The following is a 56,607-nucleotide window of genomic DNA, read 5'->3' on the forward strand; positions in this document are numbered from 1 at the left end:
TCGCATGACCTGATGTGTCATGCCCGGCCGGGGCTGTTTTGCGCGGGGGAAATGCTGGACTGGGAAGCGCCGACGGGCGGCTATTTGCTGACGGCGGCCTTGTCGAGCGGCGTGCGGGCAGCGCAGGGCGCTGCGCATTTTCTCAAGGGCTGAGGCAGCCAGAGCAGCGCTGCGTCAAGGCTAGGAGTCGCTAGGACGACCCCGCAAACCGAAGGTTTGCGGTTGAGACGAGGCATCAAGCCGCAGACAGTACAGACGTACGACAAGGCTTGAGGCGGCCAGCTAGGCAACGACGTATCAAGGGTTGTGTTAACGGCGCTAAGACGCCGCTGCCAGGCCGTTCTTGAAGTGCAGCATGACGCAGGCGCGTGCAGCGCTGCTGTCGTGTGCGGCCAGCGCCCGCATCAGCGCGCGGTGCTCCTGCAGCGATTCCTCGATGCGGCCGGATTTGAACAGGGAGTTGTGGCGGTTGAGCTTCATCACCTTGCGCAGGTCGGCCACCATCTGGCTGAGCCATTTGTTGTCCAGCATCTCCAGCACGCGCATGTGAAAGCGCTCATTGGCAATAAAAAAGGCATCGCGCTCATCGACAGCGGCTTCCAGCGCCTCATGCAGGCCTTGTAGCTCGGCAATCTGTTCGGCGCTGGCGCAGCGGGCCAGCTCGGCGGAGGCATCGCTCTCGAGCAAGGCCAGCAGGTGGTAGACCTGGAGCAGGTCTTTTTGCGACACCTCAGTCACATAGGCGCCACGGCGCAGCTTCATCGTGACCAGGCCCTCGGTGGCCAGCACCTTCAAGGCCTCGCGCAAAGGCGTGCGGCTGATGCCTATTTCTTCGGCAATCTTCAACTCATCGATCCAGCTGCCAGGCGGGAGTTGGTGCGCAAAAATGCGTTGCCGCAGTAGCTCGGCAACGTCCTGGTACAGCGCGCGCGGCGCAAATGTGGGAAGGCTCATCGGTGGCGCCATTGTACAGAAGGCGACTGAAATTCAAAATTCTGCATTCATAATTATGAATAATGTACACTTGCCTGGCGGCCGTGGGTAGGCCAATATGCACTGTCTATAACGTATCCCGAGCTTGAGACATGACTGATTCCGCGAAGCACAACACTGCATCCGAGTTTCCCAAGGCCGACCGCGCCGCCTGGGACAAGGCCGCCAGCAAATCCGCCCCTGGTGGCGATGTCGGCAGCCTCGATTGGCTGACGCCCGATGGAATCACGGTCAAGCCGCTCTACACTGCTGCCGATACCGCCGACCTGCCTTTTGCTGATACCTTGCCGGGTTTTGCGCCGTACCTGCGCGGCCCGCAGGCCACGATGTACGCAGTGCGGCCCTGGACCATTCGCCAGTACGCCGGCTTTTCGACCGCCGAAGAATCCAATGCCTTCTACCGCAAGGCGCTGGCCGCGGGCGGCCAAGGTGTGTCGGTCGCATTTGACCTGGCCACGCACCGGGGCTATGACAGTGACCACCCGCGCGTGACCGGCGACGTCGGCAAGGCCGGGGTGGCGATCGACTCGGTCGAAGACATGAAGATCCTCTTCAACAGCATTCCGTTGGACAAGGTCTCGGTCTCGATGACGATGAATGGCGCGGTGCTGCCGGTGCTGGCCGGCTATGTGGTAGCTGCCGAAGAGCAGGGCGTGGCGCAGGACCAGCTCTCGGGCACGATCCAGAACGACATTCTCAAAGAGTTCATGGTGCGCAACACCTACATCTACCCGCCCAAGCCGAGCATGCGCATCATCGGCGACATCATCGAGTACACGAGCCAGAACATGCCCAAGTTCAACTCGATCTCGATCAGCGGCTACCACATGCAGGAAGCCGGCGCCAACCAGGCGCTGGAGCTGGCCTTCACCCTGGCCGACGGCAAGGAATATGTGAAAACCGCCATCGCCAAGGGCATGGATGTGGATGCGTTTGCCGGGCGCCTGTCCTTTTTCTGGGCGGTAGGTATGAACTTCTACCTGGAAATCGCCAAGATGCGCGCCGCCCGCCTGCTGTGGTGCCGCATCATGACCGGCTTTGAAGCCAAGAACCCCAAGAGCCTGATGCTGCGCACCCACAGCCAGACCAGCGGCTGGAGCCTGACCGAGCAGGACCCCTACAACAATGTGGTGCGCACCACCATCGAGGCGATGGCCGCCGTGTTTGGTGGCACGCAATCGCTGCACACCAATGCGCTTGACGAAGCGATCGCACTGCCCACCGAGTTCAGTGCCCGCATTGCGCGCAACACCCAGCTCATCATCCAGGAAGAGACCCACATCACCCATGTGATCGACCCCTGGGCCGGCAGCTACATGATGGAAAAGCTGACCCAGGACATGGCGGACGCGGCCTGGAAGATCATCGAAGAGGTCGACGCGATGGGCGGCATGACCCAGGCGGTGGACAGCGGCTGGGCCAAGCTCAAGATCGAGGCGGCGGCTGCCGAGAAGCAGGCCCGCATCGACTCGGGCAAGGAAGTGATTGTCGGGGTCAACAAGTACAAGCTGGCCAAGGAAGAACCGGTTGACATCCTTGAGGTGGACAACGTCAAGGTGCGCGACAGCCAGATTGCGCGCCTGAACCAGATCAAGGCTACGCGCGATGCCGCTGCCGTGGGCAAGGCCCTGCAGGCGCTCAGCGCCGCTGCCGAGTCGGGCGAGGGCAACCTGCTGGACCTGGCCATCCAGGCGGTGCGGCTGCGTGCCACCGTCGGTGAAGTCTCTGACGCGCTGGAGAAGTCCTTTGGCCGCCACCGCGCCGATACGCAAAAGGTGACCGGTGTCTACGCCGCCGCCTATGACTCGGCCGAAGGTTGGGACAAGCTCAAGGACGAGATCGCAGCCTTTGCCGAAGCCCAGGGCCGCCGCCCGCGCGTGATGATTGCCAAGCTCGGCCAGGACGGGCATGACCGGGGCGCCAAGGTGGTGGCGACCGCCTTTGCCGACCTGGGCTATGACGTGGACATGGGCCCACTCTTTCAGACGCCCGAGGAATGCGCCCGTCAGGCGATTGAGAACGATGTGCATGCCGTCGGTGTCTCGACTCTGGCCGCCGGCCACAAGACCCTCGTGCCCGCGATCATCGAAGAGCTCAAGAAGCAGGGCGCGGACGACATCATTGTGTTTGTGGGCGGCGTGATCCCGGCGCAGGATTACGACTACCTCTACAACGCAGGCGTCAAAGGCGTGTACGGCCCGGGCACCCCGATCCCGGCCAGCGCCAAGGATGTGCTCGAGCAGATCAAGAAAGCGGTTGCTGTCTAAATCGGTATGGGCAAGGGCAACCAAGGGCCTTTCTGGCAAGACTATGTGAAGGCTCTTGTCATGATGTTCATCGAGCCTGCCCTTGGCATTCTGTATCTATACATGTTGTACCGGGTGCTCACTTTGCCTGCTTGGGGCCAGGTTGTCGTCGGGCTGGGCGTGTGGGTTGCACTGGGTTATGGTGCCTACTGGCTACACCAAAAGACGAAGAAAGGCTTGGAGAAAGCATGAATCTCTCCTTCGCCCCGGTTGCCGAAAGTGATTTTGAAGCGCTGTTTGCGCTGCGCGTGGTCGCGATGCGCCCGAGCCTGGAGCGGCTGGGCATCTTTAACCTGGACCATGCGCGCAAGCGGTTTCAAGGCCAGTTTGCGCCGCAGTACATGCGGCATATCTGTGTGGACGAGGGCGCAGGCCCGCAGCACGCCGGGCTGCTGACGGTAGTGCCCCATGAAGATGGCCGGCTGAAATTGCAGCACCTCTATCTGCTGCCGGCCTGGCATAACCGCCGCATTGGCGACTGGGCCATGCAGCAGGTGCAAGCCCAAGCGCGGCAGGAGGGCCGGGCGGTGTGGCTGGAGGTGTTGAACCACAGCGACGCGATCCGGTTTTACGAGCGCCATGGCTTTGTGCACACGGGCGGCGATCCGATTGACCTGTTGTACCAGTGGACCCCGGCATAGAGGTAGTGGATATGGTGTTGGCGATACAAATGATGGCGGCAGGCGCCCCTGTGGCAGGGGCGCTGCGGCAGTGTTTTGACAGGGCGGCGGCATGAATACCGATGTTGCCGAGCGCGTTGCCGCCATTACGCAACGGAGCAACCCGGCGCTGCAGCGGCGCGCGATGGCCAAGGCCATCACCTTGCTGGAGTCGACCCGCGCCGACCACCGCGCGCTGGGCGATGCACTGCTGACGGCGCTGTTGCCGCATACTGGCAAGTCTTTTCGCCTGGGCATCAGCGGTGTGCCCGGCGTGGGCAAATCGACCTTTATTGAAACCCTGGGGCTGTATTTGATCGGCAAGGGCTTGCGCGTGGCCGTGCTGGCGATTGACCCGTCGTCGACGGTGTCAGGCGGCTCCATCCTGGGCGACAAGACGCGCATGGAGCAGCTGTCGATGCGTAGCGAAGCTTATATCCGGCCCAGCCCGTCGAGCGGCACGCTGGGCGGCGTGGCCGAGAAGACGCGCGAGGCGGTGCTGGTCTGCGAGGCAGCGGGCTACGACGTGGTGATGGTCGAGACCGTCGGTGTCGGCCAAAGCGAGATAGCGGTGCATGGCATGACCGACATGTTCTGCGTGCTGCAGCTGCCCAATGCCGGCGATGACCTGCAGGCCATCAAAAAAGGCGTGATGGAGCTCGCCGACCTGGTGGTCATCAACAAGGCCGACATCGACCCGAATGCCGCCACCCGTGCGCAGGCACAGATCACCTCCAGCCTGCGCCTGCTGGGCATGCATGGCAGCCATGACCATGCGGCGCGCGGCGCGCTCTGGCAGCCCCGGGTGATACAGATCAGCGCGCTGCTGGGCGATGGCGTTGAGGCGTTCTGGGACGCGGTCAGCAGCTACCGCCAGATGCAGACCCGCAATGGCTGCCTGGCACAGCGGCGCGAGAAGCAGTCGCTCGCCTGGATGTGGGAGCGTATTGACCATGGGCTCAAGCTGGCGTTTCGCAGCCACCCTGCCGTGCGCGATATGCTGCCTGCTGTGCAGCAGCAAGTGGCGTCAGGCCAGTTGGCGGCGTCGACAGCGGCCAGAAACCTGCTGCAGGCGCAAAGCAGTGCGGCGATGATTCACAAAGCGGATTGAGCCGGGCAGCAAGCCCCGATCAAGACAGAGAGACAACCTAGCAAGCTTCAAGGATGGAACATGCAAGATATCTTGGAACAACTGGAGAAAAAGCGTGAACTCGCCCGCCTGGGCGGCGGGCAAAAGCGCATCGATGCGCAGCACAAAAAGGGCAAGCTCACGGCGCGCGAGCGCATCGAGCTGCTGCTTGACGACGGCACCTTCGAAGAGTGGGACATGTTTGTCGAGCACCGCTGCACCGACTTTGGCATGGAAGAGACCAAGATCCCGGGCGACGGCGTGGTCACTGGCTACGGCATGATCAATGGCCGCCTGGTCTTTGTCTTCAGCCAGGATTTCACCGTGTTCGGTGGCGCGCTGTCCGAGACCCATGCCGAGAAGATCTGCAAGGTGATGGACCAGGCGATGAAGGTGGGCGCGCCGGTCATCGGCCTCAACGATTCGGGCGGCGCCCGGATCCAGGAAGGCGTGGCGTCGCTGGGCGGCTACGCCGATGTGTTCCAGAAGAATGTGCTGGCCTCGGGCGTGGTGCCGCAGATCTCGATGATCATGGGCCCTTGCGCCGGTGGCGCGGTCTACTCGCCGGCGATGACCGACTTCATCTTCATGGTCAAGGATTCGAGCTACATGTTCGTCACCGGCCCCGAAGTGGTCAAAACGGTGACCCATGAGCAGGTCACCGCAGAAGAGCTGGGCGGCGCCGTCACCCACACCAGCAAGAGCGGTGTGGCCGACATGGCCTTTGACAACGATGTCGAGGCGCTGATGATGCTGCGCCGCCTCTACAACTACCTGCCGCTCAACAACCGCGAAAAGGCGCCGGTGCGTGCCACTACCGACCCGGTCAGCCGCGCCGATATGTCGCTCGACACCCTGGTGCCCGAGAACCCGAACAAGCCCTATGACATGAAGGAGCTGATCATCAAGACCGTGGATGACGGCGATTTCTTTGAGCTGCAGCCCGAGTACGCGAAGAACATCCTGATCGGCTTTGCCCGCATGGCGGGCCAAACGGTGGGCATTGTGGCCAACCAGCCACTGGTGCTGGCCGGTTGCCTGGATATCAAGAGCTCCATCAAGGCCGCGCGCTTTGTGCGCTTTTGCGATGCTTTCAACATCCCCGTGGTCACCTTTGTCGATGTGCCCGGCTTTATGCCCGGCACCAGCCAGGAGTACGGCGGCATCATCAAGCACGGCGCCAAGCTGCTGTACGCGTACGCGGAGTGCACGGTGCCCAAAATCACCGTCATCACGCGCAAGGCCTATGGCGGTGCCTATGACGTGATGGCTTCCAAGCACCTGCGCGGCGATGTGAACCTGGCCTGGCCGCAGGCGGAAATCGCGGTGATGGGCGCCAAGGGCGCCGTCGAGATCATCTTCCGCGAAGACAAGAACGACCCGGATAAGCTCTCCAAGCGCGAGGCCGAATACAAGACCCGTTTTGCCAACCCCTTTGTCGCAGGCGCCCGGGGCTTTATCGACGATGTGATCCTGCCGCACGAGACGCGCAAGCGCATCTGCCGCAGCCTGGAGATGCTCAAGAACAAGCAGCTTGAGAACCCCTGGCGCAAGCACGGCAATATTCCGCTCTAAGCACTGCAGGCCCGGATGCGTTCCACCCCCGCCAACTCCCGGATGGCCGCAACGCGGCTGGCGCAGCGCTTGCTGGCGCAGCGCCTGCTGTGCGCAGCCATGGTCGGCATGGGTGTGGCTGCGGGCGCGCAAACCCAGCCGGGCATGCCGGCAGCGCCGGGCAGCAGCTGCGTCGCCCGCAGCGGCGCGCCACTGGCCCAGTCCTGGCAATACGTGTTCTCGTACCAGGGTGGCTGTGAAAACGGCCTGGCCCAAGGCGAGGGCCGGGCGCAGTGGCTGCCGCGCAGCGATACGGGCGCGTCGCCGATTGTCTGGCAGGGCCGCTTTGACCGGGGCATTTTCCTCAGCCGACCGGCCGTGCGCGCTGCCAGGCCCTTGGCCGACAGCCAGGTGCTGCTCGATCTGGGCCCTTTGGCCGACAGCGAAGGCAAGGGCGGGCGCCTGTGGGTGCAGGCGGCATTGGACGGCAACACGCCAGCCGATGCCTGCGCGCTGATGGCGCTGCATGTGCTGGTCGATATCCATTCACCGCTGGGCTCCGAGCAGGTGGCGCGGCAATGGCTGCAGGCCGCCTTGCAGCATTGGCAGCGTGCCTGCCCTGCTGCGGCGCAGAGCCTGGTGCGGCTGATGCTCTACCAGGGCTTTGAGCTGGCGGCAGACGCCGATGGCCATTTGCCCGCGCCGGTGGTGCGGGCCACGGCCTCGCTGCAGGGGAGCGAGCTGCTGTTTCAGCAGTACAGCAACAATGCAGCGGCCCAGCAGCAGCACAATGCCGGCCAGCCCGAGCAGCGCCGCGAGTACAGCGCCAATGCCCAGCGTCTGCAGGCGATGGTCCGCCAGTACCAGGCCCGGCGTGTGGTGGACCTGCCGACCTTGGACAAAAACCTGGCGGGCTTGCGCGGACAGGTGGTGCTGGTGGGCGTGCGGCCCGAGCGCATCCTCTCGCGCCGGCTGGCAACGGTGCGCACCGCGCACCGCGAAGGCTGGGACAGCACGGCAGCCGTGGTCGAAGGCCATGAGATCGCCCGCTGGGGCAAGGACAGCCGTCTGCTGGCGGTGAAAGTGCAGGGGCGCTCGACCGATGTGCGCACCCAGGACCAGGTGATGCTGCAATTGCTCGGTAGTGTGCGCTGCAGCGAGATCGATTGCGAAGACTATTTGCTCATGCCCGGCGGGCAATGGGCGCATGACAAGGCGCTGCCGTAAACACGGCAGCATGGTGGACAACCGAGAGATTCAACCAAGAGACGACAACCATGTTCAGCAAAATCCTGATTGCCAATCGCGGCGAGATTGCATGCCGCGTGATCGCTACGGCCCGAACCATGGGCATCCAGACCGTTGCGGTCTACTCCGATGCGGACAAGGAAGCGCGCCATGTGAAGCTGGCCGATGAGGCCGTCCATATCGGTGCGGCCCCCAGCCGCGAGTCCTACCTGCTGGCCGACCGCATCATCGATGCAGCGCGCAAGACCGGCGCGCAGGCCATCCATCCGGGCTACGGCTTCTTGTCCGAGAACGAAGCCTTTGCCAAGCGCTGCGAGGACGAAGGCATTGCCTTTATCGGCCCCAAGGCGCATTCGATTGCTGCGATGGGCGACAAGATCGCCTCCAAGAAGCTCGCGAACGAGGCCAAGGTCAACACCATCCCCGGCTACAACGATGCCATCGAGAACGCGGAAAAAGCCGTTGGCATTGCGCAGGGCATTGGCTACCCGGTGATGATCAAGGCATCGGCGGGCGGCGGCGGCAAGGGCCTGCGCGTGGCCTACAACGACAAGGAGGCGCTGGAGGGCTTTACCGCCTGCCAGAACGAGGCGCGCAACAGCTTTGGCGATGACCGGATCTTTATCGAAAAGTTCGTGCAGGAGCCGCGCCATATCGAGATCCAGATTCTGGGCGACAGCCACGGCAATGTGGTCTACCTCAACGAGCGCGAGTGCTCGATCCAGCGCCGCCACCAGAAGGTGATCGAAGAGGCGCCATCGCCCTTCATCAGCGATGCCACCCGCAAGGCGATGGGCGAGCAGGCCGTGGCCCTCGCCAAGGCCGTCAATTACCAGAGCGCCGGCACGGTGGAGTTTGTCGTCGGCAAGGACCAGGACTTCTACTTTCTGGAAATGAACACCCGCCTGCAGGTCGAGCACCCGGTGACCGAGTGCATCACCGGCCTCGATCTGGTCGAGCAGATGATCCGTGTGGCCGCGGGCGAGCAGCTCTCATTCAGCCAGGCCGATGTCAAGCGCGATGGCTGGGCGATCGAATGCCGCATCAATGCCGAAGACCCGTTCCGCAACTTCCTGCCATCGACCGGCCGTCTGGTGCGCTTTGAGCCGCCCAAGCAGACCATGTGGCAGGCCGATACCGCCCATTTGCAAGGCGTGCGTGTGGACACCGGCGTGTACGAGGGCGGCGAGATCCCCATGTACTATGACTCGATGATTGCCAAGCTGATCGTGCATGGCAAGGACCGCAACGAGGCGATTGCCAAGATGCGCGAGGCGCTCAACGGCTTTGCGATCCGGGGCATCAGCTCGAACATTCCTTTCCAGGCGGCGCTGCTGGCCCATCCCCAATTTGTCTCGGGCCAGTTCAACACCGGCTTTATTGCCGAGCACTATGGCCAGGGCTTCCATGCCGAAGATGTGCCGCACGAGGACACCGATTTTCTGGTGGCGCTGGCGATGTTCCGCAACCGCCGCTACCGCGCGCGCGCATCCACCATCAGCGGCCAGATGCTGGGCCACCAGGTGCGCGTGGGCCACAGCTATACGGCGGTGGTGCTGGGTGCCGAAGGCGAGCACAGCTTTGTCTCGGCGGAGGTGACCGATTTTGACGACGAGGCCCGCGTCTGCAAGGTCAGCATTGGCGACAAGACCTACCAGTTCAGCAGTGAAGCGGTGCTGCGCGATGTCGTCACCCACGGCACTTGCAACGGCCAGCCCTTCACCGCACAGATCGAGCGCGGCACGGCCAAGAACCCGCTGGCCTTGCGGGTGATCCACAATGGCACGCAGCGTGACATCCTGGTGCTGTCGCAGCGCGGCGCCGAGCTCTACCAGCTGATGCCCTACAAGGCACCGCCTGATCTGTCCAAGTTCCTGCTCTCGCCGATGCCCGGCCTGCTGGTCGATGTGGCGGTGCAGCCCGGTCAGAAAGTGCAGGCGGGCGAGAAGCTGGCGGTCATCGAAGCGATGAAGATGGAAAACATCCTGTTTGCCACGCAAGACGGTGTGGTGAGCAAGGTGAGCGCCGCGAAGGGTAATTCGCTTGCGGTGGACGATATCATTCTGGAATTTGAATGATCTGAGTGCTTGGCCACGACGCAGACCCGCTGCCCCGCAGCGGGTTTTTTTGTGATGGCTTGGGTGCGACTAGAGGAATGGGAATGCAACGAGGTTTATTGGTGGCGGCCGCCCTGGTGCTGCTGGGACTGGGCATCGTGCCCTTGGCGGCTGGGCACTTGCACCTGGGGGTGCTGGTGCCTGTGGGGCTGGGCCTGGCGGGTGGCTATGTGGCCTGGCGCTGGTCGGCGGTGCGCGCCTGGCGTGCTGCTGCGCCCTGGCGCCGCGCGCTGTGGCATGCGGCCTGGTGGGGCTTGGCCTTGTGGGTGGTCAGCGTGGGCTGGCTCTGGCATGGGATTGCGGGGCTGGGGCAGACGCCAGCGACAACGCCACCGGTGGCCGCCATTGTGGTGCTGGGCAGCGGCACGCAGGACGGCAAGCCGCGCCCGGCGCTGGCCATGCGGCTCGATACCGCTGCGCAGCTTGCCAAATTGCAGCCGCAGGCGGTGCTGGCGGTCACCGGTGGGGTGGACTTTGGGCAGGACGAGAGCGAGGGCGCCATCATGGCGCGTTACCTGGCGCAAGTCCATGGGCTCGATCCTGCCACGATGGTGGTGGAAGAGCGCAGCACCAGCACCGTGCTGAACCTGGAATGGACCGGACCCATGCTGCAGCAGCGCGGTGTGGACCTGGCCCAGCCCATTGCCATTGTCAGCAGTGATTTTCACCTCTGGCGTGCGCTGCATATCGCCCGCAGCCAGGGCTTTAAGCAGCCCATTGGCGTGGCAGCCCCCACACCGCTGCTGACCCGTTTCAACGTCTGGCTGCGCGAGTATTTTGCTGTCGCCAGCAGCTGGGCTTTGGGCGAGTGGTAGCGGGTTTGAACGCCCCGGTCAGGTGCTGGCGCGCCGCACCAGGTGGTAGCCCAGATCCAGCCGGTTCTGCGCCACCGGCTGGCCTTGCACCAGCTGCAGCAGCATCGTGGCCGCCTGGGCACCGATGGCGCTGCGGGGCGTGTGGATGGTGGTGAGCGGCGGCACCATTTGCGCGCTGCCTGGCAGGTCGTTGAAGCCGGCAATGGCGATTTGCGTTGGCACGGCCAGCCCCAGGCGGTTGGCGGCCAGCAGTGCGCCCTGGGCCAGGTCATCGTTGCAGAAAAATACCGCATCCACGCCACCACCGAGCTGGAGCACCTGATCGAGCAACTGCGCGCCCAGGGCCAGCGATGAGCGCTCGGGGCTCAGAATCTCCAGGCCCGGCTCTGCCAGGCCCGCCCGCTGCAAGGCCTGGCGGTAGCCCTGCAGGCGCTGCATGACGCGGGCATCGAGCTGGGCGCCGCAAAAGGCGACGCGGCGGTAGCCCTGGGCCAGCAGGTGTTCCGTCATCGCCGCCCCGGCATCGACCTGCGAAAACCCCACGCTATGCAGCGCAGTGGTAGCGCTGGCAGGGGGGAGCTCCATCAAATGCACGCAGGCCGTGGCACTGGCGGCCAGCAGCTGGGCGCTGCCGGCGCTGCGCTCATAACCGGTCAGCATCAGGCCCGCTGGCCGCATCGGCAGGTAGGCGCGCAGCAGCTGCTCTTCTTCGGCCGCGCTGTAGTGCGACACGCCAATGAGCAGGTGGTAGCCGGCGGCAAACAGCACCTTGTGGGCCGCTTCGATCAGATCGACAAACAAGGTGTTGGTCAGCAGCGGCACGATGACAAGCACCTGGTTGCTTTTCTGCGAGGCCAGCGCGCGCGCAGCCGGGTCGGGCACGTAGCCCAGGCGCATCGCCGTCTCGCGCACCTTGTCGGCCAGTGCTGGCGCCACCCGGCGCTCACCGCGCAGCGCGCGGGATACCGTCATGGGGCTGACGCCTGCGGCATCGGCCACATCCTGCAAGGTGACACGCCCGCTGGCACGCGAGCGGCGGCTGTTGGGCTCGGCAGTCGGCGCGGGCAGAAGCGGGGAAGGGGGCAGGGGCAAGCGCATCTCCGGTCGGCTTAGCAAGCAATATCCAGTATGATAGCGCTATCCCACATTAAATGGGGAAGGAAGGCAATGCCCGCAGACGTCGCAAGATCAAGACCGATGGTTTGAAACGGTTTACGCAAACGACGTGGTCCAAAGGCAGTGCTTGTTTTTTTACCTGTATTGGATAGCGCTAACCCAATGACCAAGTCCTCTGTTGAATCTCCGCATCGGCGTCCCGTAGCTCTGGTGGTGATGGGGGTGTCGGGGTGTGGCAAATCCAGCGCCGGTGAAGCCATTGCGCTGCACCTGGGTTGGCACCTGGTTGAAGGCGACAGCTACCATGCCGCTGAAAGCGTGGCCAAGATGCAGGCGGGCATTGCGCTGACCGATGCCGACCGCGCCGGTTGGCTGCAGCGCCTGGCGCAGTTGCTGGCTGAGGCGGACGATGGCCAAGGGGTGGTGCTGACCTGCTCGGCGCTCAAGCGCCAGTACCGTGAGCTCCTGCGTGCCTCCCAAAGTCGGCTCGGCTTTGTGTTTCTGGATCTCAGCTACGACACAGCCTTGGCGCGGGTGCAGCAGCGCGCGGGGCATTTTTTCTCGCCCGAGCTGGTGGCCAACCAGTTTGCCACCTTGGAAGACCCGCGCGATGAGGCGCAGGTGCTGACCGTGGATGCCGATACCCCGCTGGACCGCATTGCCCGTCAAGTGCAGCAGTGGCTGGATGCTCAGCAGCCTTAAGAGCCTACAAAGCCTAGTGCCAGCGCTGTATGCGGCTGCTGTGCTATAAAAATTACATAAATAAAGGGGGCAGCCTTGTCTGCGTGCCCCTGTGATGCAAAGGATTCCCCATGATGCAGATCCACCCGGTTCTTCAAGCTGTCACTGACCGCATCCGTGCCAAGAGCGCTGCCACGCGCAGCGACTATCTGGCCCAGGTTGACGCCATGGCCCAGCGCCCGCCGCAGATGCGCTCGATGGGCTGCGCCAATGTCGCGCATGCCGTGGCCGGTGTACCGGTCAACGACAAGCTGCGCATTGTCGAGGTCAAGGGCCCGAACGTGGGCATTGTCACGGCCTACAACGATGTGCTCTCGGCCCATGCGCCGCTGCAGCGCTACCCCGATATCCTGAAGGACGAGGCGCGCAAGCATGGCGCCACCGCGCAGGTGGCAGGTGGTGTGCCCGCCATGTGCGATGGCGTGACCCAGGGCATGCCGGGCATGGAACTGAGCCTGTTCAGCCGCGATGCGATTGCGATGGGCACCGCCGTGGCGCTGACCCATGACACCTTTGATGCGGCGCTGATGCTGGGCGTCTGCGACAAGATCGTGCCGGGCCTCTTGATTGGCGCGCTGCATTTTGGCCATCTGCCGATGGTGTTTGTGCCTGCAGGGCCCATGACCTCGGGCCTGTCCAACAACGACAAGGCCAAGGTGCGCGAGCTGGCCGCGCAAGGCCTGGTGGGACGCGAGAAGCTGCTCGAAGCCGAGATGGCCGCCTACCATGACGCGGGCACCTGCACCTTCTACGGCACCGCCAACAGCAACCAGATGCTGCTCGAAGCGATGGGCCTGCATGTGCCGGGCAATGCCTTTATCAACCCGGGTGATGGCGCGCGTGAGCTGCTCACCCGCGAGGCCATGCGTACCGTGCTGGGCATCACCGCTGGCAAGCGCTTTGCGCCCATTGGCCGCGTGGTTGACGAGCGCTGCATTGTCAATGCCATGGTGGCACTGCTGGCAACGGGCGGCTCGACCAACCATTTGATCCACTGGGTGGCGGTGGCGCGTGCTGCCGGCATCGTCATCGACTGGAATGATTTTGAGCAGCTGTCCTCGGTCGTGCCCTTGCTGGCACGCGTCTACCCCAATGGGGCGGCAGACGTGAACCAGTTCCAGGCAGCGGGCGGCCCGGGCTATGTGATTGGCCAGTTGCTGGCGGCCGGCCTGATGCACGGCGACGTGCTCACGGTGCGCCCCGAGGGCCTGGCGGCTTACGCGACTGTCCCGCGCGTCGAAGCGGGCCAACTGGTCTGGCAGGCGGCCACCGAATCCGGTGACGACAGCGTGCTGCGCCCGGTGAGCGCCCCTTTCAGTGCTACCGGTGGCCTCAAGCTGCTGACCGGCAACCTGGGCCGCAGCGTGATCAAGGTCAGCGCCGTGCCGCTCGACCGCCATGTGCTGCGCGCGCCGGCCTGGGTGTTTGACTCGCAGGATGCGCTGCAGGAGGCCTTCAAATCGGGCGCGCTGGAGCAGGCCTGCCAGACCAATGGGCACAACGGCGTCGTCTGCGTGGTGCGCTGGCAGGGCCCGCAGGCCAACGGCATGCCCGAGCTGCACAAGCTCACGCCGCCCTTGGCCGTGCTGCAAGGCAAGGGCTACCAGGTGGCGCTGGTGACCGACGGCCGCATGAGCGGTGCCTCGGGCAAGGTGCCCGCTGCCATCCATGTGTCACCTGAAGCACTGGCAGGCGGCCCCTTGGCCAAAATTGAGAGCGGCGATATGGTGCTGCTGGATGCTGAAACCGGTATCATGCAGGCCGAAGTGGATGCCGCCATCTGGGAGGCACGCCCACTGGCCACGATACCGGCCGAGCAGCTGCGCGCCAATGGCCGCGGACTGGGCCGAGAACTGTTTGCCGGATTCCGGCGCAATGCGCTGAGCGCAGAAGAAGGAGCCTGCACATGGCTGAGCAACTGACTGCTTTATCGATCATGCAAGACGCACCGGTGATCCCGGTGATCGTGCTGCGCGACGTCAACCACGCTGTGTCCATGGCCAAGGCCCTGGTTGCTGGCGGCATCCGGGTGCTCGAGGTGACCTTGCGCACGCCACAAGGCCTGGCCGCGATCGAGGCGATTGCCAAGTCTGTGCCTGAGGCGATTGTGGGCGCGGGCACCGTGCGCAATGCTGCCGATGCGCGTGCTGCAGCTGCGGCGGGGGCCCGCTTTGCGGTCAGCCCCGGCTACACCACGAGTGTGGGTGACGCCTGCCGCGACGCGCGCCTGGCGCTGCTGCCCGGCGTGGCCACCAGCAGCGAAATCATGCAGGCCCAGCAAGACGGCTTCAATGAGCTGAAGTTCTTCCCCGCGCTGCAGGCGGGCGGCATCAACATGCTCAAGGCCTGGCAAGGCCCCTTTGCCGAAGTGCGCTTTTGCCCCACCGGGGGTATCACGACGGCGAATGCGGCGGAGTTTCTGGCGCTGAAGAATGTCGTCTGCGTGGGCGGATCCTGGCTGGTGCCCACCGACACCTTGGAGCGCGGTGACTGGGAGCACATCACCTTGCTGGCCCGTGAGGCTGCCGCCTTGCCACGCAAGGCCTGATACCACAGCCATCAGAGCAATTCCGGGCGGCCATCCAAGCCGCCAAGTGGCTGCGTTCCATACCCCATCCCCACAAGCGGGATGAACATTGATCCATAGGCCATGCCGCTGCGCTGCACCCGGGCGCTAGCGCACCGCCCGGCATGGCGTTTCTGCCCCGTGGCCGGGCCACAGACCTTGCGTGTACATGCCAGCAGGCGTGCAGTGCAGGCCTGCATGGTGTCCGCTAAAAGCAGGGAATTGGGCAGAGGAGCAGGGCGGTGCCCCGGGGGCGCACCTTTAGTCCTTGGACTGCGCCTGCTCAGCATGCGGCTGGTTGGCTGCGTCTTCCGTCCAGGCCTTGTAGCGGCCCGAGTGCGGCTGGAACTGCTGTCCGGGAAACAGCGTCCGCTCGATGTCGCGCAGCACCGTCATCCCCACGCCATTGAGCTTGAGCAAGCGCTCGGGATATGCTTCGACGACCTGATCCACCGTGGTGATCGCATGTCGCCCCAAGCTGTTGAGGGTTCTGCGAGAGAGCCTTTTGTTCAGAAGCAGTTCAGTAGCCATGGGATCATCAATCTATAAACAAAGCGGCAACGTCCATCGTTGGACTGAAGACTGAGGCCAAGCACCACCAATTCAGCGGGAGTTGCTATGCCCGAGCCCTCGGCAATGAGGACAGGAGTGGATACAAATCATGCTAAATCGCATTTTGTTATTCATTGATTCTATCAGCTTATAGCTAATTTGTAACTCAATGATGGGTGATTTCCGCTGATCCGAGATTGATTTATGCCGAATTAATGTAATTAAATGTATTTGATTGGTTATACTGAGGCCGCCCGGCAAGGGAATCAGCGGCATTTCTTCCGGCCTCTATTCTCCACCCAAAAAAAGAATCTCCAGAGCAACTATCTTTTTACCAGGCTGAGGGTAATCGATGGATCTGTCGCTTGCGCGCCAGAAAAATTCCAGCGATGGCCTGGGGTTGCCGTGGCAACATGGCGCTGCCAAGTTGAGTTATTACGCAGGTCTATCGTGCGATGTAATTCATAAAAACGGTTAAAGTAAGAATTAACTGACAGTATCTATACCAATACCTGCCCACCGCGCCATCCAAGCCTTCCCCATCTCTGGTTATGCCCGTCCGTAAAGCTTCGTCGTTGACGATCACCCTGATTTTGCCCTTTGTGATGCTGATTGCATTGCTGACCGGGGTGCTCGGCGTGCTGTGGTACTGGACGGGCAGCAAGACGGTATCGATGCTGTCGCAGCAGCTGATGGTGGAGATGGCCGAGCGCATCAGCCAGGCGGTGGACCGGCACATCTTCAGCTCGGGCTCCATCATCGAGGCAAGCTTTCCAGCGGGCCTGCAGGCCCCCGACAGGATTGAGAACGACATGGCGGCGCTGCGCACCCGCCTGTGGGCCGCCACGTCACTCACTCAGCACCAGGGCGACTATGTCTATTACGGCAATCGCCATGGGCAGGGCATAGGCCTGCTGCGCAGCAATGACACCCAGGCAGAGCTGCGCATCAAGTTGCATGCGCAGGAGGTGCGCAGCCGCTACCTGTTGCCAGGGATCCAGGCCGAGCCCATCTTCTTGTCAAAAGAATCCAATTTGTTCGATCCGCGCACGCGTCCCTGGTACCGGCTCGCGCAGGGCGTCGTCGGCCATATCTGGACGCCGGTCTATATCGATTTCAATGCCAAGGACCTGGTGATGACGCGGGCGCGCAGGGTGTTCGGCCCTGACGGCCAGCCCAGCGGTGTGGTTGCCACCGATGTCTCTTTGAGCGAGCTGCGGCTTTTCGTCGACGGCCTGCATTTGTCCGAGGGCGCGCAGGCTTTCATCATGGAGCCCAATGGGGACCTGATTGCCGGCACGCGCATGGACAATATCCGCGAGAACGGCGAGCAGCCGCCCAGCCGGGTCAACGCCGCCAGCGCCGGCAATCCCTTGCTCAAAGTGGTGTACCGGCAGCTGGTGCATGAGTTCTCGCAGTCCAATGAGGTGGCGCGCACGGCGCTGATCTTTGATGCCAAGGACCATGCGATCGAGGTAGCCTACCGCCACGTGACCGATGAGGCGGGCCTCAACTGGCTCGCTGTGGTCGCTGTGCCGCACCAGCAGATGCTGGCAGGCATCCGCGCCCATGTGGTGCTGGTGGTGGCCTTGGGCCTGCTGGCCCTGGGTATTGCATTGGCGCTGGGTTTGCGCATTTTTGGCGGCTTGGCCAAGGACATGCGCTCACTCACCTATGCGGTGCGCCGCGTCGGGCAGGGCGAGATCGATGTGCCCATTGGTGTGGAGCGCAATGATGAGATTGGTGAACTGGCCAGCAATGTCCACCATATGCGGCATCGCTTGTTCACCGATGCGCTGACCGGCGCTGCCAATCGCAGCGCGCTGAACCATATTCTGGAGACCCTGACCCGGCCGAACGCGCCCAAGCAGGCGGTGTTTGCCATTCTCTTTATCGACCTCAACCAGTTCAAGCCGCTCAATGACCGTTGGGGGCATGAAAACGGCGATTTGGCCCTGATCGAGGTAGTGCAGCGCCTCAAGGAAGTGCTGCGCAGCAACGACGTACTGATTCGCCTGGGAGGGGATGAGTTTGTGGCTGTGCTGCAGGGCATCCACAGCGACGAGCAGATCCAGGTGGTGAAAACCAAGATCCTGGAGGTTCTCGCCCCTGCGCTGCAGACGCTCAAGGGCTTGCCTGAGGGCGAGGTGGTTCATCTGGGTGCTTCCATCGGGCAGGCCATCTATCCGATCGATGGTGCCGACCCACAAAGCCTGCTCAAGCACGCCGATCTGGACATGTACAAAAACAAGCAGCACAACGGCCATAGCCGCTGACCAGCGCCGATGGCCCTTGGTGGCTGGAATGCAAAAAGCCAGGTATGGGCCTGGCTTTGGCTGAGGTGGGGCGTGATTGAAAGACGCGCCCCGGGCTGGCCTTAGCGTAGACCGCCGCCAGAGCCGCTTTCATCGCGTTGGATGAGCTCAATTTTATAGCCATCAGGATCGGTCACAAAAGCGATCACCGTGGTGCCGCCCTTCACAGGGCCGGCTTCGCGGGTGACGTTGCCGCCATTGGCCTTGATCTTCTCGCAAGCGGCATAGGCATCGGGCACGCCTAGCGCAATATGGCCATAGGCCGTGCCCAGGTCATAGCTCTCGGTGCCCCAGTTGTAGGTCAGCTCGATCTCGGCCTGGCCAGGGTTGCCGCCTTCGTAGCCGACAAAGGCGAGCGAATACTTGTACTCGGGGTTTTCCGAGGTGCGCAGCAGGCGCATGCCCAGCACCTGGGTGTAGAAATCGATGGAGCGCTGGAGATTGCCAACGCGCAGCATGGTGTGCAAAAGACGCATGGGGTTTTCTTTCTTGTAAAGGCAGCAGCAGCACAGGGCTGCCGCAAGGAAGAAGGCTGACCTTCAGGGGCCAGCCAGAGCCATCCGAGTGTAGCGCCGCACAGTGGCAGGCTGCAGCCCACAAAGCACAACCCCTGCACGGGGCAGGGGTTGCAAGTAGAAGCGAAGTGGCGAGAATTACTCGACCTTGGCCTTTTCACGCAGCTCTTGCTGGTACTTCTGGATTTGTTGCTGGCGCAGTTGCTGCTCGATCTGGGGCTTGACTTCCTCGAACTTGGGCAGTTGCGCTTCGCGCACATCGTCCACACGGATGATGTGGTAGCCGAACTGGGTCTTGACCGGGGTATCGGTCATCTGGCCCTTCTTCAGCTTGGTCATCGCTTCGGAGAACTCAGGGACGTAGTTGGCGGCATTGCCCCAGTCCAGATCACCACCGCGCTGGCCCGATCCAGGATCCTTGGACTCCTTCTTGGCCAGGTCTTCGAACTTGGCACCCTTCTTGATTTGGGCGATCAGGGCCTTGGCCTTGTCTTCGCTGTCCACCAGGATGTGGAAGGCGTGGTATTCCTTGCCTTGGTTGGTCGCAACAAACTTGTCGTACTCGGCCTTGGCAGCGGCGTCAGAGATAGGATGCGCCTTTTCGTAGGCAGCAAACAGCTCCTGGGTCAGGATGCCTTGGCGCGCCAGCTCGACCTGGCCCTTGAAGGACTCGGTCGCGTCCAGGCCTTGGGCCTTGGCAGCCTGGGCATAGATTTCGCGCTCAATGATGGCTTCCTTGATCTGGCCTTCTTGCTCGGCGCTCACCGGGCGACCGCTGCGCTCCATTTGTTCCTTGAAGGTCTGCAGCAGGGACGAGGGCACTGGCTTGCCATTGACGATGCCAATGTTTTGGGCCACTGCAGGCAGCGCGGCTGAACCAAGCAGGGCAGCTGCAACCAGACCGGACAAGAGCTGTTTTTTCATGCGAAATCCAAATTGTTTATCTATGAAGGAAATATACACCAGTGATTTCATTGTTTTGGTGTATGCAGGACTTCAATGGCAAGGGCATGTAAACCCGCGTCAATGAATGCTTGGAGCGCATCATACACAAGCCGATGCTGGGCAATGCGTGATGTGCCAGTAAATAAGGGTGAAGCGATGCGCAGCCGGAAATGGGTGCCAAATCCGCTGCCATTGGCACCCACATGGCCGGCATGCAGACCGCTTTCATCGATCACTTCCAACTGGGTGGGCGAGAGTTTGTCGCGCAGCACCGCTTCAATGGCGGTGGCAGTAATGTCCTGGGCTTGCATAAAAAAGGAGTGAATGCGGGCGGGCTGGGAGCCTTGGCGAAGCGCTGCTAGCGGCACCTCAGGCTCAGCGCCTGCTCAGGGTTGGTCTTCCGGGTTGTGCTGGATGTGGCGGCTGAGGTACATGGCCTGGCCCAGCACAAAGACCAGCATCAGGCCCAGGCCGCCGAACATCTTGAAGGTGACCCAGGTATCGAGGTCAAACTGGTAGGCGACCCAGATGTTGACAATGCCCATAAGGGTAAAAAAGATGGCCCAGCTGTAATTGACCGTGTTCCAGACGGGCTGGGGCAGCTGCACCTGCGCCGACATCAGCTTTTGCATCAGGTTCTTGTTGAAGAACCACTGGCCCCCCAGCAGCACGGCCGCCATCACCCAGTAAAGCACGGTGGGCTTCCACTTGATGAAAGACTCGTCGTGAAAAAGCAGGGTGGCGCCGCCAAACACCACGATCACGCCCAGGCTGATCCACTGCATGGGTTCTACCTTGCCGACCTTGAAGCGCAGGTAGGCGATTTGCGCAATGGTCGCCACGATGGCCACCCCGGTGGCCACAAACACCCCCCAGACCTTGAACGCTGCGAAAAACAGCAGGATGGGGAAAAAATCAATCAAAAATTTCATATCAGGCGATGCGGGCTGTGCACGGCATGGCTCAAAAGCCGGAGCGCAGTGCGGACAAGAGAGCAGGGCTTTGGGTGCTTGTGTTTGGTTGAAGGGCGCGTCTGCAGGCAAGCGTCCAATGATACGCGAGCTATTTTGCTGCCAGCTTAAGCCGGGCTGAAGTGCTCGCCTCGGCTTGCCGGGGTGTCAGAGCGCTGGCGGCAGCCAAAGTTCCGTGCCGCGCCTGCCACCGGCCTGTCATGGCAGGGGCAAGCCAGGCTTAGAACAGGTTCTTAGTCCTGCTTTTCAAAGTCCAGCGCAGCCGAGTTCATGCAGTAGCGCAGGCCGGTGGGCTGGGGGCCGTCCGGGAACACATGGCCCAGGTGGGCGCCGCACTGGGCGCAGACCGTCTCCACCCGCACCATACCATGGCTGCGGTCCACGTTCTCCTGGATCGCTCCGGGGATGGCTTCGGAGAAGCTGGGCCAGCCGCAGCCCGCGTCAAACTTGGTGTCGCTGTCAAACAGCTTGGCGCCGCAGCAGATGCAGTGGTAGCTGCCATCGGCCCAGTGGGCCTCGTACTTGCCGGTAAAAGGGCGTTCGGTGGCGGCGTGGCGGGTGACCTGGTAGGCCACCGATTCGGCTTGCTTGGATGCGAGTTCGGCCTGCCATTGGGCATCCGATTTTTGGACGGGAAAGCTCATGATGAACAGCTGATTTCAATATGTTGCGCCCAGTCGGGCGGGAGGGCGGCCAGGTCTTCGCAGCCGGGATGGTCTGCATATGGTGTCGCCAGCACGGTTTGCAAGCGGGTAAACGGGGTCCAGTCGCCCCGCTGGGCAGCAGTGATGGCTTGCTGGCCCAGGTGGTTGCGCAGCACATAGCGCGGGTTGGCGGCGAACATGCGCGCAGCGGTGGCTGCTGCATCGCCGGGCTGCAGCAGCGCCTGGTACTGCTCGCGCCAGGTCTCAAAGGCTGCATCGCCATTGAACCATGGGGCCAGCGCCGGCAGGCTGTCATCGGCCACTGCTTGCGACAGCGCGCGCCAGAACAGGCTGTAATCGGTGCGGTGCTGCTGCATCAGGGCGAGCAAGGGGTTGACCACAGCGGCCACCGCTTCGGGCGCGGTGCTGCGGGCGGGATCGAGGCCCAGCTTGGCGCCCAGTGCGCGCTGCATCGCAGGCTCCAGCGCGGTCTTGTAGCGCTCCAGCGCCGCCAGCGTGGTCGCTTCGTCCTCAATCAAGGGCAGCAGCGCCTGGCCCAGGCAAAACAGGTTCCAGTAGGCCACCTGCGGCTGGCGGGCAAAGGCGTAGCGGCCACCGGTATCGCTGTGGTTGCAGATATGGTTGGCGTCGTAGTGGTCGAGAAACTGGAAGGGGCCGTAGTCGATGGTCAGGCCCAGAATGCTCATGTTGTCGGTGTTCATCACGCCATGGCAAAAGCCATGGGCCTGCCACAGCGCCATCATGCGCGCAGTGCGCTCGGCCACCTCGGCCAGCAGCGCGGCATAACGCTCGGTGCTGCCGCTGGCGTGCTGGGCAACACCTGGCATGTAGCGCTCGGCGACATAGTCCGCGAGCTTGCGCAGGCTGTCCTGGTCATCGCGGGCCGCGAAATGCTCAAAATGGCCAAAGCGCACAAAGCTGGGCGCCACGCGGGCGACGACGGCAGCGGTCTCCACCGTCTCGCGGTAGATGGGCTGGGGCGAGGTGACGAGCGACAGCGCACGCGTGGTGGGCACGCCCAGGCCGTGCATGGCCTCGCTGCACAGGTATTCGCGGATGGACGAGCGCAGCACTGCGCGCCCATCGCCCATGCGGGAATAGGGCGTCTTGCCCGCGCCTTTGAGCTGCAGCTCCAGGCCCTCGGGGGCGCTCGCCGAGCGGATCTCGCCGAGCAAAATGGCCCGGCCGTCGCCCAACTGGCCAGCCCAGTGGCCAAACTGGTGGCCGCTGTAGACGCTGGCCAGGGCGTCCATGCCCGGCAGCAGCGCATTGCCGCCCAGCACCTGGGTGGCCTCGCTGCTGGCCAGCCATTCGGGGCGCAGCCCCATGTCCTGGGCCAGCGCGTCATTGCGCGCCGGCATCGCCAGCTGCGGCATGGGGGTGGGTTGCAGGCGGGTGTAGAAGACCGGCGGCAGGCTGGCAAAACCGTTGTGCCACTGGGCACGGGGCTGCAGTGCAGACACTGCTGTGCTCGGGGTGGATGCGGTGACCGCGGCAGCCGCCGGGCGCGTAGACATGCTTGAATCCATGCAGCCATTGTCTGCCTTGCGGCTTTCCCTGCGTGGCCCTGTGTCTATATAGCAAGCCTGGCCCCTGCAGGGCGCAGCGCTGCGGCGGCGCAACATTATTTGACCCTGCCCAGGGCGCAAAACCGCAGCAGCAGGCGCTTTTGTCCCTGGTGGGCCAGGAGGGCCGGTTATTATGTCGGCCTGAGTTCTACCGCTTGCTTCATCAGAAGAGATCCCTGGGACCTCAGGCACCTGCCGGCCATGCCGGGCCAGCTCCACCTTGCGTGGCCCGGCCCGCTTGCGACAACGCCAGGCAGGTGATCGCCGCCCATCCAAGAGAAAACGAGCACTGTGCGCCTCAATTCCATCAAGCTTGCTGGCTTCAAATCGTTTGCGGAGCCCACCAATTTCATGCTGCCAGGGCAACTGGTGGGCGTGGTCGGCCCCAATGGCTGCGGCAAGTCCAACATCATGGATGCGGTGCGCTGGGTGCTGGGCGAGTCCAAGGCGAGCGAGCTGCGCGGCGAGTCCATGCAGGATGTGATCTTCAATGGCACCACGCACCGCAAGCCGGCCAGCCGCTCCAGCGTGGAGCTGGTGTTTGACAACAGCGACCACCGCGCCGGCGGCCAGTGGAGCCAGTACACCGAAATTGCGGTCAAACGCGTGCTCACGCGCGACGGCAGCAGCAGCTACTTCATCAACAACATGCCGGTGCGCCGGCGCGATGTGCAGGACGTGTTTCTGGGCACGGGCCTGGGCCCGCGCGCCTACGCCATCATCGGCCAGGGCACCATCAGCCGCATCATCGAGTCGCGCCCCGAAGAGCTGCGCCTGTTTCTGGAAGAGGCCGCTGGCGTCTCCAAGTACAAGGAGCGCCGCCGCGAGACCGAGAACCGCCTCAACGACACACGCGAGAACCTGACCCGGGTCGAGGACATCCTGCGCGAGCTCAACGCCAACCTCGACAAGCTGGAGAAGCAGGCCGAGGTGGCGGCCAAGTACAACGCGCTCAATGCCAGCGCCACCTTGAAGCAGCACCAGCTGTGGTTCCTGAAACGCAGTGATGCCGAGCAGGAGCAGGAGAAGGTGCGCATCGATGGCCTCAAGGCCGTTAATGACCTGGAGTCGCGCCTGGCCGATCTGCGCCATGTCGAGGCGGACCTCGAGACCATTCGCCAGTCGCACTATGCCGCGGGCGACATCGTCAACCAGGCGCAGGGCAAGCTCTACGAGGCCACGGCCGAAGTGGGCCGGCTCGAAGCGGAGATCCGCTATGTGGTCGAAGGCCGCCAGCGCGTGGAAAACCGACTGGTGCAACTGGCCGAGCAGATTGCGCAGTGGACCGTTCGCAAGGACGAATCCGAGGCCGAGCTGGAGAACCTGGCCGGCCAGGGCATGGATGCCGAAGAGCGCGCCGAGATGCTGGCCGCCCAGCTCGAAGAGCAAAACCTGCAGCTGCCCGATATGGAAGAGGCGCTGCGCCTGGCCCAGCAGCGCGCCAATGAGCAGCGCAGCTCCGTCACCCAGGTGCAGCAGCAGATCCAGGTGCTGGCCGCAGAGCAGCGCAGCCTGAACGAACAAAGCCGAGGCCTGGAAGTGCGCAGCGAGCGATTGCGCAGCGACCGCAATGCGATGGCCGCGCCCGACGAGACCCGCCTGGCCAACCTGCAGCAGCAAAACGAGGAAGCAGCCGAGGCCGCCGAGATTGCCGAAGGGCGCCTGCTGGAGCTGCAAGACAGCGTCCCCCAGCTCGATGAGGCGCGGCGCAGCAAGCAGCAGCAGGTCAACCAGGAAGGCGCCAAGCAGGCCGATCTGTCGGCGCGGCTCGAGGCCCTCAAGGCCTTGCAGGAAAAGGTCAAGACCGACGGCAAGCTGCAGCCCTGGCTGGCCAAGCATGGGCTCGATGGCCTCCAAGGCCTGTGGAGCCGCATCCAGGTCGAGCCCGGCTGGGAAAACGCCCTCGAAGCGGCATTGCGCGAGCGCCTGGCTGCGCTGGAAGTCAGCCGCCTCGATATGGTGCGCGGTTTTTTGGGCGCAGGTGCCCAGGATGCGCCCCCCGCCCGCCTGGCTTTCTACAGCGTGCCCCAAGCTCCGGCCGCAGCTCCTGCTGGCAAACTCGCGCAGCTGTCCGACTTGCTGCGCGTCCATGATGCCGGCCTGCGCGCCGTGCTGGTCGATTGGCTGAGCGGCTGCTACACCTGCCCGAGCCTGGACGAGGCGCTGGCCCAGCGCAGCCGCCTGCAGGCGGGTGAAACCATTTTTGTGCCGACCGGCCATTCGGTCAGCCTGCACAGCGTGAGCTTTTATGCGCAGGACTCCGAGCAGTCGGGCATGCTGGCCCGGGCCCAGGAAATTGAACACCTGGAAAAGGAGCTGCGCGCCCAAGCGCTGATTGGCGAAGAGGCGCGCAATGCGCTGGTGCGTGCCGAGAGCGCCTACGCTGATGCCTCGCAGCGCCTGGTGGCCGTGCGCGCCGAGGCTGCGCAAACCCGCAACCGCGCCCATGAGCTGCAGGTCGAGACCTTGCGCCTGACCCAGTTGGCCGAGCAGGCCCGGGCCCGCACCGCGCAGATCGACACCGACCTGGGCGAAGTGGTGCAGCAGCTCGAAGAGATCCAGGAGCGCCGGATTGCGGCCGAGGCCCGCTTTGAAGAGCTGGACATGCAGCTGGCCGACAGCCAGGAGCGCCATGCCCAGCTCGATGAGACCGTGTATGAGTCCGAGCGCAAGCTGGCCAGCGCCCGCGAGCAGCTGCGTGCACTGGAGCGCCAGTCGCAGGAAGCGGTGTTTGGCCAGCGCAGCATGGAAGCGCGCCGCGCCGAGCTCAACCGCACGATGGAGACGGCGTTGCAGCAGGCCAAGGCCCTGGGCGATGAACAGCTGCGCGCGCAGGAGGAGCAAAAGCGCCTCAACGACGCGGCCGCGCAAGGCGGCCTGCAAGATGCGCTGAACCTGAAGATGGAGCGCGAGAAGGACCTGGCCGCGCGCCGCAGCGAGTACGACGACCTGACCGCCCGGCTGCGCAGCAGCGATGAGCGCCGCCAGCAGTTTGAGCGCGAGCTGCAGCCGCTGCGCGACCGCATCACCGAGTTCAAGCTCAAGGAGCAGGCCGCGCAACTGGGCCTGGAGCAGTACACAACCTTGCTGCAGGAAGCCCAGGCCGATCTGGAGGTCATTGCCGCCTCGGTCAAGGACGGCCAGGTGCGCCTGACCGGTCTGCAAGGCGAGATTGACCGCCTGCACCGCGAGATTGAAGCGCTGGGCGCCGTCAATCTGGCCGCGCTCGATGAGCTCAACCACGCCCGCGAGCGCAAGACCTTCCTCGACTCGCAGATGGACGACCTGACCCAGGCCATGACAACCCTGGAAGACGCGATCAAGAAGATCGATGCCGAAACCCGGCAGCTGCTCTCGGGCACGTTTGACACCGTCAACAGCCATTTTGGCCGCATGTTCCCCGAGCTCTTTGGCGGCGGCCAGGCCAAGCTGATCATCACCGGCGACGAGATTCTGGACTCGGGCGTGCAGGTGATGGCCCAGCCGCCGGGCAAGAAGAACCAGACCATCCATCTGCTGTCGGGCGGCGAGAAAGCGCTGACCGCGATTGCGCTGGTGTTTGCGATCTTCCAGCTGAACCCGGCGCCGTTCTGTCTGCTCGATGAGGTGGACGCGCCGCTCGACGATGCCAATACCGAGCGCTATGCCAAGCTGGTGGCCTCGATGAGCCGCAGCACGCAGTTCCTCTTCATCAGCCACAACAAGATCGCGATGGAGATCGCCCAGCAGCTGATTGGTGTGACAATGCAGGAGCAGGGCGTCTCGCGCATTGTGGCCGTGGATATGGAATCTGCCTTGTCGATGGCCGATTCGGCGTGAAAGATTTTTAAAAACGAAGTCGTATGAGTAATTTTCAACTGGCGTTGGTGATCACCTTTGGTGTCATTCTGGTTTTGTACATCGCCTACAACACCTGGTCGGCACGCCGCAACGAGCCCAAGAAACCCCGGCCCGAGGAGCCAGGCCACACCGGCGACTCCGAGCTGCGCTACGAGCCCGGCTTTGATGGCCGCGCGGCATCGTCAGCCACCGGTGACCCGGTGCTCGATGCCCAACTGGGCGGCCAGGGCCCCCGCCTGAGCGGCCACAGTGCCGATGCCTTTGGTGCAGGCGCGGTGGCACGCAGCGGCAACCCCGGCACCTACCTGGGTGACCGCCAGCAGATTCTCGACCCGCTCACCGATGCGATTGCCACCATCCACACCGACGGCATCGTCTCCGGCAATGCGGCCATCGCAGCCATGCCCAGCAGCTTTCGCGCCGGCAACAAGGCCTTCAACATCGAAGGCCTGAACGAGACCAGCCAGACCTGGGAGCTGCCACGCGCCGGCGCCCGCTACACCGGATTTCAGGCCGGCGTGCAGCTGGCCAACCGCCATGGCCCGATGAACGAGATCGAGTTTTCCGAGTTCGTCACCAAGGTCCAGCAGTTTGCCGACAGCATCGGCGCGGCGCACGACACGCCTGACATGCTGCAGGAAGTGGCCCGTGCTCGCGAACTTGACGCCTTTGCCAGCGAGCATGATGCGCAGCTGGCCTTTATGCTGCGTGCCAAGCGCGCCTCCTGGAGCCCCGGCTATGTGGCCCAGGTTGCGGCCAAGCATGGTTTTGTGCCGGCTGGCCCTGGCCGCATGGTGATGCCTTCGGGCATCGAGCAAATGCCTGCCATATTGGCGCTGACCTATGACGCGCAGGCTGCACTGGCCGACGATCCGGAAGCCAGCGCCTTGCGCGATGTGCTGCTGAGCCTGGATGTGCCCCATGTGGCACGCAGCGAAAAGCCCTTCGACAAGATGCGCACTGCCGCCGAGGCGCTGTGCGCCGAGATGGACGGCGTCATCTGCGACCAAAATGGCACGCCCCTGCCGATTATGGTGGTGGACCCCATCGCCCAGGATCTGGAAAACTTGTACGACCAGCTCGAGCAGCGCGACCTGGCAGCGGGCTCGCTGGCTGCACGGCGTTTGTTCAGCTAAGCCGCACCCGTTTTGCCAAAGGCTGCCTGTGCAGCCTTTTTTGCGTTCTGGGCGCCGCTGTTTACGCAATGAATGCGCGGCTTTGGCCGTATAGTCGCAGGCATCAGACCACGCAGAGCCCCGCGCTTTGCCAGATTTTCGGAGTCAAGCCGCATGGCTGAGAATATTGATCTTTTCGCGTCGCCCGCTGGTGACGCCCCACAGGATGCTGCCGCCCAGGTGCAGGCCTTGCGTGCGCAGCTGGTGCAGTGGGCGCATGAGTACTATGTGCAGGACGCGCCCACAGTGCCCGATGGTGAGTACGACCGCGTCTACCAGCAGCTCGAAGCGCTGGAAAAAGCCCACCCCGAGCTGCTGAGCCCGGACTCGCCGACCCAGCGCGTGATCGGCGCGATTCTGGAAGGCCTGACCCCCGTGCGCCATGCGGTGCCGATGCTCAGCATCCGCACCGAGACCGACAACGAAGCCAGCGGCGCGCAGGCCTTTGATGCGCGCATCCGCAAGGAGCTGGGCCTCGATCCCAGTGACCCGCCGGTTGAGTATGTGGCTGAGCCCAAATTCGATGGCCTGGCGATGAACCTGCGTTACGAGGGCGGGCGCCTGGTGCAGGCCACGACGCGCGGCGATGGCGAAGTGGGCGAGGACGTCACCCACAATATCCGCACCATCCGCCAGATACCGCTGCAGCTGCGCCAGGATGCCGCCGTGCCACCGGTGCTGGAGGTGCGCGGCGAAGTCTATATGCGCCGCGATGATTTTGACGCGCTCAACCGCAAGCAAGAAGCTGCGGGCGGCAAGACCTTTGTCAACCCCCGCAATGCGGCCGCTGGCGCGGTGCGCCAGCTTGACTCCAACATCACCGCCCGGCGCCCGCTGTCGTTTTTTGCCTATGGCCTGGGTGAGGTGACGCCGGTGGCCCAAGGCGGCATGCAGTGGGACAGCCACTACGCAATGCTGATGCAGCTGCGCGCCTGGGGCTTTCCGGTGGCGCCGCAGGTCTGCGTGGCCCAGGGTGCCGATGCGCTGGTGGCCTTTCACCAGCGCATGGGCGCTGAGCGCGCCAACCTGGGTTACGAGATCGATGGCGTGGTCTACAAGGTCAACAGCCGCGCGCTGCAGCTGGAGCTGGGCTTTGTCAGCCGCGAGCCGCGCTGGGCCGTGGCCCACAAGTACCCGGCCCAGGAGATGGTGACGCGGCTTGAAGGCATCGAGGTGCAGGTGGGCCGCACCGGCAAGCTGACGCCGGTGGCGCGTCTGGCACCGGTGTTTGTCGGTGGCGTCACTGTCACCAATGCCACCCTGTCCAATGTGTTCGACATCCGCAAAAAGGGGGTACGGGTGGGGGACGATGTCATCGTGCGCCGCGCGGGCGACGTGATCCCCGAGGTGGCGGCCCGGGTGCCTGGCCTGCGCTCGCAGTATGTGCCCAACTTCTCGATGCCTAGCCAATGCCCGGTCTGCGGCAGCGATGTGGTGCGTGAAAAAGGCGAGGCCAACCACCGCTGCACCGGCGGCCTGTTCTGCGTGGCCCAGCGCAAGGAGGCCATCCTGCACTATGCGCACCGCCGCGCGATGGACATCGAAGGTCTGGGTGACAAGCTGGTCGACCAGCTGGTCGACAGCGGCGTGATCCGCAGCCTGCCCGACCTCTACAAACTGGGCATTGCGACCTTGTCGGGCCTCGAGCGCATGGCAGAGAAATCCGCACAGAATGTGCTCGCGGCGCTGGAGTCCTCGAAGAAAACCACGCTGGCTCGCTTTGTGTTTGGCCTGGGCATTCGCCATGTGGGCGAATCCACCGCCAAGGACCTGGCCAAGCACTTTGGAGTGCTCGATGCCATCATGGATGCCTCGGTCGACGAGCTGCTGCAGGTGAACGACGTGGGGCCGGTGGTGGCCCATAGCCTGCACACCTTTTTTGCGCAGCCGCACAACCGCGAGGTGGTCGAGCAACTGCGTGCAGCCGGCGTGCACTGGGACGAAGCGGTGCCTGCCGAAAAGCCCGCGCAGATTCTGGCCGGCATGACCGTGGTGCTGACCGGCACCTTGCCCACCATGGGCCGCGATGAAGCCAAGGACCTGCTGGAAGCGGCAGGCGCCAAGGTCTCCGGCTCGGTGAGCAAGAAGACCCATTACCTGGTGGCCGGCGCGGACGCCGGCAGCAAACTGACCAAGGCCCAGGAGCTGGGCGTGACGGTGCTGGACGAGGCGGCGATGCTGCGGCTGCTGCAAAACGGCGCGCCTTGATCTGACCCAAAAGGCTGGTCCTTCAGCACTGCATGGCAGCGGATGGGGCCATAGGGATAGGGGGCTTTTTCTGACATCGCCACGCACCAGATGTCAATACGATGAAAAACGCCAGTGGCCGCTATCCGGCGGCCCTGCTTTTTTATGCAGAGGAGATGCCGTGAGCTATACCCTGAGACAAGTTCAGACCTTGCTGACCAAGCCTGAATTGGAATTGTTCCAAGCCAGCCGTGCCAATGCGATCAAGGATCTGACCGAGCGTCAGCTCAGCAGCAAGATCACCCGCAGCCGTACCTTGCGCGCCAAGTACCGCGATCTCTACCAACGCCAGTCGGTGAAAACCCAAAAGGGCCCGGCCGCCGCCCGCAGGCCCACTGGCAATGAGAACAGCCGCACCGAACTCAAAGCCGATGTGATGCAGGACGTGCTCGGCCGCTTTGAAGAGCGGCTGGCCAAGCTCCACGCTACTGCTGCCAAGAGTACGGCAGGCGCAGCGACCCAACGTGCAGCTGCCCCTGCGAAGGCGGTAAAAAAGACTGCAACCAAAACCGCTACAAAAACAGCAAGCAAGACCGCGACCAAGTCTGCAGCCAAGAGCGCGGTGAAAAAGCCTGCGACCAAGACGGCGTCCGCAACGCCTGCTGCCGCGCCGCGCAAAGCAGCCAAGACGGCTGTGAAGGTGCCCGCAGCCAAGAAGGCCGCTGCGGTCAAAAAACCAGCAGCCAAGTCCACCAAGGCCCCTGCGAAGAAAGCGGCAGCGGCACCGGCCAAAGCACGCAAAACCACCGCTGCCAATGCCGAGGTCGGCGGTAACGCAGCCGCTGCTGCGCGCGGCGCGGTGCCTACCCGCCAGCCGGCCGCGGCCAGCCGGGGCAACCCCATCAAGGCCCAGCCGGTGAACAAGAAAATCAAGGCCAGCGGCCAGTCCAAAACCCGGGCGGCACAGGCCAAGCGCGACAGCCGCTAAATAAGCAGCCCATCAAAATGCCGTAGCCACTTGGCAGTGGGTACGGCATTGTCGTGTCAGCGCGCGTTGCAGAATCACGCGCAAAGCAGGTGTGGTTCCCCTGCGACTCAGGGCTTAGGCTTTTTGGCCGCAGGGCTGGGTGCTGGGGACGGTTGCTGCGCCTTGGTATAGGCCTTGACCATCATCTCGCGCAGCAGGCCCGAGCTCGACTGCTGCATCATGCGGTTGATATCGGCCTGCTTGCTTTGCATCAGCTGCGCATGCGGCGATTGCGGGCCCTGGTCGAGCAAGGACTGCAGCTGGGCCTCGTTGAAATTCTGTGCGTAGGCGGCAGCCAGCTGCGTGTTCCAGCGCTTTTGGTAGTCGGCTGCGACCGAGCGTGTCGCTGCAATCATCGCCTGGCCCGCTTGCTGCTGGCCCATCTTGTCGATCAAGGCCTGGTACTCGGGCGATTTGGCCGCAATCTGCAAACCCACCTGGGGCAGGCTGTGGCCAAGCTTGTATTTCTCGACCAGGGCCAGCGCCATGTCCTGCAGCTTGGCGGCATGGGCGAGGCCTGGCAGCCAGGCGCTGCTGGCCGCCACGGCGGGCAGTACCAAGCTGCCCAGCAGGCGGCGGCGGATGGAGGAGGTGGTCGGGGTGAAGGTAGAAGTCATGGCTTGCACACTGGTCAGGAAGCGGCCGAGGTGGTGGACGCTTCGGTAGCCTTGGGGGGAACCAAGGGGCCGGCGGGTGTCTCCAGATCGATCACATGGATGCCGAATGCGCCGCGCTTGCGGTCTTCAAAATAGCGCTGCAACGTGACCTTGACGGTGCGAAAGGCGATCTGGTCCCAAGGAATCTCGGCCTCGCTGAAGAGCCGCGCTTCGATGGTCTCCCAGCCGGGCTTGAATTCGGTGCTTTGCAGCTGGGCCAGGTAGAACAGGTGTACCTGGCCGACATGCGGCACATTGACCAGCGAAAACAGCGGGCCCATCGCGATGTCGGCGCCCGCTTCCTCATCGGTCTCGCGCTCGGCGCCCTGGCCGGTGGTCTCATCGAGCTCCATGAAGCCGGCCGGCAAGGTCCAGTAACCTTTGCGTGGCTCGATATTGCGCAGGCACAGCAGCACCTTGTCGCCCATATAGGGGACGGTGCCCACCACGTTCAGCGGGTTCTCGTAGTGCACGGTATGGCAGGCCGGGCAGATCGCGCGGATCTTGGTGTCGCCGTCATCGGGCAGTCGGTGCTCAACGTGGGTGCCGCAGCGGCGGCAAAAATCAACGGGGGCGCGTGAGGTCATGCGGTCTATTGTGCGTCAAGGTCGCGCTGCTCGCGGCCAGGGACGAAAAAAAGCGCCACCGCAGCGGGTGGCGCGTTGTCCTGGCCTTACACCAGCTCGATTTTCAATGGGGGCAGGCCCGTCACGCCGCCTTCGAGCACATCGCCCTTGACGACTGCGGCCACGCCTTCGGGCGTGCCGGTGAAGATCAGGTCACCGGCTTGCAGCTCCCAGGCTTGCGAGATCACTTCAATGGTCTCGGCAATGTTCCAGATCAGCTTTTGCACATTGCTGTGCTGGCGTTCGGCACCGTTGACCTTGAGCCAGATCTCGGCGTTGTTGACATCACCGGCCTGGGCGGCGGGCACCAGGGCTGCGATGGGTGCGCTGCCTTCAAAGGCCTTGCCGATCTCCCAGGGGCGGCCTTGCTTTTTCATGTCGTTTTGCAGGTCGCGGCGCGTCATGTCCAGCCCCACGCCATAGCCCCAGATGTGCGCGGCGGCGTCCGCTGCAGCAATGTTCTTGCCGCCCTTGCCAATGGCCACCACCAGCTCGATCTCGTGGTGCAGGTTGCTGGTGAGCGTTGGGTAGGCGATCTGGCCGCTGCTACCTGTGGCCACGGGCACCACCGCATCAGCGGGCTTCATGAAGAAGAAGGGCGCCTCGCGGCCGGTAAAGCCCATTTCCTTGGCATGATCTTCGTAGTTGCGGCCCACGCAGTAGACGCGGCGCACGGGGAACAGCTGGTCGCTGCCTTGAACAGGTACGCCGGTGGGCGAGGCTGGAGGGATGACGTATTGGCTCATGCTGGACTTTGGTTGGAGGCGGGAGGAAACCGCCCGGTTGAAGCGGTGCCAAAAATTATGCGGCAAAACAAACCGCTTTGCAGGATCGCGGTCTGCGCCCATGCTGGCCCTGGCATGCCAGGCAACGCCAGCTGTCATGCGGGTGACTGGATGACCGGCTGCTGCAGCGCCCTGCGTTATGCTCGGTTGCCATGAAGCTGCACAACTATTTCCGCTCGTCCGCGTCCTACCGGGTGCGCATTGCGATGCAGGCCAAGGGCCTGGCCTATGACTATCTGCCGGTGCACCTGGTCAAGGCCGAGCACCGCGAACCCGCCTTTGCCAGCCATGTGGGCGACGCGCTGGTGCCCGCGCTGGAGACCGATGACGGCCTGTGGCTGAACCAGTCGCTGGCCGTGATCGAGTGGCTGGACGAGGCCTACCCGCAGACGCCTTCGATGCTGCCGGGCAATGCGCTGGCCCGTGCCCGCATCCGCGCGCTGGCCCTGCAGGTTGCCTGCGAGATCCACCCGATCAACAACCTGCGGGTGCTGGCCTACCTGACCGGCGAGCTGGGCCACAGCGATGCTGAAAAAACCCAGTGGTACCAGCACTGGTGCCGTACCGGGCTGGAGGCCTTTGAGCGCCAATTGGTGCTGCTGGCGGCCGAGCGCCAGGCGCAAGGCTTGGCGCCATCGCGTTTTTGCTGGGGCGATAGCCTGACGATGGCCGACTGCGCGCTGGTGCCGCAAATCTTCAATGCCCAGCGCTTCAAGGTCAGCCTTGACGGTCTGCCGCTGACCATGGCCGCCTATGAGGCCGCCATGGCGACGGATGCGGTGCAAAAGGCCCAGCCTGCCGCCTGCCCGGATGCCCAGCCATGAGTAGCGCTGCGTCCAACCACTTTCCCGCCGACTGGCTGCTGCCCGAGTGGCCCACGCCACCGGGTGTGTTTGCGCTCTGCACCACGCGCGCTGGCGGCGCCAGCGAAGGCCTGTTTGGCACCACCAACCTGAGCTTTAACGTGGGCGATGTTCCCGGCCATGTGCAAAGCAACCGTCAGCTGCTCGCCCAGGCCATGCAGGCGCTGGAGCAGCAGGCCGGCTACGGTGCCGACCAGGCCCGCCCCCGTCAGCCGGTATTTGTGCGCCAGGTGCATGGCAGGCATGTGCAGGTGCTGGGTGAAGGCGGCGGCGAGGAGCAGCCGGCCGATGCCAGCGTCAGTGATGTGCCAGGGCTGGGCTGCACCGTCATGGCAGCCGACTGTCTGCCGGTCTTGTTCTGTCACCAGCAGCTGCCGGTGGTAGGCGCCGCCCACGCCGGTTGGCGGGGTTTGCTGGGACAGGACGGGTTAGGGGTGCTGGAGAACTGCTTTGCGGCCTATGCCGATCGGGTGCGCCGGCAGGCGGGCCAGGCTGGCCTGAGCGATAACCAGATTGCCGCGCAGACCATGGCCTGGCTGGGTCCATGCATCAGCCAGCCCGCGTTTGAAGTGGGTGCCGAGGTGCAGGCCGCCTTTGTCGGGCCGGATCCGGATTGCGCGCCGCTGTTCGAACCCGGCGCGCCGGGCAAGTATTTTGCCAACCTGAGCGGGCTGGCCCGCTACCGCTTGCAGCGCTTGGGCCTTGCGCAGTTGTTTGGCAATGACGGCAGCCAGGACTGGTGCACCGTGGCCAACAAAGAGCGGTTTTTCTCGCACCGGCGAGATGGCTCACCCGGTGGGGGCACCGGGCGCTTTGCCGCTTGCATCTGGGTGGCCTAGGGGCTTCGTCATCGCTCAAGCTTTGCTCTCAAAGTACTCATTTATCTCAAAATGAGTACTTTGTGAATCTTTTGTAATGCTAAGTGTGCCATTTAATCTACTCATTTAATCAATAAAGAGTAGAATGTGCAGCATGACTACCCCCTTGATGGCCACCTTGGTGGCAGCCCGCAAAGCCCAGCAACTGACCCAGGCCCAATTGGCCGAGCAGGCGGGGCTCTCGCGCATGGCGGTGCAGCGCACTGAAACCGGCGATGTTGACCCGCGCTACTCGACCGTGGCCGAAATGGCCCGGGTGCTGGGCATGCAGCTTGTGGCAGTGCCGGCAGATCTTTTGCCCGCGCTGCAGGCCTTTATCCAGTCGGGCGGCAAGTTTTTAGGCCAGCCAACCGGTGCGGAGGCGCCACCTTCGGTCGTGGACAGCCTGGCCGGTCGCCAGCCCTGAAGGATGGCTTTGGGCAAGCCATGCACTGAATGAGCACCTCCATCCGCTACCTGCGTCTTTATATGCACTTGCCTGGCAGCATGGGCGGGGGGCGGCGCGCCATCGGCTACCTGTCGCAGTACGGCGATATCCTGCGCGTCTCGTTCGAGGACAGCTATATCGCGGATCCGGAGCGGCCTGTGCTCTCGCTCAGCTACCAGGGCGCGACGGAGGCCGACACCCAGCGCATCTTGCATGCCGCGCGCGATGCCCGGCTGGTGCGCACCGATGGGCGCTGGCCGGTCTATTTCCAGAATCTGCTGCCCGAAGGCCACAACCGCCAGCGCCTGGCCGCTGAGCGGGGCTGCTCCCCCGATGACGAGTTTGAGCTGCTGGCCGCTGCCGGACACGACCTGATGGGCGCGCTGGAGGTGGAGCCGGTGCCCCGCGACGAAGCCATTCCCGACGTGGTGCGCCATTGGCATACCTCGCAAGGCCTCGATGTGCTCGAACCCGGTTTTGTCGAGTTTCCGGTGGCCGATGCCGCGTCGCTGCCGGGCATCGTCACCAAGTTCAGCGCGGTGCAGGATGGCCGGCGCTACACCGTGCGCCGCCGGGGCGCGGCGGGCAGCGTGATCCTGAAGCTGCCCAGCACCCAGCACCCGGACCTGGTGGCCAACGAGTTCAGCTGCTACCAGCTGTGCCAGTCCTTGGGGCTGACGACGGCCGATGCACAGATCATCAGCCGCGCCCAGGCCGATCTGCCCGAGCAGCTGCCGTTTGACGAGATATTGGCCGTGCAACGCTTTGACCACCTGCCCGATGGCACACGCGTGCACATGGAAGAGTTCAACCAGGCGCTGGGCTATGCGCCGCGCCACAAGTACGGCAAGGGCCTGCAGCAGGACTGGCCGACGATGCTGCGCGTGCTCGACCGCTTGAGCCCGCAGCCTGTGGCCGATACCCGGGAGTTTCTGGCACGTACCGTGGCCGCGATCCTGATGGGCAATACCGATGCGCACCTGAAGAACTGGGCGCTGGTCTACCCCGATGGGCGCCAGCCGCGCCTGGCCCCCGTCTACGACTGTGTCTGCGTCGCGGCCTTCATCGACGGTTCGGCCCCGCAGCAGTATGCCGTCAACAAGGCCATTGACAGTAGTATGCGGGCGCTCAGCTGGGACGATGTGGCGGCCCTTCTGAAGGCCGCCGGTCTGCTGCGCGTGCCGCGCCATATCAGCCTGCTCAAGGACATGGTGCGGCAGGCGCAGAGCGCCTGGCCCGCCTTGCTGGCCCAAGCGCCTGCCGGCATGGCGACCGTGGTGCAGCAGCGTTTGCGCGGGGGCGTGGCCATCGCCACGCTGTAAGAATCGGTTCAGATGGCGCTCGCCAGCGTATTGCCCGACTGGCTGTCGCTTGTATGTCAGGGTTTGCCCCAGGGCAGCGCCCAAAGGCGGTATGCTCCATGCTTGCCTGTTGCTGGAGCCTGTGCTGTGCTGCCCTTTGAAGTTGAAATCCCCTTTGTCAGCCACCTGGGCTTTCGCTTGCACCGCTGGGAAAACGGCGAGGCGGAGCTGCATTACCGGGCCCGGCCCGAACACCTCAATAGCTACGAAGTCACCCATGGCGGTGCATCGATGACCTTGCTTGATGTGACGATGGCCCATGCGGCGCGCAGTGCCATCCCCGGCAGTGGCGCGGTGACGATTGAGATGAAAACCAGCTTCATGGCGCCGGCCAAAGGCGCCTTGGTGGCCAAGGGCAAGCTGCTCTCGCGCAGCAGCCGCATGGCGTTTTGCGAGGCCTGGCTCTATGACGAGCAGGGTGCCTTGTGCAGCCATGCAACGGGCACGTTCAAGTACGTGATGCCCGAGGTGGTGCAGTCTTTGCAGGCCGCCAAAAAGCAGATCAAGACCGACTGATTTCCACGCTCGCGCAATGGTGCGCGAGCGCGCAGCTGGGCCTGTGGCCACTGTCCCCAGGCCCTCGATAGATGGACAGAACATGCCAAAGCCTTCTTCAACAGTGGACCAGCTGAGCTGGTCCTTCCAGCCCTTCTCGGCACTCAATCTGCAGCAACTCTATGACCTGCTGCATGTGCGCTGCCAGGTCTTTATTGCCGAGCAGGTCGCCTTCCAGGACCTGGACTACAAAGACCAGGACGCCTGGCACCTGCTGGGGCGTGATGCGCAAGGCGTGCTCCAAGCCTATGTGCGGGTGCTGCCGCCGGGACTGGCCTATCCAGAGCCGTCGATTGGCCGCGTGGCCGTCATGCAGGCGATGCGCGGCACGGGGGCTGGCTGGGAGCTGATGCGCCACGCAATGGCCGAGACCGACCGCCTGTGGCCAGGCACCGCCATTCGCATTGGCGCGCAGGCCTATTTGCAAAAATTCTACGAAGGCTGCGGATTCGACGTTGTCTCCGAGCCCTATCTGGAAGATGGCATTCCCCACCTAACCATGCTCTACCCGGGCAAGCCCCAGGTGGTGGAAAGCGTCGCCATATGAAAACTGCCCATCCACAGATGCCGGTGATCTGCCGTGGCTGAGGCACGCATGCAACCGGCCTCGCTGAGCGAGGGTCTGCCCATGCCCGAGCGGCGCCTGGCGATGCTGGTCATTGTGCTGGGCCTGATCGTGGCCGTGCTCGATGGCAGCATCATGAACCTGGCCTTGCCCACGGTGGCCAAGGAACTGCAGGCATCGCCTGCCGAGGCGATCTGGGTCATCAATGCCTACCAGCTGGGCACCTTGGGCCTGCTGCTGCCCTTGGCCGCACTGGGCGAGCGCATTGGCTACCGCAAGGTCTACCTGGTGGGTCTCGTGTGTTTTACGCTGGCATCGGCCGTGGCCATGCTGGCCCAGTCGCTGTGGCTGCTGATTGCAGCGCGCGGCCTGCAGGGCATGGGCGCGGCCGGGGTGATGGCCGTCAATGCCGCACTGGTGCGCCTGACCTACCCGGCGGCCAAGCTGGGCAAGGGCATGGCGCTTAACTCGCTGGTGGTGGCCATCTCGTCGGTGGCCGGCCCTGGTGTGGCGGCATTGATTTTGTCGGTGGCCAGCTGGCCCTGGCTGTTTGCCATCAATGTGCCGCTGGGCATTCTGACCTTGTGGCTGGGCCGCAAGGCCTTGCCGCGCAACCCGCAGCAGCTGCTGGATGCACCGCATGCCAAGCTGACCCCCATCGATGTGGCGCTGAACTTTGCGATGTTCTCGCTGGTGTTTCTGGGTGCCGAGCGCATCGGCGCGCGCCATGGCATGGAGTCGGGCGGCGCGTCCGCCTCAGGCTGGCTGATGCTGGGCCTGGGCCTGCTGCTGGGCGCCTGGTATGTGCTGCGCCAACGCAAACTGAGCCTGCCTTTGCTGCCGCTGGACTTGCTGCGTATTCCCGTTTTTGCGCTGTCCATGGGGGCGTCGATTGGGGCCTTTGCAGCGCAGATGCTGTCCTTTATTGCGCTGCCTTTCTTGCTGCTCGATGCGCTGCAGCGCAGCCATTTTGCCGCCGGCATGCTAATGACGGCCTGGTCGGTGGCCATCGTGATGGTGGCCCCGCTGGCGGGCCGGCTGATTGGCCGGGTGGAAGACGGCCTGCTGGGCGGCATCGGCATGGCGATTTTGGCGATGGGCCTCTTGAGCCTGGCGCTGCTGCCGGTGGACCCGAGCGATCTCAACATCGGCTGGCGCATGGCCTTGTGCGGCCTGGGATTTGGGCTGTTCCAGTCGCCCAACAACCACACCATCGTGACCTCGGCGCCGCTGGCCCGCGCAGGCGCTGCCAGCGGCATGCTGGGCACGGCGCGGCTGACTGGGCAATCGCTGGGCGCTGTGCTGGTGGCCATCATCTTCACCTTGTGGCCAGTGGCCAGCGGCCATGGCACGACGGTGGCGCTGTATCTGGCAGCCGGCTTTGCCGCGATGTCGGGTGTGTTCAGCAGCCTGCGACTGCGGCATTCAGCGCATTAATGGCTATCGGGCGGCGGTGGGGCAGGGGCCTGTTGCGCCTCGGCTTCGGCCCGGTGGCGCATCCGGCGCCGCGCTGGCGTGCCGGCAATGAACAGCAGCAGACCCAGCGGCAGCGCGCCGTAGAGCATCAGGGTGAAAAAGGCGCCCAGCAGGCTGCCCTGGGGGCTGGCGGCCTCGACCACCGCCATCAACACCACCACATAAAGCCAGGCTATCGCTATCAGGTACATGCCCTGGAATTTACCCGAACTTGCAGCACGCCAGCACACGGCTGCCATTTTTTGCGCCTAAGATGCACACAAGCCCATGCCCGGCATGGAGCCTGTTCAGGGAGACGACGATGACGCAGCAACCGTATTGGGGACTGGGCAGCGACCAGTTCCAGCAACTCAGCCAGATGACCCAGCAATGGATGGAGCGCATGCAGTCCATGCAGACCATGGCATCTCCTTTCAATGCGGTAGGCGCACCTCAGGGCTTCACCGCCGGTCTGGGGGCCCTGCCAGCGGGCGCGCCCCCCGTCAGCTTTGATATGGAAAAGCTGCAGGCCATTCAGGCGCAGTACGCGCAAGCGGCCTTGGCGCTGTGGACCGAAGGTGCCAAGGGCGAGGTGTCCCTGCCCAAGGACCGGCGCTTTGCCGGCGACGCCTGGCAGCACAACCCTGTGTCGACCTTCACCGCCGCCAGCTACGCGCTGCATGCCAAAACCATGATGGACATGGCGGACGCCGTGCAAGGCGACGAGAAAACCCGCGCCCGCGTCCGCTTCGGCGTGGAGCAGTGGCTGGCAGCCACGGCGCCCAGCAATTTCCTGGCCTTCAATGCCGAGGCGCAGAAAAAGGCGCTTGACACCCAGGGCCAGAGCATTGCGCAGGGCTTGCAGAACATGCTGGCCGACATGCGCCAGGGCCATGTCTCGATGACCGATGAGTCGCTGTTTGAAGTAGGGCGCAATGTGGCCACCAGCGAAGGGGCCGTGGTCTTCCAAAATGAGCTGTTCCAGCTCATCGAATACAAGCCGCTGACCACCCAGGTCTATGAGCGCCCCATGCTGTTTGTGCCCCCGTGCATCAACAAGTACTACATCCTGGACTTGCAGCCCGACAACTCGCTGATCCGCTACAGCGTGGCCCAGGGCCACCGCACCTTTGTCGTCAGTTGGCGCAACCCGGATGCCAGTCTGGGGGGCAAGGGCTGGGACGACTATATCGGCGGCGCGGTGCTCGAGGCGATCGAGGTGGTCAAGGCCATCTCCGGCAAACCCCAGATCAATGCCTTGGGCTTTTGCGTGGGCGGCACGATGCTGGTCAATGCGCTGGCGGTGCTGGCCGCGCGCGGCGATGACTCGGTGGCCAGCGCGACCTTGCTCACCACCCTGGTGGACTTCCAGGACACCGGCATTCTCGATGTCTTCATTGACGAGAACTTCGTCAAGTTCCGCGAGCTGACCATGGGCCAGAACGGCCTGATGCCTGGCCAGGAACTGGCCTCCACGTTCAGCTTTCTGCGCCCGGTCGATCTGGTGTGGAACTATGTGGTGGGCAACTACCTCAAGGGCGAGACGCCGCCGCCTTTTGATCTGCTGTACTGGAACAGCGATTGCACCAACCTCCCCGGGCCTTATTACGCCTGGTACCTGCGCAACTTCTACCTGGAAAACAAGCTGGTGCAGCCTGGCGCGCTCAGCGTCTGCGGGGAAAAGCTCGATGTCGGCAAGATCGATATGCCCCTGTACATCTATGGCTCGCGCGAAGACCATATTGTGCCCATTGGCGCGGCCTACGCGTCCACCCAGGTGCTGGGAGGCGACAAGCGCTTTGTCATGGGTGCCTCGGGCCATATTGCCGGCGTCATCAACCCACCCGCCAAAAATAAGCGCAGCCACTGGCTGCGCGAGGATGGCCAATTGCCTGCCGACATCGACGCCTGGATCGACGGCGCCGACGAACTGCCGGGCAGTTGGTGGACAGACTGGAGCCAGTGGCTGGCCCAGCATGCCGGCAAAAAGGTGGCAGCGCCCAAAAGCTATGGCCGTGCGCGCACCGACTACCGGGAGCTCGAGCCTGCGCCTGGCAGCTATGTGCAAGCCAAAGCATGATTGGTAAGCCCCTAGAACAGGTTCTAGCAGTCTGGTTGCAATTTCTGCATCGCAATTCAAATGCTGCGGTGCAATAATTAGCATCGCATGGCCGTCAGAGACAACGGCATCCGTGCCCATTTTTTAAAAGGAAGAATCATGGAAGACATCGTCATCATCTCCGCCGTGCGCACGGCAGTTGGTAAGTTTGGCGGCTCGCTGGCCAAAGTGCCCGCGACGGACCTGGGTGCCACCGTCATCGAGGAGGCGCTGGCCCGTGCCAACGTGGGCGCCGACCAGGTCGATGAGGTCATCATGGGGCAGGTGCTGACCGCGGGTGTGGGCCAAAACCCCGCACGCCAGGCGATGATCAAGGCCGGTGTGGACAAGAAGACGCCGGCGCTGACCATCAACGCCGTCTGCGGCTCGGGCCTCAAGGCAGTCATGCTGGCAGCGCAGGCTGTTGGCCAGGGCGATGCCGAGATCGTGGTGGCCGGCGGCCAGGAAAACATGAGCCTCTCGCCCCATGTGCTCAACGGCTCGCGGGACGGCCAGCGTATGGGCGACTGGAAGATGACCGACACGATGATCGTCGACGGCCTCTGGGATGTGTACAACCAGTACCACATGGGTATCACGGCAGAGAACGTCGCCAAGGAATTTCAGATTGATCGCGACAAGCAGGACGCCTTTGCGCTGGCCAGCCAGCAAAAGGCAGCCGCTGCGCAGGATGCCGGCAAGTTTGACGAAGAAATCGTCACCGTGCAGATCCCGCAGCGCAAGGGTGACCCGGTCGCCTTCAAGGCAGATGAATACATCAACCGCAAGACCAATGGCGAAGCACTGGCCAGCTTGAAGCCCGCTTTTGACAAGGCTGGCTCGGTGACTGCCGGCAATGCCTCGGGCCTCAATGACGGTGCCGCCGCCCTGGTGATTGCCAGCGCCAAAAAGGCCAAGGAGCTGGGTGCTGAGCCGCTGGCACGCATTGTCGGCTTCGCCACCGTGGGCCTGGACCCCAAGATCATGGGCATGGGCCCCATGCATGCCGTGCGCAAGGTGCTGGCCAAGACCGGTTGGAAGGCCGAAGAGGTCGATTTGTTCGAGCTCAATGAAGCCTTTGCGGCCCAGGCCTGCGCCGTGAACCAGGAGCTGGGTCTGGACACCAGCAAGGTCAATGTCAACGGTGGCGCGATTGCGATTGGCCACCCCATTGGTGCATCCGGTGCGCGCATCCTCGTGACACTGCTGCACGAGATGAAACGCCGTGGCTCCAAGCGCGGTATTGCCGGCCTGTGTATCGGCGGCGGCATGGGCGTGGCACTGGCGGTGGAACGCGCCTGAGCGTTCACCGCCCCGCGTGCGCACAAACCGCCTCCCGAGGCGGTTTTTTGATGCGTTCCCGTAGCCGCTCAAAAGCGTTGCATGGCGCAGGCAGACGCATTCCTTTGCTGGAATCGATCGCCGTTGGTCTGTCATAAAAATACCTGACTATGGCTGTCTGCTTCGTGATAGGGTTTGCGCTGATGCGGCGCGAAAACGATCAAAACCGCGCGTTAATCTGGCGCGTTTCTGTTGCAATACCCGGTCAAAATCGCCGAAATTGAGAGGTACTGCAAGAATTTGTACGCTTGGCGTAAACGAGCGTTTGCACACCTCGTTTCTTGGTTACAGTGGTAGTGCACAAGCATTTCAAGCAAAACCAAGGAGATGTGATGAGTCAAAAAGTGGCCTACGTAACCGGCGGTATGGGAGGCATTGGGACGGCCATTTGCCAACGTTTGCACAAAGATGGATTCAAGGTGATTGCGGGCTGTGGGCCCACGCGCGATTTCCAAAAATGGTTGGGCGAGCAAAAGGCGCTTGGCTATGAGTTCCACGCTTCGGTCGGCAATGTCGGCAACTGGGAATCCACCGTGGAAGCCTTCGCCAAGACCAAGGCGGAGCACGGCAGCATCGATGTGTTGGTGAACAATGCCGGTATCACCCGGGACCGCATGTTCATCAAGATGACACCCGATGACTGGCAAGCGGTGATCGAAACGAACCTCAACTCCATGTTCAATGTGACCAAGCAGGTCGTCGCCGATATGGTGGAAAAAGGCTGGGGCCGCATCGTCAACATCAGCTCCGTCAACGGCGCCAAGGGCCAGGCGGGCCAGACCAACTACTCTGCCGCCAAGGCAGGCATGCATGGCTTCTCGATGGCCCTGGCCCAGGAGATGGCCGGCAAGGGCGTGACCGTGAACACCGTGAGCCCTGGCTATATCGGCACCGACATGGTCAAGGCCATCCGTCCCGATGTGCTGGAGAAAATCGTTGGCACCATCCCGATGAAGCGCCTGGGTGAGCCCACCGAGATCGCGGCGATCATCGCCTGGCTGGCATCGGAAGATGGCGGCTATGCGACTGGCGCGGAGTTCTCGGTCAATGGTGGTTTGCACACGCATTGATCATCCGGCCGCAGCCCATGAAAAACGCGCCTAGCAAGGCGCGTTTTGTTTTATCTGGAGCGGGTGATGGGAATCGAACCCACGTTATTTGCTTGGGAAGCAAGAGTCCTACCATTGAACGACACCCGCGAACCGGCCCATTGTAGCGCTAGAAGCCCCCGTTCTTGTCTCGGTGCTGCTCCATTGCTACAGCAGCTTTTGCAACTCAGTTTCCCTTCTTGCCAGGGAACGCCCAAGCCTGCTTTTTCTCATCGATTGGCTGCAGCTTCCATTTCTCGAGCTCGGCGTCGCGCGCGGTCTCGCGGCGCACATCGATGCGGCGTGCCGTGTGCTTGGCAACGACGGCGAGTTTTTGCAGATCGGTATCGCGCAGACTCGGGTCAGGCTCGGTGCTGAAGCAGCACAGGGTGCCGTAGATCTCACCATTGGCCAGCACAATGGGGGTGCTCAGGTGGGCGCCAACGCGGAAAGGGGTGGCAGGAAGTTTGGCCGACTCGATGTGCTCTGCCGCGTCATGCACCAGCGGCGGCAGGCGGCCGTCGAGCACGCATTGGCAAAAGGATTGCTCCAGCGAGGAGCCGCCTCCGGTTTCAATCAAGGCCTTGCCGGCGCTATGGTCCACATGCTTGAAGGTGCGCTGGCCATTGCGGATCTCCGAGACAAAGATCACATCCATTTTTAGATGCTCGCGCAGGCCGTGCAACACCTCTTTGACGTTCTGGTCAATCAGGTCGTCGGAGCCTTCGGCGGTGGCCACCAACAGCTCGCTCATCGATACTTCCAGTGCGTCAGGTGCGTAATCCCATAAATGAATCGCCATAGTTACTCTCGCTATTTCCATGCGCTACCCGCTAGCGCATACCCGTGCGCGTTTGATGATAACGGCACTGAAAAGCACGCGCATGTCTCGCCGCAGGACTGAATTACTCTTTTACATGGACGCGAGCGCACACGCGGCAGCCGGCCAGATTCAAGCCGGATCATCAAGCCAGAGGATGCGGCCCTGGCCAAGTTCATTCATCCGGGTGACAAAGTCAGGGGCGTGCGACGCGACCAACTCGATCTCGGCGAGCACATCATCGCCGTGGCTCACGTGCAGCAACTGTGCGTTGGCGCTGGCAACCTCGCGCCGCATGCCCCCTTCGAGCGCGTAGGGCAGGCGGCATTGCAGGCGGGTCATCGCCTGGCGCTCGATTTTTTCTGCTTTCAGCATCGCCTGGGCAATGGCGTCGGTGTAGGCCCGCACCAGACCGCCGGCGCCCAGCTTGACGCCGCCAAAATAGCGCACCACCGTTGCCAGGGCGCCTTCGATCTGCTGGTGGCGCAGCACATCGAGCATCGGGCGCCCCGCTGTGCCGCTGGGCTCGCCATCATCGACGGCGGCAGACTGCCCGCCCGCCATCAGCGCCCAGCACACATGGTTGGCGCCGGGGTGTTGCTCGCGCAGGCTTTGAACAATGACCAAGGCCTGTGCACGGTCCTGCACCGGCTGAACACAGCCGATGAAACGGCTTTTCTTGATGATCAGTTCGCTGTGAACGGGCTGGGCCAGGGTGTAGGGCATGCGTTGCGGGGAGAAGACGTTTGCTTACACTGTCATGCGTCAACGTCGCCTAGATGTCATGCGTTGGACACATATCATTGTTTCAATGACGGGAGCGCTCCAGTGATGGAGTGGCTTGCCGCAGCGGAGACCTCAGGCGCAGCCAGGCGCGAGTCTACCCCGATTTTTCCAAGAAGCATTCCATACCACCGACTGACACATTACCCGGGAGCGACCATGCAACACCAACTGCAAACCAATTTGGATTCCTTGAACAACCATGGGTTCGGACGTGCAGGTTTGGAGACGCCCGCCTATGTGACTGAAGTACTGGCAGCCCTGCCAACGACTCCCAGTGCCAATGACGATGGCAGCTATGTGGACCTGGCCCAACGCGTGCGCGAAGGCGGTGAGTGGTAAGGAGCTGAGCAAGAGCGCCAGGATTGGGTACCGGTTAAGAAACATCACTCGTATCGCGTGACCGCCATAGGCAGCTTGGGCTGCCTTTTTTATTTGCGGTGCAGCGCTTAGCCATGCGACAATGGCAAGCTATTTGATGCAGCGCAAAAAATGCGGTTTTAATACCCCATGCTGGTGGCCATAGCCCCCGCCAGCCAGGGGCCGGTGATTATCCCAGCCGGGCGCCGCGCTGCAATGCCTTGGCCGCCCTGGTCTGAACTGGGGCCTTGCCCCCGCAGATGCTTCCAAATACATAGCATCAATACCCGTACAAGTGCGCGCTACGGGCTATTTTTTTAGAATATCGGACCCCGCCACCCTGGCGCCGAGCCCCGCGTGCATTACTCCACGACTGTTGTTGCCCATGTCTGCCCCGATTGATGTTTCTTTTTTTGAACGTGCTGCCAAGCCGCTGACCAGCTACAAGCCGTACTGGGCCAAGCGCTTTGGTGCTGCGCCATTTCTGCCGATGAGCCGAGCCGAGATGGACCAGCTGGGCTGGGACAGCTGCGACATCATCCTGGTCACCGGTGACGCCTATGTGGACCATCCCAGCTTTGGCATGGCCGTGATTGGCCGCGTGCTGGAGGCCCAGGGCTTTCGCGTGGGCATCATTGCGCAGCCGGACTGGCAAAGTGCCGAGGCCTTCAAGGCGCTGGGCAAGCCCAACCTGTTCTGGGGCGTGACGGCGGGCAATATGGATTCGATGATCAACCGCTACACGGCTGACCGCAAGATCCGCTCGGACGACGCCTATACGCCGGGCGATGTGGGCGGCAAGCGCCCGGACCGCGCGGCCATCGTCTACAGCCAGCGCTGCCGTGAAGCCTACAAGGATGTGCCCATTGTGCTGGGCGGCATCGAAGGCTCGCTGCGCCGCATTGCCCACTACGACTACTGGAGCGACAAGGTACGTCGCTCGATCGTGGTGGACAGCAAGTGCGACATCCTGCTCTACGGCAATGCCGAGCGTGCGCTGGTCGAAGTGGCCCACCGCATTGCCGCGCGCGAGCCGGTGGAGAACATCACCGATGTGCGCGGCACCTCGTTTTTCCGCCGTGCATCGGAGGAGGGCTGGTTCGAGGTGGACTCCACGACGGTCGATGAGCCCGGTGAGGTCGAGCCCCACATCAACCCTTACATGACGACCAGCGAGCAGGCAGAAGCCCAGGGCCAAAGCTGCGCCAAGGAAGATGCAGAAAAGCAGGGCGCCAATGCGTCCGCTGCGGCTCCCGCCGCCGCCTGTGGCTCGGCTGCTGCCAGCGCAAGCGCGCCCACGCTGTCGAATGTGCAGCCGCTGCAGTTTGTGCCCAATCTGTCGCTGCGCCACAAATCCAAGATGCCGGCGCGCGACCGCACCGTGCTGCGCCTGCCCAGCTTTGAAGAGGTCAAGAGCGACCCAATTTTGTACGCCCATGCCAACCGCGTGCTGCACCTGGAAACCAACCCCGGCAATGCCCGTGCGCTGGTACAGGCCCATGGCGAAGGAGCCACGGCCCGCGATGTGTGGATGAACCCGCCGCCCATTCCGCTCACCACCGCCGAAATGGACTGGGTGTTCGGTCTGCCGTATGCCCGCAGCCCGCACCCGGCCTATGCCGACGAGAACGGCAGCCACGAAGGCGCGACCAAGATCCCCGCCTGGGAGATGATCCGCACCTCGGTCAACATCATGCGCGGCTGCTTTGGCGGCTGCACCTTCTGCTCGATCACCGAGCACGAAGGCCGCATCATCCAGAGCCGCTCGGAAGACTCCATCATCCAGGAGCTCGAAGACATCCGCGACAAGGTCAAGGGTTTCACCGGCACCATCTCGGATCTGGGCGGTCCCACGGCCAACATGTACCGCCTGGGCTGCAAGAGCCCGCAGATCGAGGCGGCCTGCCGCAAGCCCAGCTGCGTGTTCCCTGGCATCTGCCCGAACCTGCACACCGACCACGGTCCACTGATCAAGATCTACCGCCGCGCGCGCAAGCTCCCTGGCATCAAGAAGATCCTGATCGGCTCGGGCCTGCGCTATGACCTGGCGGTCAAGTCGCCCGAGTACATCAAGGAGCTGGTGCAGCACCATGTGGGCGGCTACCTGAAGATCGCCCCCGAGCACACCGAGGCAGGACCGCTGGGCAAGATGATGAAGCCCGGCATTGGCAGCTATGACCGCTTCAAGCAGCTGTTTGAAAAGTTCAGCGAAGAGGCGGGCAAGAAGCAGTTTCTGATTCCCTACTTCATTGCGGCCCACCCGGGCACTAGCGATGAGGACATGATGAACCTGGCGATCTGGCTCAAGAAGAATGGCTTCCGCGCCGACCAGGTGCAGACCTTCTACCCCAGCCCGATGGCTACCGCCACCGCGATGTACCATAGCGGCCGCAATACGCTCACCAAGGTGCGCCGCCAGATGCGGGACGAGGCCGAAGAGCGCGTCGATATCGTGCGCGGTGAAAAGCGCCGCCGTCTGCACAAGGCGTTCTTGCGCTACCACGATCCCAACAACTGGCCGCTGCTGCGCGAAGCACTCAAGACCATGGGGCGCTCGGACCTGATCGGCAATGGCAAGCAGCACCTGATCCCGACCTTCCAGCCGCTCGTCGATGGCAGCTACCAGAGCGCGCGCAAAAAGAACAGCACTGCCTCCAAGGGTGGCACCGGCCTGGGCTACACCACCAACAAAGACGGCAAGGCCGTAGCGATGGCGCCGCGCCGCCCGCAAGAGCAGCAGGAGCCCAAGGGCGATGTGCGCTTTCGCACTGCGCAGCCCAAGCCCGGCCAACTGTTGACCCAGCACAGCGGCTTGCCGCCAAGGGCTGGCGTGCGCGCCGGCGCAGGCAAGCCTGGGCAGGCCAAGAAGTCAGGCCCCGCGCGCAAGGGCAGCCGCTAAGACTGCGGCGTTGTTGCACTCAGATCGCCGCAAAGGCGCCAAGCGAAGGCTTGGCGCCTTTGTTTTTGGCCGGCTGGGGCGGAGGCCGCCACCAGCCAGCCTGCTGGAGCGATGGTCTGCACAACCCTTGCTCCATGGGACGGCCAAAGCCGGGGTTTTTGCAGCGGGTGCTTAGCCCATCAGCTTCTGCCCATGGCGGTGCAGTGCCGTCATGCCCACGACCAGCAGCAACAAGCCGGCCCAGACGCCGCTGATTGGAATGGGTTTGCCTGCCACGACGCTGCCCGCTTCCAGGCCATTGGTACCCTGTGGGGTGGCGGTCTCGCGCCCATTGCTGGCCAACGCAACCCCCCAAGGGGCACTGCCCACCGTCACGGCGCCATGCACTTCCTGGGTAGCGGTATCAATAATAGACAGGCTATTGCGCTGCGGATTGCTCACATAGGCATGCGTTCCTGCAGGATGGAAGACGACATGCTGCGGTGTCTGGTCCACCTCGATCACACCGACCACCGCGTGGCTGGCGGTGTCGATGACTGAGACCGTGCCGTCGCCGCTGTTGGTGACATATGCCTGGTTGCCTGCGGGGTGAAAGGCGACGCGACTGGGGTGCTTGCCGACAGCGACCGTGGCGGCGACGGCGTGGGTCCGCGTATTGATCACGGTGACAGTGCCATGGGCCTGGCGAGACTCGCGGTTGACCACATATGCCAGGGTGCCAGCCGGGTGAACCTGGATATCGCTGGCATCCGTGCCAACGCCGATGCGTTCGAGCACCGTGCCACTGCTGGGGTCGATCACCGCGACTTGCCCGACATCGGGGTCGCGGTGTTGTTCGAGCGCATACAGGCGTGAACCATCGGGGTGGATGGCCATGCCACGGGTGTTGTGGGGGCTGACGGGAAAGGTGCGCACGAGTTGGTGGGTGGCCGTGTCAATGACAGCAATCGCACCGCCGCCAGGGGTGTTGGTATCGATATAGGCCAGCGCTCCGGAAGGGCTGAAAACAACACCGTTGCTGACCTGGTTCAAAGGGATGCCAGCGAGCAGCTGGTGCTTGCCCAGATCGAGGACCGCAATGGTGGCGGACCAGACGCTGGAGAGATAGGCAAGGCATCCGTCCGGGCTGATGGCAATCTCTTGGGGCATGGCCATACCGGCAGGAATGGTGGTGACGGTGCGCTTGTTGACCACATCGACCACGGACACGTTGCTGTCATCCCGGTTGACCACATACGTCAGCGGTGTAGCCTGGGCCGCGCACCAAGCGCAGCACAGCGCAAGGGCACTGGCCCAGCGCAGACATCCTTTTACATTGACTAACACGATTGAAATTATGAAATTAATTAATTATATTAATGTAAATCATAAGTTCGAGAAAAATGCTTGCTGATTCAGGGGATTAAGATTGTTGGCAATTAGACACTGCTGGCCCAACGCAGCGGGGGAGACGGCAAGTCTCTTGCCCACAAACGCGCAGGTCCAAGCCCGTGCCAGAGCGATAGCTGCAATGGTCTGATTTCCTGACTGCCTCAAACACGGTGACAAGCAAGCCGCCCGAGGCCAGGCGACGCGGTGCCAGCAGTTGAAGCTAGGAGGCAGCCAGGACTGCAGGGGCTAATGCACGCAGTTGGAAGATGGTGCCGCGATCGTGTTGGAGAAAGGCTGAGGGCGGCCCACCGCATAGCCCTGCGCATAGTCGATACCCATGCCGCGCAAGGACTCCACAATCTCAGGCGTAGATGCGAACTCGGCAATGGTCTTCATGTCCAGCGCGTGGCCCAGGTGATTGATGGCATCCACCATGGCGCGGTGGGCAGGCTCATTGAGCATATCGGCGACGATGGCGCCATCGATCTTGAGAAAGTCCACGGGCAGGTTTTTGAGCGAGCCAAAGGACGAGACGCCCGCGCCAAAGTCGTCCATTGAGAAGCGACACCCCAGTGCCTTCAAGGCCTTGACCAGGCGGATGGCGTTGGGCAGATGCGTGATGGCAGCGGTCTCGGTGATCTCGAAACACAGCGTGCGCGGGTCCACGCCATGGCGTGCGATCTGATCTTGCAAAAAATCCAGCAGACGCTCGTCACCCAGAGAGGTGCCTGACAGGTTGATGGCGCAGCAGGAGATGGCAGGGCTTTGCGCGGTTTTTTGCAGGTGGGCCAGAGTCTGCAAGGTTTGCTTGACCACCCAGCGGTCGACCATCGGCATCAGCCCGTAGCGCTCAGCTGCAGGAATGAACAGCACGGGGCTGATGATGTTGCCATCGGGCAGGCGCATGCGTATTTGCACCTCAATGTGCAGGCCGCCCCCGGCGATCTCGTCGGCGGCTGTGCTGAGTGCTTCAATGGCTTGGGCATACAGGCAGAAATGCCCACCTTCCAGTGCTGCCTTGATGCGCTCGACCCATTCCATCTCTCCCACATAACGGGCGATCTCCTGGTCCACACCCGGGTCGTAGGCATACACATTGTTGCGGCCCCGCTGCTTGGCGCCGTAGCTGGCCATGTCGGCGACGCGCAGCACTTCTTCCACCGAGGTGAGGGGCGCGGCGAGCTTGACCAGGCCGATGCTGATGCCTGCACTCAGACTGCGCTCACCCCATTGAATGCGCACATTCTGTGCGGCATCGCGGATCTGCTCGGCAATGCGCTTGGCGTCATCAAAGGAGCAGTGCTTGAGCAAAATGGCAAATTCGTCGCCGCCGACACGGGCCAGCGTGTCCCCGGCCCGCAGGCAGCGCTGCAGCATGGCGCTCATCGCGCGCAGCATGGCGTCCCCTGCAATGTGGCCTGCCGTGTCGTTGATGACCTTGAACTGGTCCAGGTCCAGGTACATGATGGCATGGTCGCCGGGCGCTGTGTCCTCGTGCTTGGTCTGCTCCAGGAGCACACCGAGCAGGCGCTCAAACTCATAGCGGTTGACCAGGCCGGTCAATTGGTCATGGGTGGCCTGCCAGGCCAGCTCGCGGATATAGCGTTGCTCTTGGCTCACATCGTGCAACACAAACACCGCTTCGGTCGTGCCGATGTCGTCCCCGATCGGGGTAAAAGCGAGTTTGACCTCGCGCACATGGTGCTGCGCATCGCAAAGGCGGAAAATCGTCTCACGCGGGTGCTCGCGCCCTTGCAGGGCATCGGCGATGGCCGTTTGTACCCATGCAGAGGCACCGTCTTTGTCGCTGCCGGCAGAGGAGGGCGACGCATGCATGTGCTGCACCAGTTCACTGGTCACCAACTGCTCCAGACTCACGCCCAGCAGCTCCTCGGCCGCGCGGTTCATGTACATCACATGTCCGGCAGCATCGGTGGTGATGACCGCCTCGCCAATGGCAGCCAGCGTGGTGGAGGCGCGCTCGCTGACCAGATCCAGTGCATCCTCGGCGCGGGCCGTCTTGCGCTGCAGTCGCCAGGTATGGCCCATCAGCAGGCTCAGCATGGCCAGCGCGATGCCAATGTTGATCGACCACAGCCATTTGTTCATCGCCCGTGATGTATCGCCCAGCACCTTGTTGAATGCGCGCTCGGCCCCGGACAGCTGTATCTGCAGCGCATTGATCTGGGCCAGCCAGCTTTGCTTTTGTACCGGGGTCGGGGGAGCCAGCCGCATGCTGGCATAGATATCGCCCGCCAGCGTCTGGAGTTCCTGCAAGGGCTCATCGGCGTCTTGCCAGCGGGCCAGCAACTGACCAATCGACTCGGTGTTTTTGAAATAGACGGTCAACCAGATCAGCGCATTGATCTCTTCGGGCTCGTTGTGGCCTTGCAGCAGCAGCAGGGCTGCCTGGGGCCTGGCAGCATAGCCCTGGTCTTCCAGCATCAGGCGCGCCCGCATGTCACTCATGGGGATATGCAGGCCTTGGTGAAACTGATCATAGGCGGCAGGGTCGCCGCTCACCGCATAGCGTGCCAACGCATAGGTCGCGTCTTTCTGGCCCTTGCTCCATTGGCTCTCGCCGGAGCTGAAAGCCCGCATGGCCCCCAGAATGTGCAAACTGGAGATGGCCAAGACCGTCTGTACGATCGCCAAAGCCACAAAGGGCCAGATGCTCAACAGCAAGCTGCGCTTGCGCTTGGGCAGGGCATAGCGTTGCACAGGCGTTGCGTCGCTATGCGTCGCTGTGGGTATCGGCGGGCTTAGACGGGGCATGGTTGTCCCGGTAGGGATCTGAGGTATGCCAACCCCACTTCAGGCTGAAGAGGCGATCTGGGTAGGGGGCAGGACAGGTCAGCAAACATGGTGGACGCAATGCGGGACGGCGAGACCAATGGGTCTCTAAAAAATTATTCAAGCATAGTAATATGCTATTTGGTGATTGAGTTCTTTAAATTGTAGTTATTTGGGGTAAATACGGGGAATTTTTCTCCGATGGTGTTGGCGGCAATATGTAAGCAATGTTGACCATTTCGCAAAGATGCGCAAGAGCGATCATGGCATTGTTTGCGTCGCACGCACTACCGCAATTGCTGCCAAGCCTTGGCACAATGGCAGCTGCGGCACAAGCGCCACACATCTACACAAGGAGCCATACAGCATGTCAGCACAGCGTCCGTTCAAGGTTTTGGGAATCCAGCAAGTAGCGATAGGCGGCACCGATAAAGAGCGCATGAAAAAACTCTGGGTGAACATGCTGGGCCTGTCGCAAACGGGCAGCTTCCGCAGCGAGCGTGAGAATGTCGACGAGGATATCCTGGCGATAGGCAAAGGGGCCTTTGCAGTCGAGGTCGACATCATGCAGCCGCTGGACATCGACAAGAAGCCTGCCGTACACGCCACGCCGCTCAACCACATCGGTCTGTGGATTGACGACCTGCCCAAGGCCGTGGCATGGCTGACTGCCCAGGGCGTGCGTTTCGCGCCTGGCGGCATCCGCCCTGGCGCTGCGGGCCATGACATCTGTTTTCTGCACCCCAAGAGCAATGACGAATTCCCCATCGCTGGCGAGGGCGTGTTGATCGAGCTGGTGCAGGCGCCCGCCGATGTCATTGCGGCGCTGGGTTGAGGAGGCTGGCTGCCATGACCGACACCCCGCGTTTTCAACCCTGCGTGATTCCCGTGCTGCGCAGCTTCGATGCCCAAAGGGCGGCGCAGTTCTACCAGGAGTTTCTGGGCTTTGTGCAGGACTGGACACACCGCTTTGGCGACGACTTTCCGCTCTACCAGCAGCTGAGCCTGCACAGCGCTGCGGGCCTGGCCTGCCTGCTGCATCTGAGTGAACACCATGGCGATGCCTGCCCCGGCAGTACGGTACGCATTGCCTGGCCGCAACTCGAGGCCTTCCAGCAAAGCCTGCTAGCCAAAAATTACCGCCATGCCAAACCGGGGCTGGAGCGCATGCCCTGGGGCATGCTCGAGATGCGCATTGCAGATCCGTTTGGCAATCACCTGGTGTTCTTTGAGGAGCTGCCAGCGGCGCCAGAAGGCACCGCTGCCTGAGAGACCTAGCTGACCCCCACAACTGCCGCACTGCGTTGCGGCTTTTTTTATGCGCGATTTTTGCAAAGACCCTCAAAGGCGCTGGGATGCAAACACGGCTCCCGCGTCAATAAGCTCCCAAATTCTGCCAGTGGTATTTGGCGAATGGGGCCAAGGGAGGACGGCTAGGGCCCAGAGGAGCATCTGCCAGCCTTCCTGGCACCTTATCTGCAGCTATCTGCATGCCTTGTTGCGGCGGCGTAGCCTTCTGGTCAACGTACAATACGAGCAGTTGACTGCATATTGGCAGACATTGCGGTAATCTGTGTGCTTCATGCTGGCAATGCACCTGCAACAGCGCCTTAAGTTAACGGCGCAGCAAATCTGCCACGCAGGGCCGGAACAGGCGGTTATGCATGGGGCCGATGCGGCCTGGCATTGGACACAATAAGTGCCATACCCAGGCATACCGCACCGGGTAGTGATTGAGGAGCTTTCCCATGTCCGGACCCTACACACCCTACACATCCGATACCACGTCGGCTTTGCATTGGCACCCCCAGGCGGCTGCGATCCCACAAGCGACAGCAGCAGATCCCTGGCCCGTAGCGCAGGTACAGGCCCTGTTTGAGATGCCGTTTATGGCGCTGATGCTTCATGCACAAACGGTGCACCACGCGCACTGGCCGGCCGGCGATATCGAACTGGCCACCTTGCTCTCGGTCAAGACGGGCGGTTGTCCCGAAAACTGCGGCTACTGCCCACAATCTGCGGCATACGACACTGGCGTCCAGGCGGGCAAGCTGATGGACCTTGCCGAGGTCACCCGCGCGGCGCAAGCAGCCAAGGAGGCAGGTGCCAGCCGCTTTTGCATGGGCGCGGCCTGGCGTGCGCCCAAGGACCGGGATATTGCCCAGGTCAGCGCGATGATTGCGGCGGTGAAGGCGCTGGGCCTGGAGAGCTGCGCCACCTTGGGCATGTTGGCACCCCACCAGGCGCAGGCGCTGAGCGATGCCGGACTGGACTACTACAACCACAACCTGGACACAGGACCGGACTACTACCGCGATGTCGTCAGTACCCGCCAATACGAGGAGCGGCTCGATACGCTGAGCCATGTCCGTGCCGCAGGCATACGCGTGTGCTGCGGCGGTATTGTCGGCATGGGCGAGACGCCGGTGGACCGTGCCGCGCTGCTGGCCCAACTGGCCAATATGCAGCCTTACCCCGAGTCCGTGCCCATCAACAGCCTGGTGCGCGTGCCCGGCACGCCACTGGCTGACAGCGAGCCGTTGGACCCGCTGGATTTTGTACGCGTGATTGCCGTGGCGCGCATTGTGATGCCCCAGGCCCGCATCCGCCTGTCCGCCGGCCGCCAGCAACTGGGCGAGGCGGTGCAGACGCTGTGCTTTATGGCGGGCGCCAATTCGATTTTCTATGGTGACAAGCTGCTGGTCACTGGCAACCCGGAGGCGGACAGCGACGCCAAGCTGCTGGCCAAGCTGGGCTTGGCGAGCTTGAAAACTGCGGCCTGAGCGAGGCGCTTGGACGCATCGGCGCAGCAGGTGAGCGCAAAAAAGGCCAGCGCATGCGCTGGCCTGTTGCGGGTTCCGATGGCTGAATCAGCGGCGACCGCCTTGCGCTTTCAGCGCCTGCGCAATCTCGGTGACCAGGCCTGGGCCGCGGTAGATCAGGCCCGTGTAGATCTGTACCACATCGGCGCCGGCCTTGATCTTCTCGACCGCGTCGGCTCCGCTCAAGATGCCGCCCACGCCAATGATCGGGAACTGCGGGCCCAGCGCTGCGCGCAACTGGCGCACCACGGCATTGCTGGCCTCGAACACCGGGCGGCCCGAGAGGCCACCGGTTTCTTCTGCATGCTGCAGGCCTTGCACTGCATCGCGGCTGATGGTGGTGTTGGTGGCAATCACGCCATCCATACCATGGGCCTTGAGGCTGTTGGCAATCACGATGACCTGCTCTTCGCTCAGATCGGGGGCAATCTTCAAGAACACCGGCTTGTGCTTGCCATGCTCGCGTGCCAGCTGCTCGCGGCGCTGCACGAGCGCGCTCAGCAGTGCATCGAGCGCCTCATCGCTTTGCAGTGCGCGCAGGTTCTTGGTGTTGGGCGAGCTGATGTTGACCGTGATGTAGTCGGCATGGGGGTAGACTCCATCGAGGCACTGCAGGTAGTCGCTGGTGGCGTTTTCGATCGGCGTGGCCGCATTCTTGCCAATGTTGAGGCCCAGCAGCAGCGGTGATGCCTGCTTGCGGAACTGGGCCTTCTTCACATTCGCGACAAAAGCGGCCAGGCCTTCATTGTTGAAGCCCAGGCGGTTGATCAGCGCGTCGCGCTCGGGGATGCGGAACATGCGCGGCTTGGGGTTGCCCGGCTGCGCCAGCGGCGTGACCGTGCCCACCTCGACAAAGCCAAAGCCCATGGCGCCCAGGCCATCGATGGCGCGGGCGTTCTTGTCCAGGCCCGCTGCCATGCCCACCCGGTTGGGAAACTGCATCCCCGCCAACGTGATAGGGTCGCTCACCCGGCTTTGGCGCCAGGCGCAGGCCAGCGGCGTGTTCTGGCCCTTGGCCAGCATGTCCATCGTGAAGTCGTGGGCAGCTTCGGGCTGC

The 56,607-nt window shown here is 63.1% G+C and carries 50 protein-coding genes and 1 tRNA gene (2 of these 51 cut by a window edge); 32 read left to right on the plus strand and 19 right to left on the minus strand.

The features are described from left to right. On the plus strand, positions 1–153 hold the 3' end of the coding sequence (locus ACPEE1_RS12025) for a TIGR03862 family flavoprotein (protein WP_423932835.1). Its footprint begins 1,140 nt before the window's first position; 153 of the gene's 1,293 nt are visible here — the last part of the coding sequence; the start codon falls outside the window, past its left edge; the stop codon is at positions 151–153. Positions 154–318: 165 nt separating this feature from the next. Here ACPEE1_RS12025 and ACPEE1_RS12030 read toward each other — a convergent pair whose 3' ends face one another. Beyond that, complete coding sequence (locus ACPEE1_RS12030) at positions 319–954, minus strand: GntR family transcriptional regulator (protein ID WP_116925737.1); 636 nt, start codon at positions 952–954, stop codon at positions 319–321. A 131-nt stretch (positions 955–1,085) separates the two neighbouring features. Between ACPEE1_RS12030 and scpA the strand changes: the two genes are divergently transcribed. The 8 genes from scpA (at position 1,086) to ACPEE1_RS12070 (ending at position 10,821) form a co-directional block, all read left to right on the plus strand. Continuing rightward, on the plus strand, positions 1,086–3,260 hold the full coding sequence (gene scpA / locus ACPEE1_RS12035) for a methylmalonyl-CoA mutase (RefSeq protein ID WP_182341504.1): 2,175 nt from the start codon (positions 1,086–1,088) through the stop codon (positions 3,258–3,260). A gap of 6 nt (positions 3,261–3,266) precedes the next feature. Continuing rightward, entirely contained in the window at positions 3,267–3,491 is a 225-nt protein-coding gene (locus ACPEE1_RS12040) for a hypothetical protein (protein WP_423932839.1), read from the plus strand. Next, entirely contained in the window at positions 3,488–3,940 is a 453-nt protein-coding gene (locus tag ACPEE1_RS12045; RefSeq protein WP_423932842.1) for a GNAT family N-acetyltransferase, read from the plus strand. The genes ACPEE1_RS12040 and ACPEE1_RS12045 overlap by 4 nt, the downstream gene beginning before the upstream one ends. A gap of 91 nt (positions 3,941–4,031) precedes the next feature. Further along, positions 4,032–5,069 carry a methylmalonyl Co-A mutase-associated GTPase MeaB gene (meaB, locus tag ACPEE1_RS12050; protein WP_182341495.1) on the plus strand — a complete coding sequence of 346 codons (1,038 nt, stop codon included), beginning with the start codon at positions 4,032–4,034 and terminating at the stop codon, positions 5,067–5,069. 60 nt (positions 5,070–5,129) lie between these two features. Next, positions 5,130–6,662, plus strand: coding sequence for an acyl-CoA carboxylase subunit beta (locus ACPEE1_RS12055; RefSeq protein ID WP_021026063.1), 1,533 nt, complete (start codon positions 5,130–5,132; stop codon positions 6,660–6,662). Between the two features lie 15 nt (positions 6,663–6,677). After that, positions 6,678–7,868 (plus strand): hypothetical protein, encoded by a 1,191-nt coding sequence (locus ACPEE1_RS12060; RefSeq protein ID WP_423932846.1) that lies wholly within the window; start codon positions 6,678–6,680, stop codon positions 7,866–7,868. A 50-nt stretch (positions 7,869–7,918) separates the two neighbouring features. After that, positions 7,919–9,967 carry an acetyl-CoA carboxylase biotin carboxylase subunit gene (gene accC / locus ACPEE1_RS12065; protein WP_423932848.1) on the plus strand — a complete coding sequence of 683 codons (2,049 nt, stop codon included), beginning with the start codon at positions 7,919–7,921 and terminating at the stop codon, positions 9,965–9,967. An 83-nt stretch (positions 9,968–10,050) separates the two neighbouring features. Further along, positions 10,051–10,821: a YdcF family protein gene (locus tag ACPEE1_RS12070; protein WP_423932850.1), complete on the plus strand. Its 771-nt coding sequence runs from the start codon at positions 10,051–10,053 to the stop codon at positions 10,819–10,821. An 18-nt stretch (positions 10,822–10,839) separates the two neighbouring features. On the opposite strand, the gene ACPEE1_RS12075 is transcribed toward ACPEE1_RS12070, so the two are convergent. Further along, positions 10,840–11,919: a LacI family DNA-binding transcriptional regulator gene (locus ACPEE1_RS12075; protein ID WP_116925728.1), complete on the minus strand. Its 1,080-nt coding sequence runs from the start codon at positions 11,917–11,919 to the stop codon at positions 10,840–10,842. Positions 11,920–12,099: 180 nt separating this feature from the next. Between ACPEE1_RS12075 and ACPEE1_RS12080 the strand changes: the two genes are divergently transcribed. From ACPEE1_RS12080 to eda, 3 genes are all read left to right on the plus strand, one after another. Continuing rightward, positions 12,100–12,639: a gluconokinase gene (locus ACPEE1_RS12080; RefSeq protein ID WP_232539347.1), complete on the plus strand. Its 540-nt coding sequence runs from the start codon at positions 12,100–12,102 to the stop codon at positions 12,637–12,639. Between the two features lie 113 nt (positions 12,640–12,752). After that, entirely contained in the window at positions 12,753–14,600 is a 1,848-nt protein-coding gene (gene edd / locus ACPEE1_RS12085) for a phosphogluconate dehydratase (RefSeq protein WP_182345695.1), read from the plus strand. Then, positions 14,585–15,226 carry a bifunctional 4-hydroxy-2-oxoglutarate aldolase/2-dehydro-3-deoxy-phosphogluconate aldolase gene (eda, locus tag ACPEE1_RS12090; RefSeq protein WP_182341486.1) on the plus strand — a complete coding sequence of 214 codons (642 nt, stop codon included), beginning with the start codon at positions 14,585–14,587 and terminating at the stop codon, positions 15,224–15,226. Before edd ends, eda begins: the two co-directional genes overlap by 16 nt. A 279-nt stretch (positions 15,227–15,505) precedes the next feature. On the opposite strand, the gene ACPEE1_RS12095 is transcribed toward eda, so the two are convergent. Then, the gene (locus tag ACPEE1_RS12095; protein WP_021028115.1) at positions 15,506–15,775 is read right to left on the minus strand and encodes a DNA-directed RNA polymerase subunit alpha C-terminal domain-containing protein; all 270 of its coding nucleotides are present in this window, start codon (positions 15,773–15,775) and stop codon (positions 15,506–15,508) included. Positions 15,776–16,347: 572 nt separating this feature from the next. On the opposite strand from ACPEE1_RS12095, the gene ACPEE1_RS12100 reads away from it, so the two are divergent. Next, the gene (locus ACPEE1_RS12100; protein WP_423932855.1) at positions 16,348–18,072 is read left to right on the plus strand and encodes a diguanylate cyclase domain-containing protein; all 1,725 of its coding nucleotides are present in this window, start codon (positions 16,348–16,350) and stop codon (positions 18,070–18,072) included. Positions 18,073–18,173: 101 nt separating this feature from the next. On the opposite strand, the gene gloA is transcribed toward ACPEE1_RS12100, so the two are convergent. From gloA to ACPEE1_RS12130, 6 genes are all read right to left on the minus strand, one after another. Continuing rightward, positions 18,174–18,587, minus strand: coding sequence for a lactoylglutathione lyase (gene gloA / locus ACPEE1_RS12105; RefSeq protein WP_116925725.1), 414 nt, complete (start codon positions 18,585–18,587; stop codon positions 18,174–18,176). Positions 18,588–18,764: 177 nt separating this feature from the next. Further along, a complete protein-coding gene (locus ACPEE1_RS12110; RefSeq protein ID WP_116925724.1) occupies positions 18,765–19,550 on the minus strand; it encodes a peptidylprolyl isomerase in 786 nt (261 codons plus the stop codon). Positions 19,551–19,597: 47 nt separating this feature from the next. Then, the gene (locus ACPEE1_RS12115) at positions 19,598–19,882 is read right to left on the minus strand and encodes a BolA family protein (protein WP_021028111.1); all 285 of its coding nucleotides are present in this window, start codon (positions 19,880–19,882) and stop codon (positions 19,598–19,600) included. A gap of 75 nt (positions 19,883–19,957) precedes the next feature. Further along, positions 19,958–20,503 carry a septation protein A gene (locus ACPEE1_RS12120; RefSeq protein ID WP_182341477.1) on the minus strand — a complete coding sequence of 182 codons (546 nt, stop codon included), beginning with the start codon at positions 20,501–20,503 and terminating at the stop codon, positions 19,958–19,960. Between the two features lie 272 nt (positions 20,504–20,775). Next, on the minus strand, positions 20,776–21,186 hold the full coding sequence (gene msrB, locus ACPEE1_RS12125) for a peptide-methionine (R)-S-oxide reductase MsrB (RefSeq protein ID WP_021028109.1): 411 nt from the start codon (positions 21,184–21,186) through the stop codon (positions 20,776–20,778). Continuing rightward, the gene (locus tag ACPEE1_RS12130; protein ID WP_423932861.1) at positions 21,183–22,724 is read right to left on the minus strand and encodes a protein adenylyltransferase SelO; all 1,542 of its coding nucleotides are present in this window, start codon (positions 22,722–22,724) and stop codon (positions 21,183–21,185) included. The genes msrB and ACPEE1_RS12130 overlap by 4 nt, the downstream gene beginning before the upstream one ends. A gap of 342 nt (positions 22,725–23,066) precedes the next feature. Here ACPEE1_RS12130 and smc point away from each other — a divergent pair, with 342 nt between their 5' ends. The 4 genes from smc (at position 23,067) to ACPEE1_RS12150 (ending at position 30,965) form a co-directional block, all read left to right on the plus strand. Continuing rightward, positions 23,067–26,594 carry a chromosome segregation protein SMC gene (gene smc / locus ACPEE1_RS12135; protein ID WP_116925721.1) on the plus strand — a complete coding sequence of 1,176 codons (3,528 nt, stop codon included), beginning with the start codon at positions 23,067–23,069 and terminating at the stop codon, positions 26,592–26,594. 23 nt (positions 26,595–26,617) lie between these two features. Next, positions 26,618–27,751 carry a cell division protein ZipA C-terminal FtsZ-binding domain-containing protein gene (locus ACPEE1_RS12140; protein WP_423932864.1) on the plus strand — a complete coding sequence of 378 codons (1,134 nt, stop codon included), beginning with the start codon at positions 26,618–26,620 and terminating at the stop codon, positions 27,749–27,751. A 153-nt stretch (positions 27,752–27,904) separates the two neighbouring features. After that, complete coding sequence (ligA, locus tag ACPEE1_RS12145) at positions 27,905–29,998, plus strand: NAD-dependent DNA ligase LigA (RefSeq protein ID WP_423932867.1); 2,094 nt, start codon at positions 27,905–27,907, stop codon at positions 29,996–29,998. A 160-nt stretch (positions 29,999–30,158) separates the two neighbouring features. Beyond that, positions 30,159–30,965, plus strand: a complete 807-nt coding sequence (locus ACPEE1_RS12150; RefSeq protein WP_423932869.1) for a hypothetical protein — start codon at positions 30,159–30,161, stop codon at positions 30,963–30,965. 107 nt (positions 30,966–31,072) lie between these two features. On the opposite strand, the gene ACPEE1_RS12155 is transcribed toward ACPEE1_RS12150, so the two are convergent. The 3 genes from ACPEE1_RS12155 to ACPEE1_RS12165 form a co-directional block, all read right to left on the minus strand. Then, positions 31,073–31,621 carry a hypothetical protein gene (locus ACPEE1_RS12155; RefSeq protein ID WP_423932871.1) on the minus strand — a complete coding sequence of 183 codons (549 nt, stop codon included), beginning with the start codon at positions 31,619–31,621 and terminating at the stop codon, positions 31,073–31,075. A 14-nt stretch (positions 31,622–31,635) separates the two neighbouring features. Continuing rightward, on the minus strand, positions 31,636–32,247 hold the full coding sequence (locus ACPEE1_RS12160) for an NUDIX hydrolase (protein ID WP_182341455.1): 612 nt from the start codon (positions 32,245–32,247) through the stop codon (positions 31,636–31,638). Positions 32,248–32,333: 86 nt separating this feature from the next. Next, positions 32,334–33,032 (minus strand): fumarylacetoacetate hydrolase family protein, encoded by a 699-nt coding sequence (locus ACPEE1_RS12165; protein WP_116925715.1) that lies wholly within the window; start codon positions 33,030–33,032, stop codon positions 32,334–32,336. 191 nt (positions 33,033–33,223) lie between these two features. On the opposite strand from ACPEE1_RS12165, the gene maiA reads away from it, so the two are divergent. The 7 genes from maiA (at position 33,224) to ACPEE1_RS12200 (ending at position 39,157) form a co-directional block, all read left to right on the plus strand. After that, positions 33,224–33,895: a maleylacetoacetate isomerase gene (maiA, locus tag ACPEE1_RS12170; protein WP_116925714.1), complete on the plus strand. Its 672-nt coding sequence runs from the start codon at positions 33,224–33,226 to the stop codon at positions 33,893–33,895. Then, complete coding sequence (locus ACPEE1_RS12175; RefSeq protein WP_260719589.1) at positions 33,892–34,773, plus strand: polyphenol oxidase family protein; 882 nt, start codon at positions 33,892–33,894, stop codon at positions 34,771–34,773. The genes maiA and ACPEE1_RS12175 overlap by 4 nt, the downstream gene beginning before the upstream one ends. 133 nt (positions 34,774–34,906) lie before the next feature. Then, positions 34,907–35,218 carry a helix-turn-helix transcriptional regulator gene (locus tag ACPEE1_RS12180; RefSeq protein WP_182341446.1) on the plus strand — a complete coding sequence of 104 codons (312 nt, stop codon included), beginning with the start codon at positions 34,907–34,909 and terminating at the stop codon, positions 35,216–35,218. Positions 35,219–35,247: 29 nt separating this feature from the next. Continuing rightward, the gene (locus ACPEE1_RS12185) at positions 35,248–36,561 is read left to right on the plus strand and encodes a type II toxin-antitoxin system HipA family toxin (RefSeq protein WP_182341443.1); all 1,314 of its coding nucleotides are present in this window, start codon (positions 35,248–35,250) and stop codon (positions 36,559–36,561) included. Positions 36,562–36,687: 126 nt separating this feature from the next. Further along, positions 36,688–37,116 (plus strand): PaaI family thioesterase, encoded by a 429-nt coding sequence (locus ACPEE1_RS12190; protein ID WP_116925711.1) that lies wholly within the window; start codon positions 36,688–36,690, stop codon positions 37,114–37,116. A gap of 82 nt (positions 37,117–37,198) precedes the next feature. Then, positions 37,199–37,702, plus strand: a complete 504-nt coding sequence (locus ACPEE1_RS12195; RefSeq protein WP_182341440.1) for a GNAT family N-acetyltransferase — start codon at positions 37,199–37,201, stop codon at positions 37,700–37,702. A gap of 48 nt (positions 37,703–37,750) precedes the next feature. Next, positions 37,751–39,157: an MFS transporter gene (locus ACPEE1_RS12200; RefSeq protein ID WP_182341436.1), complete on the plus strand. Its 1,407-nt coding sequence runs from the start codon at positions 37,751–37,753 to the stop codon at positions 39,155–39,157. Here ACPEE1_RS12200 and ACPEE1_RS12205 read toward each other — a convergent pair. After that, the gene (locus ACPEE1_RS12205; RefSeq protein ID WP_232539346.1) at positions 39,154–39,435 is read right to left on the minus strand and encodes a hypothetical protein; all 282 of its coding nucleotides are present in this window, start codon (positions 39,433–39,435) and stop codon (positions 39,154–39,156) included. The genes ACPEE1_RS12200 and ACPEE1_RS12205 overlap by 4 nt on opposite strands. Before the next feature lie 62 nt (positions 39,436–39,497). On the opposite strand from ACPEE1_RS12205, the gene ACPEE1_RS12210 reads away from it, so the two are divergent. The 3 genes from ACPEE1_RS12210 to phbB all read left to right on the plus strand — a co-directional run bounded on the left by ACPEE1_RS12210 (position 39,498) and on the right by phbB (position 43,684). Beyond that, complete coding sequence (locus ACPEE1_RS12210; RefSeq protein WP_182341433.1) at positions 39,498–41,255, plus strand: PHA/PHB synthase family protein; 1,758 nt, start codon at positions 39,498–39,500, stop codon at positions 41,253–41,255. 138 nt (positions 41,256–41,393) lie between these two features. Continuing rightward, a complete protein-coding gene (locus ACPEE1_RS12215; RefSeq protein WP_260719586.1) occupies positions 41,394–42,575 on the plus strand; it encodes an acetyl-CoA C-acetyltransferase in 1,182 nt (393 codons plus the stop codon). A 371-nt stretch (positions 42,576–42,946) separates the two neighbouring features. Then, a complete protein-coding gene (phbB, locus tag ACPEE1_RS12220) occupies positions 42,947–43,684 on the plus strand; it encodes an acetoacetyl-CoA reductase (RefSeq protein WP_182341426.1) in 738 nt (245 codons plus the stop codon). 55 nt (positions 43,685–43,739) lie between these two features. Here phbB and ACPEE1_RS12225 read toward each other — a convergent pair. From ACPEE1_RS12225 to ACPEE1_RS12235, 3 genes are all read right to left on the minus strand, one after another. Continuing rightward, positions 43,740–43,813: transfer RNA gene (locus ACPEE1_RS12225), tRNA-Gly, on the minus strand. 76 nt (positions 43,814–43,889) lie between these two features. Further along, positions 43,890–44,456 (minus strand): GAF domain-containing protein, encoded by a 567-nt coding sequence (locus ACPEE1_RS12230; RefSeq protein WP_232539345.1) that lies wholly within the window; start codon positions 44,454–44,456, stop codon positions 43,890–43,892. 198 nt (positions 44,457–44,654) lie between these two features. After that, the gene (locus ACPEE1_RS12235; RefSeq protein ID WP_260719585.1) at positions 44,655–45,248 is read right to left on the minus strand and encodes an IMPACT family protein; all 594 of its coding nucleotides are present in this window, start codon (positions 45,246–45,248) and stop codon (positions 44,655–44,657) included. A 216-nt stretch (positions 45,249–45,464) separates the two neighbouring features. On the opposite strand from ACPEE1_RS12235, the gene ACPEE1_RS12240 reads away from it, so the two are divergent. Both ACPEE1_RS12240 and ACPEE1_RS12245 read left to right on the plus strand, forming a co-directional pair. After that, positions 45,465–45,647: a hypothetical protein gene (locus tag ACPEE1_RS12240; RefSeq protein ID WP_021028080.1), complete on the plus strand. Its 183-nt coding sequence runs from the start codon at positions 45,465–45,467 to the stop codon at positions 45,645–45,647. 403 nt (positions 45,648–46,050) lie between these two features. Then, a complete protein-coding gene (locus tag ACPEE1_RS12245) occupies positions 46,051–48,564 on the plus strand; it encodes a YgiQ family radical SAM protein (protein WP_116925704.1) in 2,514 nt (837 codons plus the stop codon). 171 nt (positions 48,565–48,735) lie between these two features. On the opposite strand, the gene ACPEE1_RS12250 is transcribed toward ACPEE1_RS12245, so the two are convergent. After that, positions 48,736–49,797, minus strand: coding sequence for a cytochrome D1 domain-containing protein (locus tag ACPEE1_RS12250; RefSeq protein WP_423932885.1), 1,062 nt, complete (start codon positions 49,795–49,797; stop codon positions 48,736–48,738). Between the two features lie 384 nt (positions 49,798–50,181). Next, positions 50,182–52,656: an EAL domain-containing protein gene (locus tag ACPEE1_RS12255; RefSeq protein WP_423932888.1), complete on the minus strand. Its 2,475-nt coding sequence runs from the start codon at positions 52,654–52,656 to the stop codon at positions 50,182–50,184. Positions 52,657–53,095: 439 nt separating this feature from the next. Here ACPEE1_RS12255 and ACPEE1_RS12260 point away from each other — a divergent pair, with 439 nt between their 5' ends. From ACPEE1_RS12260 to bioB, 3 genes are all read left to right on the plus strand, one after another. Further along, positions 53,096–53,563, plus strand: a complete 468-nt coding sequence (locus ACPEE1_RS12260) for a VOC family protein (RefSeq protein ID WP_116925774.1) — start codon at positions 53,096–53,098, stop codon at positions 53,561–53,563. A 14-nt stretch (positions 53,564–53,577) separates the two neighbouring features. After that, positions 53,578–53,997, plus strand: coding sequence for a glyoxalase superfamily protein (locus ACPEE1_RS12265; RefSeq protein WP_116925701.1), 420 nt, complete (start codon positions 53,578–53,580; stop codon positions 53,995–53,997). A gap of 479 nt (positions 53,998–54,476) precedes the next feature. Beyond that, the gene (bioB, locus tag ACPEE1_RS12270) at positions 54,477–55,511 is read left to right on the plus strand and encodes a biotin synthase BioB (protein WP_182341416.1); all 1,035 of its coding nucleotides are present in this window, start codon (positions 54,477–54,479) and stop codon (positions 55,509–55,511) included. Between the two features lie 87 nt (positions 55,512–55,598). Here the strand turns inward: bioB and ACPEE1_RS12275 are convergent, their stop codons facing one another. Further along, positions 55,599–56,607, minus strand: partial view of a quinone-dependent dihydroorotate dehydrogenase gene (locus ACPEE1_RS12275; protein ID WP_182341413.1) — the 3' portion only. 47 nt of this gene lie beyond the right edge of the window; 1,009 of the gene's 1,056 nt are visible here — the last part of the coding sequence; its start codon lies beyond the right edge, outside the window; it ends in the stop codon at positions 55,599–55,601.

The organism is Comamonas sp. 23 (genome assembly GCF_049601575.1).
GTDB lineage: Bacteria > Pseudomonadota > Gammaproteobacteria > Burkholderiales > Burkholderiaceae_C > Comamonas > Comamonas squillarum.

Excerpts from the sequence above, each read along its gene's own strand:
- ACPEE1_RS12185 (WP_182341443.1), top strand. The coding sequence starts at position 35,248 with ATGAGCACCTCCATCCGCTACCTGCGTCTTTATATGCACTTGCCTGGC.
- gloA (WP_116925725.1), bottom strand. The coding sequence starts at position 18,587 with ATGCGTCTTTTGCACACCATGCTGCGCGTTGGCAATCTCCAGCGCTCC.
- ACPEE1_RS12200 (WP_182341436.1), top strand. The coding sequence starts at position 37,751 with ATGCAACCGGCCTCGCTGAGCGAGGGTCTGCCCATGCCCGAGCGGCGC.
- ACPEE1_RS12175 (WP_260719589.1), top strand. The coding sequence starts at position 33,892 with ATGAGTAGCGCTGCGTCCAACCACTTTCCCGCCGACTGGCTGCTGCCC.
- ACPEE1_RS12095 (WP_021028115.1), bottom strand. The coding sequence starts at position 15,775 with ATGGCTACTGAACTGCTTCTGAACAAAAGGCTCTCTCGCAGAACCCTC.
- ACPEE1_RS12130 (WP_423932861.1), bottom strand. The coding sequence starts at position 22,724 with ATGTCTACGCGCCCGGCGGCTGCCGCGGTCACCGCATCCACCCCGAGC.
- msrB (WP_021028109.1), bottom strand. The coding sequence starts at position 21,186 with ATGAGCTTTCCCGTCCAAAAATCGGATGCCCAATGGCAGGCCGAACTC.
- ACPEE1_RS12080 (WP_232539347.1), top strand. The coding sequence starts at position 12,100 with ATGACCAAGTCCTCTGTTGAATCTCCGCATCGGCGTCCCGTAGCTCTG.
- maiA (WP_116925714.1), top strand. The coding sequence starts at position 33,224 with ATGAAGCTGCACAACTATTTCCGCTCGTCCGCGTCCTACCGGGTGCGC.
- ligA (WP_423932867.1), top strand. The coding sequence starts at position 27,905 with ATGGCTGAGAATATTGATCTTTTCGCGTCGCCCGCTGGTGACGCCCCA.
- ACPEE1_RS12110 (WP_116925724.1), bottom strand. The coding sequence starts at position 19,550 with ATGAAAAAACAGCTCTTGTCCGGTCTGGTTGCAGCTGCCCTGCTTGGT.
- ACPEE1_RS12075 (WP_116925728.1), bottom strand. The coding sequence starts at position 11,919 with ATGCGCTTGCCCCTGCCCCCTTCCCCGCTTCTGCCCGCGCCGACTGCC.
- ACPEE1_RS12240 (WP_021028080.1), top strand. The coding sequence starts at position 45,465 with ATGCAACACCAACTGCAAACCAATTTGGATTCCTTGAACAACCATGGG.
- ACPEE1_RS12165 (WP_116925715.1), bottom strand. The coding sequence starts at position 33,032 with ATGAGCCAATACGTCATCCCTCCAGCCTCGCCCACCGGCGTACCTGTT.
- ACPEE1_RS12205 (WP_232539346.1), bottom strand. The coding sequence starts at position 39,435 with ATGGCAGCCGTGTGCTGGCGTGCTGCAAGTTCGGGTAAATTCCAGGGC.
- ACPEE1_RS12060 (WP_423932846.1), top strand. The coding sequence starts at position 6,678 with ATGCGTTCCACCCCCGCCAACTCCCGGATGGCCGCAACGCGGCTGGCG.
- ACPEE1_RS12120 (WP_182341477.1), bottom strand. The coding sequence starts at position 20,503 with ATGAAATTTTTGATTGATTTTTTCCCCATCCTGCTGTTTTTCGCAGCG.
- ACPEE1_RS12140 (WP_423932864.1), top strand. The coding sequence starts at position 26,618 with ATGAGTAATTTTCAACTGGCGTTGGTGATCACCTTTGGTGTCATTCTG.
- ACPEE1_RS12235 (WP_260719585.1), bottom strand. The coding sequence starts at position 45,248 with ATGCCCTACACCCTGGCCCAGCCCGTTCACAGCGAACTGATCATCAAG.
- ACPEE1_RS12180 (WP_182341446.1), top strand. The coding sequence starts at position 34,907 with ATGACTACCCCCTTGATGGCCACCTTGGTGGCAGCCCGCAAAGCCCAG.
- ACPEE1_RS12245 (WP_116925704.1), top strand. The coding sequence starts at position 46,051 with ATGTCTGCCCCGATTGATGTTTCTTTTTTTGAACGTGCTGCCAAGCCG.
- ACPEE1_RS12030 (WP_116925737.1), bottom strand. The coding sequence starts at position 954 with ATGAGCCTTCCCACATTTGCGCCGCGCGCGCTGTACCAGGACGTTGCC.
- phbB (WP_182341426.1), top strand. The coding sequence starts at position 42,947 with ATGAGTCAAAAAGTGGCCTACGTAACCGGCGGTATGGGAGGCATTGGG.
- scpA (WP_182341504.1), top strand. The coding sequence starts at position 1,086 with ATGACTGATTCCGCGAAGCACAACACTGCATCCGAGTTTCCCAAGGCC.
- eda (WP_182341486.1), top strand. The coding sequence starts at position 14,585 with ATGGCTGAGCAACTGACTGCTTTATCGATCATGCAAGACGCACCGGTG.
- accC (WP_423932848.1), top strand. The coding sequence starts at position 7,919 with ATGTTCAGCAAAATCCTGATTGCCAATCGCGGCGAGATTGCATGCCGC.
- ACPEE1_RS12160 (WP_182341455.1), bottom strand. The coding sequence starts at position 32,247 with ATGACCTCACGCGCCCCCGTTGATTTTTGCCGCCGCTGCGGCACCCAC.
- ACPEE1_RS12040 (WP_423932839.1), top strand. The coding sequence starts at position 3,267 with ATGGGCAAGGGCAACCAAGGGCCTTTCTGGCAAGACTATGTGAAGGCT.
- meaB (WP_182341495.1), top strand. The coding sequence starts at position 4,032 with ATGAATACCGATGTTGCCGAGCGCGTTGCCGCCATTACGCAACGGAGC.
- ACPEE1_RS12195 (WP_182341440.1), top strand. The coding sequence starts at position 37,199 with ATGCCAAAGCCTTCTTCAACAGTGGACCAGCTGAGCTGGTCCTTCCAG.
- ACPEE1_RS12045 (WP_423932842.1), top strand. The coding sequence starts at position 3,488 with ATGAATCTCTCCTTCGCCCCGGTTGCCGAAAGTGATTTTGAAGCGCTG.
- ACPEE1_RS12115 (WP_021028111.1), bottom strand. The coding sequence starts at position 19,882 with ATGCAAGCCCAGGACATTACTGCCACCGCCATTGAAGCGGTGCTGCGC.
- ACPEE1_RS12070 (WP_423932850.1), top strand. The coding sequence starts at position 10,051 with ATGCAACGAGGTTTATTGGTGGCGGCCGCCCTGGTGCTGCTGGGACTG.
- ACPEE1_RS12260 (WP_116925774.1), top strand. The coding sequence starts at position 53,096 with ATGTCAGCACAGCGTCCGTTCAAGGTTTTGGGAATCCAGCAAGTAGCG.
- ACPEE1_RS12210 (WP_182341433.1), top strand. The coding sequence starts at position 39,498 with ATGACGCAGCAACCGTATTGGGGACTGGGCAGCGACCAGTTCCAGCAA.
- edd (WP_182345695.1), top strand. The coding sequence starts at position 12,753 with ATGCAGATCCACCCGGTTCTTCAAGCTGTCACTGACCGCATCCGTGCC.
- bioB (WP_182341416.1), top strand. The coding sequence starts at position 54,477 with ATGTCCGGACCCTACACACCCTACACATCCGATACCACGTCGGCTTTG.
- ACPEE1_RS12230 (WP_232539345.1), bottom strand. The coding sequence starts at position 44,456 with ATGAGCGAGCTGTTGGTGGCCACCGCCGAAGGCTCCGACGACCTGATT.
- ACPEE1_RS12265 (WP_116925701.1), top strand. The coding sequence starts at position 53,578 with ATGACCGACACCCCGCGTTTTCAACCCTGCGTGATTCCCGTGCTGCGC.
- ACPEE1_RS12055 (WP_021026063.1), top strand. The coding sequence starts at position 5,130 with ATGCAAGATATCTTGGAACAACTGGAGAAAAAGCGTGAACTCGCCCGC.
- ACPEE1_RS12100 (WP_423932855.1), top strand. The coding sequence starts at position 16,348 with ATGCCCGTCCGTAAAGCTTCGTCGTTGACGATCACCCTGATTTTGCCC.
- ACPEE1_RS12155 (WP_423932871.1), bottom strand. The coding sequence starts at position 31,621 with ATGACTTCTACCTTCACCCCGACCACCTCCTCCATCCGCCGCCGCCTG.
- ACPEE1_RS12215 (WP_260719586.1), top strand. The coding sequence starts at position 41,394 with ATGGAAGACATCGTCATCATCTCCGCCGTGCGCACGGCAGTTGGTAAG.